General features: G+C 51.3%; 53 protein-coding genes (2 of these 53 only partly in view). 34 read left to right on the forward strand and 19 right to left on the reverse strand.

Annotated elements, in window-relative coordinates; genetic code table 11:
• Positions 1-786, forward strand: partial view of a carbohydrate ABC transporter permease gene (locus tag SPM24T3_RS07445; protein ID WP_009636113.1) — the 3' portion only. 57 nt of this gene lie to the left of the window's left edge; only the last 786 of its 843 coding nucleotides appear in the window; the start codon falls outside the window, past its left edge; the stop codon is at positions 784-786.
• A 13-nt stretch (positions 787-799) separates the two neighbouring features.
• Entirely contained in the window at positions 800-1,750 is a 951-nt protein-coding gene (locus SPM24T3_RS07450) for a metallophosphoesterase (protein WP_009636114.1), read from the forward strand.
• Here the strand turns inward: SPM24T3_RS07450 and SPM24T3_RS07455 are convergent.
• Positions 1,684-2,448, reverse strand: coding sequence for a 2-phosphosulfolactate phosphatase (locus SPM24T3_RS07455; protein ID WP_009636115.1), 765 nt, complete (start codon positions 2,446-2,448; stop codon positions 1,684-1,686). The two genes, SPM24T3_RS07450 and SPM24T3_RS07455, sit on opposite strands and share 67 nt — an antisense overlap.
• 401 nt (positions 2,449-2,849) lie before the next feature.
• Between SPM24T3_RS07455 and SPM24T3_RS07460 the strand changes: the two genes are divergently transcribed.
• From SPM24T3_RS07460 to SPM24T3_RS07470, 3 genes are all read left to right on the forward strand, one after another.
• Positions 2,850-3,134 carry a hypothetical protein gene (locus SPM24T3_RS07460; RefSeq protein ID WP_009636116.1) on the forward strand — a complete coding sequence of 95 codons (285 nt, stop codon included), beginning with the start codon at positions 2,850-2,852 and terminating at the stop codon, positions 3,132-3,134.
• A 272-nt stretch (positions 3,135-3,406) separates the two neighbouring features.
• Positions 3,407-4,144: a glycosyltransferase family 25 protein gene (locus tag SPM24T3_RS07465; protein WP_255346514.1), complete on the forward strand. Its 738-nt coding sequence runs from the start codon at positions 3,407-3,409 to the stop codon at positions 4,142-4,144.
• 115 nt (positions 4,145-4,259) lie between these two features.
• Positions 4,260-5,900 (forward strand): ABC transporter ATP-binding protein, encoded by a 1,641-nt coding sequence (locus SPM24T3_RS07470; protein WP_009636118.1) that lies wholly within the window; start codon positions 4,260-4,262, stop codon positions 5,898-5,900.
• Here the strand turns inward: SPM24T3_RS07470 and SPM24T3_RS07475 are convergent.
• The 7 genes from SPM24T3_RS07475 to SPM24T3_RS07505 are packed head-to-tail and all read right to left on the reverse strand — an operon-like array spanning position 5,897 to position 13,427.
• On the reverse strand, positions 5,897-6,718 hold the full coding sequence (locus SPM24T3_RS07475) for a sulfurtransferase (protein ID WP_009636119.1): 822 nt from the start codon (positions 6,716-6,718) through the stop codon (positions 5,897-5,899). The genes SPM24T3_RS07470 and SPM24T3_RS07475 overlap by 4 nt on opposite strands.
• A gap of 4 nt (positions 6,719-6,722) precedes the next feature.
• On the reverse strand, positions 6,723-7,727 hold the full coding sequence (locus SPM24T3_RS07480; protein WP_009636120.1) for an ornithine cyclodeaminase: 1,005 nt from the start codon (positions 7,725-7,727) through the stop codon (positions 6,723-6,725).
• The gene (locus tag SPM24T3_RS07485) at positions 7,728-8,726 is read right to left on the reverse strand and encodes a 1-aminocyclopropane-1-carboxylate deaminase/D-cysteine desulfhydrase (protein WP_009636121.1); all 999 of its coding nucleotides are present in this window, start codon (positions 8,724-8,726) and stop codon (positions 7,728-7,730) included.
• A 17-nt stretch (positions 8,727-8,743) separates the two neighbouring features.
• The gene (locus tag SPM24T3_RS07490; RefSeq protein ID WP_009636122.1) at positions 8,744-10,150 is read right to left on the reverse strand and encodes a M20/M25/M40 family metallo-hydrolase; all 1,407 of its coding nucleotides are present in this window, start codon (positions 10,148-10,150) and stop codon (positions 8,744-8,746) included.
• On the reverse strand, positions 10,147-11,061 hold the full coding sequence (locus SPM24T3_RS07495) for an ABC transporter permease (protein ID WP_009636123.1): 915 nt from the start codon (positions 11,059-11,061) through the stop codon (positions 10,147-10,149). Before SPM24T3_RS07495 ends, SPM24T3_RS07490 begins: the two co-directional genes overlap by 4 nt.
• A complete protein-coding gene (locus tag SPM24T3_RS07500; RefSeq protein ID WP_009636124.1) occupies positions 11,062-11,937 on the reverse strand; it encodes an ABC transporter permease in 876 nt (291 codons plus the stop codon). It lies immediately after the preceding gene.
• Entirely contained in the window at positions 11,934-13,427 is a 1,494-nt protein-coding gene (locus SPM24T3_RS07505) for an ABC transporter substrate-binding protein (protein WP_009636125.1), read from the reverse strand. The genes SPM24T3_RS07500 and SPM24T3_RS07505 overlap by 4 nt, the downstream gene beginning before the upstream one ends.
• Before the next feature lie 188 nt (positions 13,428-13,615).
• Here SPM24T3_RS07505 and SPM24T3_RS07510 point away from each other — a divergent pair, with 188 nt between their 5' ends.
• Complete coding sequence (locus tag SPM24T3_RS07510; RefSeq protein ID WP_009636126.1) at positions 13,616-14,272, forward strand: GntR family transcriptional regulator; 657 nt, start codon at positions 13,616-13,618, stop codon at positions 14,270-14,272.
• A gap of 127 nt (positions 14,273-14,399) precedes the next feature.
• Here the strand turns inward: SPM24T3_RS07510 and SPM24T3_RS07515 are convergent, their stop codons facing one another.
• The gene (locus SPM24T3_RS07515) at positions 14,400-15,761 is read right to left on the reverse strand and encodes an LLM class flavin-dependent oxidoreductase (protein WP_037377869.1); all 1,362 of its coding nucleotides are present in this window, start codon (positions 15,759-15,761) and stop codon (positions 14,400-14,402) included.
• A 56-nt stretch (positions 15,762-15,817) separates the two neighbouring features.
• Positions 15,818-16,816 (reverse strand): LLM class flavin-dependent oxidoreductase, encoded by a 999-nt coding sequence (locus SPM24T3_RS07520; RefSeq protein ID WP_009636129.1) that lies wholly within the window; start codon positions 16,814-16,816, stop codon positions 15,818-15,820.
• A 167-nt stretch (positions 16,817-16,983) separates the two neighbouring features.
• Between SPM24T3_RS07520 and SPM24T3_RS07525 the strand changes: the two genes are divergently transcribed.
• Positions 16,984-17,397 carry a hypothetical protein gene (locus SPM24T3_RS07525; protein ID WP_009636130.1) on the forward strand — a complete coding sequence of 138 codons (414 nt, stop codon included), beginning with the start codon at positions 16,984-16,986 and terminating at the stop codon, positions 17,395-17,397.
• A gap of 9 nt (positions 17,398-17,406) precedes the next feature.
• Here SPM24T3_RS07525 and SPM24T3_RS07530 read toward each other — a convergent pair whose 3' ends face one another.
• Positions 17,407-18,420: a LacI family DNA-binding transcriptional regulator gene (locus tag SPM24T3_RS07530; protein ID WP_009636131.1), complete on the reverse strand. Its 1,014-nt coding sequence runs from the start codon at positions 18,418-18,420 to the stop codon at positions 17,407-17,409.
• Between the two features lie 329 nt (positions 18,421-18,749).
• Here SPM24T3_RS07530 and SPM24T3_RS07535 point away from each other — a divergent pair, with 329 nt between their 5' ends.
• The 5 genes from SPM24T3_RS07535 to SPM24T3_RS07555 are packed head-to-tail and all read left to right on the forward strand — an operon-like array spanning position 18,750 to position 23,629.
• Positions 18,750-19,070, forward strand: a complete 321-nt coding sequence (locus tag SPM24T3_RS07535; protein ID WP_009636132.1) for a PTS sugar transporter subunit IIB — start codon at positions 18,750-18,752, stop codon at positions 19,068-19,070.
• Positions 19,070-20,374 (forward strand): PTS sugar transporter subunit IIC, encoded by a 1,305-nt coding sequence (locus SPM24T3_RS07540; RefSeq protein ID WP_009636133.1) that lies wholly within the window; start codon positions 19,070-19,072, stop codon positions 20,372-20,374. Before SPM24T3_RS07535 ends, SPM24T3_RS07540 begins: the two co-directional genes overlap by 1 nt.
• Before the next feature lie 2 nt (positions 20,375-20,376).
• Entirely contained in the window at positions 20,377-20,697 is a 321-nt protein-coding gene (locus SPM24T3_RS07545; RefSeq protein ID WP_037377911.1) for a PTS lactose/cellobiose transporter subunit IIA, read from the forward strand.
• Positions 20,698-20,711: 14 nt separating this feature from the next.
• Positions 20,712-22,151: a glycoside hydrolase family 1 protein gene (locus SPM24T3_RS07550; RefSeq protein WP_009636135.1), complete on the forward strand. Its 1,440-nt coding sequence runs from the start codon at positions 20,712-20,714 to the stop codon at positions 22,149-22,151.
• A gap of 41 nt (positions 22,152-22,192) precedes the next feature.
• Positions 22,193-23,629 (forward strand): 6-phospho-beta-glucosidase, encoded by a 1,437-nt coding sequence (locus SPM24T3_RS07555; protein ID WP_009636136.1) that lies wholly within the window; start codon positions 22,193-22,195, stop codon positions 23,627-23,629.
• 110 nt (positions 23,630-23,739) lie between these two features.
• Here SPM24T3_RS07555 and SPM24T3_RS25425 read toward each other — a convergent pair whose 3' ends face one another.
• On the reverse strand, positions 23,740-23,889 hold the full coding sequence (locus tag SPM24T3_RS25425) for a hypothetical protein (protein WP_157135267.1): 150 nt from the start codon (positions 23,887-23,889) through the stop codon (positions 23,740-23,742).
• Positions 23,890-24,094: 205 nt separating this feature from the next.
• Here SPM24T3_RS25425 and SPM24T3_RS07560 point away from each other — a divergent pair, with 205 nt between their 5' ends.
• The 5 genes from SPM24T3_RS07560 to SPM24T3_RS07580 all read left to right on the forward strand — a co-directional run bounded on the left by SPM24T3_RS07560 (position 24,095) and on the right by SPM24T3_RS07580 (position 30,767).
• Entirely contained in the window at positions 24,095-25,555 is a 1,461-nt protein-coding gene (locus SPM24T3_RS07560) for an AMP nucleosidase (RefSeq protein ID WP_009636137.1), read from the forward strand.
• Between the two features lie 274 nt (positions 25,556-25,829).
• The gene (locus SPM24T3_RS07565) at positions 25,830-26,726 is read left to right on the forward strand and encodes an ABC transporter substrate-binding protein (RefSeq protein ID WP_009636138.1); all 897 of its coding nucleotides are present in this window, start codon (positions 25,830-25,832) and stop codon (positions 26,724-26,726) included.
• Positions 26,726-27,652, forward strand: coding sequence for an amino acid ABC transporter permease (locus SPM24T3_RS07570; RefSeq protein WP_009636139.1), 927 nt, complete (start codon positions 26,726-26,728; stop codon positions 27,650-27,652). Before SPM24T3_RS07565 ends, SPM24T3_RS07570 begins: the two co-directional genes overlap by 1 nt.
• On the forward strand, positions 27,645-28,406 hold the full coding sequence (locus SPM24T3_RS07575; protein WP_009636140.1) for an amino acid ABC transporter ATP-binding protein: 762 nt from the start codon (positions 27,645-27,647) through the stop codon (positions 28,404-28,406). The genes SPM24T3_RS07570 and SPM24T3_RS07575 overlap by 8 nt, the downstream gene beginning before the upstream one ends.
• A gap of 63 nt (positions 28,407-28,469) precedes the next feature.
• Positions 28,470-30,767 (forward strand): molybdopterin-dependent oxidoreductase, encoded by a 2,298-nt coding sequence (locus SPM24T3_RS07580; protein ID WP_009636141.1) that lies wholly within the window; start codon positions 28,470-28,472, stop codon positions 30,765-30,767.
• A 12-nt stretch (positions 30,768-30,779) separates the two neighbouring features.
• Here SPM24T3_RS07580 and SPM24T3_RS07585 read toward each other — a convergent pair whose 3' ends face one another.
• From SPM24T3_RS07585 to SPM24T3_RS07595, 3 genes are read right to left on the reverse strand one after another with little or no spacing between them, the layout of a single operon-like run.
• Positions 30,780-32,105, reverse strand: a complete 1,326-nt coding sequence (locus tag SPM24T3_RS07585; protein ID WP_009636142.1) for an MmgE/PrpD family protein — start codon at positions 32,103-32,105, stop codon at positions 30,780-30,782.
• A complete protein-coding gene (locus SPM24T3_RS07590) occupies positions 32,102-33,253 on the reverse strand; it encodes an amidohydrolase (RefSeq protein WP_009636143.1) in 1,152 nt (383 codons plus the stop codon). The genes SPM24T3_RS07585 and SPM24T3_RS07590 overlap by 4 nt, the downstream gene beginning before the upstream one ends.
• 37 nt (positions 33,254-33,290) lie before the next feature.
• Positions 33,291-33,821 carry a GNAT family N-acetyltransferase gene (locus tag SPM24T3_RS07595; RefSeq protein ID WP_009636144.1) on the reverse strand — a complete coding sequence of 177 codons (531 nt, stop codon included), beginning with the start codon at positions 33,819-33,821 and terminating at the stop codon, positions 33,291-33,293.
• A gap of 221 nt (positions 33,822-34,042) precedes the next feature.
• Here SPM24T3_RS07595 and SPM24T3_RS07600 point away from each other — a divergent pair, with 221 nt between their 5' ends.
• The 11 genes from SPM24T3_RS07600 (at position 34,043) to msrA (ending at position 45,715) form a co-directional block, all read left to right on the forward strand.
• Positions 34,043-35,116 carry an iron-containing alcohol dehydrogenase family protein gene (locus tag SPM24T3_RS07600; protein WP_009636145.1) on the forward strand — a complete coding sequence of 358 codons (1,074 nt, stop codon included), beginning with the start codon at positions 34,043-34,045 and terminating at the stop codon, positions 35,114-35,116.
• Between the two features lie 94 nt (positions 35,117-35,210).
• Positions 35,211-36,515, forward strand: coding sequence for an LLM class flavin-dependent oxidoreductase (locus SPM24T3_RS07605; RefSeq protein WP_009636146.1), 1,305 nt, complete (start codon positions 35,211-35,213; stop codon positions 36,513-36,515).
• Between the two features lie 26 nt (positions 36,516-36,541).
• Complete coding sequence (locus SPM24T3_RS07610) at positions 36,542-37,759, forward strand: aminotransferase class I/II-fold pyridoxal phosphate-dependent enzyme (RefSeq protein WP_009636147.1); 1,218 nt, start codon at positions 36,542-36,544, stop codon at positions 37,757-37,759.
• 168 nt (positions 37,760-37,927) lie between these two features.
• Positions 37,928-38,449, forward strand: coding sequence for a sugar dehydrogenase complex small subunit (locus SPM24T3_RS07615; protein ID WP_009636148.1), 522 nt, complete (start codon positions 37,928-37,930; stop codon positions 38,447-38,449).
• Positions 38,450-38,477: 28 nt separating this feature from the next.
• Positions 38,478-40,067 carry a GMC family oxidoreductase gene (locus tag SPM24T3_RS07620; protein WP_009636149.1) on the forward strand — a complete coding sequence of 530 codons (1,590 nt, stop codon included), beginning with the start codon at positions 38,478-38,480 and terminating at the stop codon, positions 40,065-40,067.
• A gap of 13 nt (positions 40,068-40,080) precedes the next feature.
• Entirely contained in the window at positions 40,081-41,478 is a 1,398-nt protein-coding gene (locus tag SPM24T3_RS07625) for a cytochrome c (RefSeq protein WP_009636150.1), read from the forward strand.
• Between the two features lie 155 nt (positions 41,479-41,633).
• Positions 41,634-41,867, forward strand: coding sequence for a tautomerase PptA (pptA, locus tag SPM24T3_RS07630; protein WP_009636151.1), 234 nt, complete (start codon positions 41,634-41,636; stop codon positions 41,865-41,867).
• A gap of 189 nt (positions 41,868-42,056) precedes the next feature.
• The gene (locus tag SPM24T3_RS07635; protein WP_009636152.1) at positions 42,057-43,322 is read left to right on the forward strand and encodes a chloride channel protein; all 1,266 of its coding nucleotides are present in this window, start codon (positions 42,057-42,059) and stop codon (positions 43,320-43,322) included.
• Between the two features lie 24 nt (positions 43,323-43,346).
• Positions 43,347-43,934 carry a flavin reductase family protein gene (locus SPM24T3_RS07640; RefSeq protein WP_009636153.1) on the forward strand — a complete coding sequence of 196 codons (588 nt, stop codon included), beginning with the start codon at positions 43,347-43,349 and terminating at the stop codon, positions 43,932-43,934.
• 87 nt (positions 43,935-44,021) lie between these two features.
• Positions 44,022-44,678, forward strand: coding sequence for a hypothetical protein (locus SPM24T3_RS07645; RefSeq protein ID WP_009636154.1), 657 nt, complete (start codon positions 44,022-44,024; stop codon positions 44,676-44,678).
• A gap of 299 nt (positions 44,679-44,977) precedes the next feature.
• Positions 44,978-45,715 carry a peptide-methionine (S)-S-oxide reductase MsrA gene (gene msrA, locus SPM24T3_RS07650; RefSeq protein WP_009636155.1) on the forward strand — a complete coding sequence of 246 codons (738 nt, stop codon included), beginning with the start codon at positions 44,978-44,980 and terminating at the stop codon, positions 45,713-45,715.
• Between the two features lie 42 nt (positions 45,716-45,757).
• On the opposite strand, the gene bdcA is transcribed toward msrA, so the two are convergent.
• Together bdcA and SPM24T3_RS07660 are read right to left on the reverse strand one after the other, a co-directional pair.
• Positions 45,758-46,471, reverse strand: coding sequence for an SDR family oxidoreductase (gene bdcA / locus SPM24T3_RS07655; protein WP_009636156.1), 714 nt, complete (start codon positions 46,469-46,471; stop codon positions 45,758-45,760).
• A gap of 58 nt (positions 46,472-46,529) precedes the next feature.
• Positions 46,530-47,756, reverse strand: coding sequence for an MFS transporter (locus SPM24T3_RS07660; RefSeq protein WP_009636157.1), 1,227 nt, complete (start codon positions 47,754-47,756; stop codon positions 46,530-46,532).
• Between the two features lie 114 nt (positions 47,757-47,870).
• On the opposite strand from SPM24T3_RS07660, the gene SPM24T3_RS07665 reads away from it, so the two are divergent.
• The 3 genes from SPM24T3_RS07665 (at position 47,871) to SPM24T3_RS07675 (ending at position 50,767) form a co-directional block, all read left to right on the forward strand.
• Positions 47,871-48,479 carry a TetR/AcrR family transcriptional regulator gene (locus tag SPM24T3_RS07665; RefSeq protein WP_009636158.1) on the forward strand — a complete coding sequence of 203 codons (609 nt, stop codon included), beginning with the start codon at positions 47,871-47,873 and terminating at the stop codon, positions 48,477-48,479.
• A gap of 116 nt (positions 48,480-48,595) precedes the next feature.
• On the forward strand, positions 48,596-49,774 hold the full coding sequence (locus SPM24T3_RS07670; RefSeq protein WP_009636159.1) for a sugar efflux transporter: 1,179 nt from the start codon (positions 48,596-48,598) through the stop codon (positions 49,772-49,774).
• 93 nt (positions 49,775-49,867) lie between these two features.
• Positions 49,868-50,767, forward strand: a complete 900-nt coding sequence (locus SPM24T3_RS07675) for a LysR family transcriptional regulator (protein ID WP_009636160.1) — start codon at positions 49,868-49,870, stop codon at positions 50,765-50,767.
• A 144-nt stretch (positions 50,768-50,911) separates the two neighbouring features.
• Here the strand turns inward: SPM24T3_RS07675 and SPM24T3_RS07680 are convergent, their stop codons facing one another.
• Positions 50,912-51,691 carry an L-threonylcarbamoyladenylate synthase gene (locus SPM24T3_RS07680; protein WP_009636161.1) on the reverse strand — a complete coding sequence of 260 codons (780 nt, stop codon included), beginning with the start codon at positions 51,689-51,691 and terminating at the stop codon, positions 50,912-50,914.
• 218 nt (positions 51,692-51,909) lie between these two features.
• On the reverse strand, positions 51,910-53,154 hold the full coding sequence (gene fucP, locus SPM24T3_RS07685) for an L-fucose:H+ symporter permease (RefSeq protein WP_009636162.1): 1,245 nt from the start codon (positions 53,152-53,154) through the stop codon (positions 51,910-51,912).
• A gap of 490 nt (positions 53,155-53,644) precedes the next feature.
• Between fucP and SPM24T3_RS07690 the strand changes: the two genes are divergently transcribed.
• The 3 genes from SPM24T3_RS07690 to dld form a co-directional block, all read left to right on the forward strand.
• Positions 53,645-54,988: a hypothetical protein gene (locus SPM24T3_RS07690; protein WP_037377875.1), complete on the forward strand. Its 1,344-nt coding sequence runs from the start codon at positions 53,645-53,647 to the stop codon at positions 54,986-54,988.
• A 114-nt stretch (positions 54,989-55,102) separates the two neighbouring features.
• Complete coding sequence (locus SPM24T3_RS07695) at positions 55,103-55,912, forward strand: Cof-type HAD-IIB family hydrolase (protein ID WP_009636164.1); 810 nt, start codon at positions 55,103-55,105, stop codon at positions 55,910-55,912.
• Positions 55,913-56,042: 130 nt separating this feature from the next.
• Positions 56,043-56,850, forward strand: the 5' portion of a protein-coding gene (gene dld / locus SPM24T3_RS07700; protein ID WP_009636165.1) for a D-lactate dehydrogenase. It continues 887 nt past the right edge of the window; 808 of the gene's 1,695 nt are visible here — the first part of the coding sequence; its start codon is at positions 56,043-56,045; the stop codon falls past the right edge of the window.

Raw genomic sequence — 56,850 nt, forward strand, 5'->3', positions numbered from 1 at the left:
CTGAATTTGAGCATTTGGCTGGCCGCGCTGCTGTGGTTTTTGCCGATTTTGGTTTCACTGTGGGTCGCTATTCATCCCGCCTCGGAACAGGGCAGTTTTTCGCTGTTTGCGCCTGTAACTTTTGAAAATTTCATTCACGCCTGGCAGGCAGCACCTTTTGGTCGTTATTTTCTTAACACCACGCTACTGGTGCTAATGATTGTGGTCTGCCAACTGATTCTGGCTACGCTCGCGGCCTATGCCTTGGTGCGCTTCAAGCTTAAAGGTGCCGGAATCATTTTCTCGTTGATTCTGCTGCAACTGATGATTAGCCCGGATGTGTTAATCCTTAATAATTATCAAACTATTGGTGCGCTAGGGCTGCGCGACAGTTTATTGGGCATCGGATTGCCGTATTTTGCCTCAGCGTTTGCCATTTTCCTGTTACGTCAGACGTTTAAGAGTATCCCGCTGGTGTTGGAAGAAGCAGCAATTGTTGAAGGAGCCAGTCGATTTTATATCTTGAGACGGATTTATATCCCATTGGCGAAACCGATTTATGTCGCTTTTGCGCTGGTTTCAATCAGCTTTCACTGGAACGATTTTCTCTGGCCGCTGGTCATTACCGACTCGGTAAAGGTGAGACCTTTGACCGTTGGGCTACAGCTGTTTTCCGCACCGGAGCAGGGCGTGCAGTGGGCGCTAATCGGTGCCGCTACTATCATGACATCCTTGCCGCTGTTGGTACTTTTCCTGGTATTCCAACGTCAGTTCGTGCAGTCGTTTATGCGCGCCGGCATCCGTTAAGTAGGAGTAAAAAATGACTATTCACCTAACCGCTGAACAACTTCAGGCTCTGGGCAACGTCAGCGCCATCTACCAGATTCCCAAGCTCGCCGAAACGCCGCACTCCAGCACGACGCTGCGCTTTGGGCTGATTGCCGACCCGCAGTATGCCGACGCAGAACCCAGCGCAACGCATCCGCGGTTTTATCGCAACAGCCTGTGCAAGCTGTCCAAGGCGATTACTGAACTCAACGATCATCGGTTGGAATTTGTGGTGACGCTGGGGGATTTGGTCGATCGCGACTGGGCAAGTTTTGATGCCATATTGCCGGTGTACGACGCGCTGCGCCACCCGCACGCGGTGGTGATTGGCAATCATGATGCGCAGGTGCTGACTGAACATCTCTCTTTGCAAACGCCTGCTATCGGTTTGCCAAAAAGTTATTATCAGTTTGCCCAGCCGGGCTATCGTTTTATTGTGATTGATGGCAACGATCTTAGCCTGTACTGCAATTCAGGTAATGGTGTTGAGCATCAGCAGGCGCAGCAGACGCTGGCAAAGCTGATGGAGCAGCAACTGCCCAATGCGCAAAGCTGGAATGGGGCAGTCGGCAGCCAACAGCTGGTCTGGCTTGAGCAGGCGTTGCAACAGGCGCAGCAACAGCGCGAAACGGTTTTGGTTTTTGGCCATTATCCGCTGGCTCCCGAGAACAAACACAACCTGTGGAATTGCGAGCAGTTGGTTGAGCTGTTGTGCCGCTATCAGGTGCGTGCCTATTTTGCCGGTCATGACCATGAAGGCAACTATGCTCGCATCGAAAATACTGATTTTATTACGTTAAAAGGGATGGTAGACGGCGCGGATAGGCTGCCTTTTGCCATGGTCGAGCTGAAAAACGGTGAGCTGACGATTAACGGCTATGGTCCTGAAATTAGTCGCGTTTTGCCGCTGGAAATGCCGGTAAAAGCATCGTCAATAAGCTGACAGGCTAATGGGCTGACGTCGTTTTCAAGGCAGAGTTCGACGTCAGCGGCAAAACCGCGTTCAATTAATTCCTGAGCCGAGGCGCATTCGCGAAGCTGATTGGCCGGAGTACCGCGATAAACCGCGGCGGCGGCCTGAGCTTCTGGTGACAGCGCTTTTTCTGCTGATAATGCCTGCAACTGTGCAGCCAATCCCCCAGCCGCGTAAAGATCCTCAAGCGCAGGGCGCAAAGTACCGTCGGCCCATTTCTCACCACAGGGGACAATGAGAATGTTTGAAAACGCCTGACAGGCCTGCGCCGTTGCTTGCAAATTTCTCAACGAGGCGCAAAAAATCGAAGCATTGCCAGCTTTGGCTTTGAAGGTAATGGCCGAACCGTTGGGGGATGGCAGCACCAGCCGTTTACCTGCTTCAAGTTTTAATAAGCTATGAGGCGAAAGCGAGAAACCCTTGCCGGAGAAGCGGCGGTCAAAATTCGCGGCCTCAGCCTGCTTTTCCCGCGCATATTCAATCGCCGAACTGTCTTTCCAAGGGTAAGGGAACAGCAGCGCGCCGCGATCGGCGGCAATACTCACACAGCTTGAAAATGACATAACGTCGATAATCACCACGCACTCCACGTCTGCAGCAAGGTTTTCTACAGCCGCCAGCCCCCATTCAAGACGAATGTCGTAAGCAGTTTGTGAAAAATAACTCATTTTTATTTCTTGAATTTCTAATAGTCGGATGCTGAATTTTTGATCCGCAGCGGGGTTATTACAAGTGTAAATCGCCGAGATGGTCAGAAAAATCTGTTGATTATCAAGAGTAGGCAGAATCTCACGCCATTGAGTAAAAAATAAACGTTAAAATTGTTTAACAAAACTTGCGTATGTAGCAGTTCAGTAGTACAAAATTAATACGTGATTCCTGTCACGTTTGTAGTGGTTGACCTCTCAGCAACTGTGATCTGTCCTATACTTTTAAACAGGGCATAAATTGGCGCTGCTTTCTGATTGAGCGCTTCGTTGCCCTGGATTGTTTGTTCTAAAAGATTTTTGCATCAGGTGAAAAAGGGCCGTAACGACATTCAATCAATTGCTAGGAGGAGGGAGAAATAATGTCTGAATATCATTATTTACTTCTGGGCGGAAGCCGCCATGGACAAAAACATGTCGATGAAAATCACCAATTTTCCCTGTTCTTCCGCGGCGATAACTCGGGTGAGTTAGCACAGGCAAGAGCAGAATTGTATGGCGCTCAGAACGAGCGTTACAAAGTCTGCCCGGAAAAATGTGCTGATGGACATTGGTATCTGATTGGTTACTGTGGTGCATGCCCTGAGATACCGATCGATGAGAAGACGAATTTGCTAATTGATAAAAACATCAAACCCATGATGTAAAATCATAGAATTAAGTAAATTTTAAGAAGTAGTGCCAAACCTCGCAAATGCGGGGTTTGTTGTTTTATAGAAACGATTTTCTTTGATCTTTATTCTACTCTGGATAATTAAAATACTCTTTGTTATTTCGGTATATGCAATAATGCCGTATAGAATAACTCCCTGTTTAATTAAAATAAACGATAACACTATTTTGTATGGTGTTAATTCTCTGTTTTGATAGGGCGTAGATTATTTAAATTAAAATAGAGGTCGGTAAAATTAAAATATTTATAATAAGCCTGTTCAATCAAAGTCAAAGACGTAAAGAAATTCTTGCTCAGTGTTATGAGTTAAAACTTGACGTAGAAATTTATGACGCCGTCGAAGGTGTTAATTTAACTGATGATTTTCTTGAAAAAGAGGTGGCCGATTACCCAGCTTCCAAGATGACCCTGGGTGTCATCGGCTGTGCTCTTAGTCACCGACTGGTTTATGAGCGCCTCATAGAAGAGGGGCTTGCCTGTGCGTTAATTCTGGAAGACGATGCGCGTATTGATAGCGAGTTAATTAATTTATTAAAGCAAATTGAATTAAACGTTGATGCTAATAAAAATAACGTATACCTCTTAACAGCGCCCGAGTCTTATTATAAAGATAAAAAGATTGAATTAGGTTCAGGGGTAATATTCCATAAAATCAGTGATGCAAGTTCCACAATGGGCTACGTTGTGACGCAGCGCGCTGCCCGTTCATTAATCAATGCTAATACTCCTATCCGCTGGGAGGCTGATTTGTGGGTTTATTTCAATCGTCTTTACGGCATTAATACCTTCTGCCGAGTGCCACATATTGTGAAAGATGGCGACAGCGAAAACCTGACATCGACGTTGCAACAGGATCGAAGTATCAACTCCCTGCAAAGAGGCATCTATCGTCATCAGCTACAGAAAAAGGCCCGCGGCTATCAGTTCAAAAGATTGCGCAGGATCCTGTGCAACAAGTTTAGTCAAAAGGTTATCTACCAATAAGCCGATTGGCGCGTTAACTTAGATTAAATTCAGCTAGATAACGTCGAGATGTCGGTTGCGGCTATAAGATATACGATATATTCTTGGTGTCTGTTTATTGTTCAGGCACTCTATTATGGCTATCTCTTCGGCGCTGCTCGACGTTCAGAATCTTACGATTAAAACCGTCAGTGGATCACCGCTGGTCAACAACATTTCTTTTCAGGTGAATCGCCGTGAAATGGTTGCGCTGGTGGGGGAGTCTGGTTCCGGTAAAACGCTGAGTTCGCTGTCGCTGATAGGGCTTTTGCCTGCCGGGCTTGACATGGAAGCCGGCAGCATCAGCCTGAACGGTAAAATTATTGCCAGCTCTGGTCAGCCTTTTGCCGCCTCGGCACGTGGCAAACAGCTCGGAATGATTTTTCAGGAACCGATGACCAGCATGAATCCGGTGCTTAAAGTCGGGGAACAGATCGCCGAAGTATTGGTTCGTCACAGGAAAATTAGCTGGAGGCAGGCGTATCGCGAGGCGGTGGCTCTGCTTGACCGAGTCGGCATTCTCGAGCCGGAGCGTCGCGCAAAACAGTATATTCATCAGCTTTCGGGCGGCATGCGTCAGCGAGTGATGATCGCCAGCGCCATAAGCTGCAAGCCGTTGTTGCTGATTGCCGATGAGCCAACCACCGCGCTTGATGTCACCATACAGGCGCAAATTCTGTCGTTATTACAGGATTTGCAAAACGAGATGGACATGGGCGTGCTGCTGATTACTCACGACCTCAGCCTGGTGGCTCGTTATGCCGATCGCGCCTGCGTGATGCATCAGGGCAATATTGTCGAACAGGGCAATGTGCAGCAGTTGCTTACTCAACCGCAGCAGCCTTACACCCAAAAGCTGATTGCCGCCTCACAGCCCGCTCCGCGCAATAAGGCGGTCTTTAATGCCGGTGAAACGGGTCGTGCTACGCCTTTGATACGGCTGTTTGCGCTGACTAAAAGTTATCCTCAGGCTCAGCGATTGCCTTTTATCGCGGCAAAACGGCAAACCGTGCTTTTTCCCACCACGCTGGATATTCATCGTGGTGAAATTCTGGGATTGATCGGCGAATCCGGTTCAGGCAAGACTACGCTGGGTCGTGCAATTATTGGGCTGATTGAGGCTGACAGCGGTAAAATAGAATTTGATGGTATTTTGCTGAACGGCGCAAATACAGCGACGCGTCATAAAATGCGCAGAAGGGCGCAGATTATCTTTCAGGACCCTTACGCCAGCCTGAATCCCAAAATTACAGTGGGTGAGCAGATAGCCGAACCGCTGCGAGTCTATAAACTATGCGAACCGGCAAAAATTACTGCTCGCGTCGAGGAACTGTTGAGGTTGGTGGGGCTGGAAGCACATCATGCGAGCCGTTTGCCCAGTGCCTTTTCCGGCGGTCAACGCCAGCGCATCGCTATTGCCCGGGCATTGGCGCTGGAGCCAGAATTGCTGGTGGCCGATGAAGCCGTTTCTGCACTCGACCTCTCGGTGCGCGGGCAGGTTTTAGCGCTGCTTGATAGCCTGCGTCACCGACTTGGCCTGACAGTGCTGTTTATCAGTCATGATCTGGCGGCGGTTAAGCAGGTTTGCGACCGCGTGGTGGTGCTGTATCACGGAAAAATAGTTGAAACAGGCGAAACCGATCAGGTACTTATCGCCCCTCGGCATGCCTATACCCAGCAACTGATTGCCGCCGCGCCCGACATTACTCAGGCTCTGCTGCTTCGCAAAGCCAGCTAAATATCGCTGAGCATTGGCAGCTCGCGGTGCTCGGCCCATTCGTGCCAGGAACCGACGTAGATGGCCAAATTTTTAAAACCGGCAAGGCTCAGGGCGGCATAAATCGTTGCTGCACGCGCGCCTCGATGGCAATAGATTACCGTTCTTTGATTGGCTGATAATCCTGTCTTCTCTGCCAGACAGCGTAAAGCGGCGGGATCAAGAAACTTGCCATCCTGCACCACATCCTCCCAAAACAACAGCACGGCACCGGGTATTCTGCCCGCTCTGTGGCAGCAGTCATGAGCAAATTTGCCGTGGAACTCGCTGGGGCGGCGTGCGTCAACCAAAATGCTGCCATTTTGGTGTATAGACAAAACCTCTTCACGCGTTGCTACCAGCTGATGCCGCGCCTTGGGTACTGTAGAACTATCAAAATACTCCGGGCTGACTGTCGCGCTGTAGCCATTGCCGGGTAACCCCTCGCCTCCTGCGGCAATCCAGCTATCAAGGCCGCCGTCGAGAATCAATGCCTGTTCCATCCCGGAAAATAGCGCAAACCAGGCACCTCGGGGTGAACGCATGCCCACCTGTTGCTCGAAAAAAACAGGAGTGACGTTGTCACCCAGGAGTAACTGCTGCCAGGCATGATGGAACGCATTGGCCATTTGTTGAACGCCATACTCCGTGCTGTCCGGAATAAAATATTCATAGACATTGAGATGATAAGCACCCGGCAACGTTTGCCGCTGCCAGTCGGCTTTTTCCCTGACGTCAATCAGAACAAATTGCTCGCCGGTTTTCATTCGTTGCAGCAGATCGATTGCGTTAATTAGCATGGGTTCAACTTTCCAGAGAAAAAGGCGCTTCGGGAAAAAGCGGCAGTAAAGTGCCGAGTTTCAGGTCTGAGGCGCACGCCAGCACTCGGGAAGCCAAAGCGATATCAAACACGTTCAAACCAAAAGAGGAAAAATACACACAGTCGTCAGCAGCAGGATGCCAACCGTCTATCAGCAAATTGCTTAAATCGGCGTCTACCTGTCCTGCATTAAACTCACCGGCGCGATACATTTGAAACAGGCTTTTGGCGCTGGTTGCACAAAAATCGCCCCACAGATCGACCACTACTCGGTCAGCTTGTTTAATCGCGGCAAAGTTGACTTCGTGATAGCCGACCTGAACGACCAGCCTGCCCGGTTTGATGACTGCACTATCGACGATCGGTTGAGCTGCGCTGGTACACGTTATTACTGCATCAAATTCTTGTGCGAGCAGCGGGGAAAGCTCGGCATGTTGCACCAGTGGCCAAGTGGCAGACCAATCCGCCAGCACTATTTTTTGTGGATTTCGATGCCACCAGTCAACGCGCTGGAGGTCGGGGAAAAGCTGACTCAGCATGTGCAAATGTGCCCGTGCCTGAACGCCCGCGCCAAGTAACAGCACGCGTTTAAGTTTGCGCGGGGCGGCATGACGCAAGGCGACGGCAGTCACTGCGGCTGTGCGCGCTGCGGTCAGTGACCCGCTTTCTACCAGTCCCAAAGGTAAGCCATTATCGGCACGATTAATCAGCGTCAGCGCCATGGCCTGTGGCAGCCCATCGTCTGCATCGGGTCGATGAGCCGTCCATTTGACGCCTGCGGCGTTGAAGCGACCGCCGACACGAGCCGGTAAGGCGTAGGCTTTGCCGCGATCGCCTGCAAGCCGGACATGAGTTTCAGCGGGCATTTCTGCCTGTCCCTGTCGCATTAAGGTGACAACGTCACAGACATCTTGCCAAGCCTGATGTGCATCATTGCCGCCTGCGGCATCGACATCTTGCTGACTTAAATAGCGAAACCCGGCGCTCACTTAGTGGTCCAGCAAAGTTTTAGCGAAAGGATAAAGTGCCGGAGAACCGCCGCAGTGGACAAAAATCACACTTGATCCAGCCTGAATTTTTCCTTGCTCAACCAGACTGATTAATCCGTGCATCGCCTTGCCGGTATAAACCGGGTCCAGCAACACGCCTTCAGCTTGTGCAACGCGGTAAATCGCCTCAATACCGCCGTCGGAAGGCACGCCATAGGCCGTTCCGACAAAGCCGTCTTCTATCCAGATATCCTCTGGAGACCAGCTTTGTGGCCACTCGAGCAGGTTGGCGCAGTCCTGTGCCATGGCAGATATTTTGTCCTGAAACCATGGCGCTTTGGCGCTAACGCTGATACCGACGATTTTAGTCTCTGGCCAGAACTGGCGTGTCCCGACGTAAAGACCCGCCAGCGTACCGCCCGAGCCGGTGGGCGCAACGATCACCTGCGGAGGTTGCTGATTTCGCTGTTTAAGTTGCGCATCCATTTCTTCAATGGCTTTTACATAGCCTAAAGCGCCCAATGGCGTGGCCCCGCCGAGGGGAATGATCAGCGCTTTTTCACCGCGCGCGTTCGCAGCAGCTGCATGGGCGTTCATTGCCCCTTCAATTTGCGTGAAATATTCGTCTGGGTCGAGAAACTCCAGCTCAGCGCCAAAAAGCTTATCCAGCAGTAGATTACCCTGATAGACCTCAGGTTGATTGCCGCGCAATACCAGCACCGGCTTCATCCCGAACTTACGCGCCGCCGCGGCAACCATCCGCGCATGGTTGGACTGATGCCCGCCAGTGGTAATCACGACATTGACTCCCTGTCGACAGGCCTCAGCCATCAGGTACTCCAACTTGCGGACCTTGTTGCCACCACCGCCAAACCCGGTGTAGTCGTCACGTTTGATATCAAGCTTGATTCCCAGCGAGTTACCCAGCGTGTCGAGACGTTCCAGCGGTGTAGGAAAAAAACCTAGCGAAACTCGTTCAAAATCGTTGGCGTGTTTCATTGTTAAAACTCCAAGGCTTATTTTTGATTAAGAGTACTGCTTCCCGGTATTGGTGCTGAAATTGCAGATGATTGGCAAAAATTGATAATCCAGTCGGCGATCGACTGCTGAAAACGAGCCAGCCCGCGCAGAGTCACAAATTCGTTAACGCCGTGAGCATTTCCGCCATGGCCAAGTCCACCGATCAAAAACGCGGGGGCAATATGCGCAAAGGTATAGGCTGGGGCGCACCCTGGAGCCCACGGCCAAACCTGAGGATTTGCTCCCTGTAACTGATAACTGTTCAGTAGTTCGGCGACCCCCGGCGAGTCATAGGCAAAGCGATGGCCGGGATAGCTGTCGTTTAGTCGTAGCTCAACGCCTTGCAAATCCGGCCGGGACAGTGTTTCGCGAATGTTTTGCAGGATTTTCTCACCGTTGATGCCCGGAGCAACGCGCAATGCAAGCTGGGCACTGGCGCTGTGCGGGATAACGCCGCGTGCGTCCAGCGGGTCACTGCGAATTTCGGCCAACGTCAGCACTGCGCCGTTGATTAACTGTTGCAGGCAGCTCAAAGTGTCACCCCTGACGAACAGCTGCTGGCTGCGGCGAAAGCGCAACTCATCCTCAATGCTAAAGGTTGCGGCCAGCACGGTGAGCAGTTTTTGAGCCTCGGGGTCAATAGGTAAACGTTCAATTACGCCGTTTGCCTCTGACGGAGCAAGAGCATTGAGCGCCTGCACCAATTTCCACACCGGGTTGGCTATCCAGCTGGCATTGCTGGCATGAATCGCCGCCTCAGGGCCGCCCCAGGCACCGCCTTTGACGCGCAGTTCGCCCGCCGTCAGCCCGCTGAAACCTAAATAGACCCGGGGTTCCCCGCCGCCGTATTCACATAGCGAAGGGAAAAACACCGCTTCTGCCGGGGAGATCGGGCAAGGCGTTTGTGCCAGATAGCGGCGCAGATAGCCGCTGCCTGTTTCTTCCTGCCCTTCGATAATCAGTTCAATATTAACGGTTAAATTGCCATTATCGCAGAGGGCCTTCAGCGCCATCAGCATGCCTGCCAATGGACCTTTATTGTTTTCGGCACCGCGAGCGATAAACACGTCGCCCAGTAAGGGATCGGTTTGCAGGCCGCCGCGAAACGGTGGAAAGGTCCAGTCCTGGTCATCTGCAGGCATCACGTCGTACATGTTGTACAGCACTAGCGTTTTGCTGGCCTGATTGTTGATGCGAACATGCACCAGCGGCGGAACGTCGAGCAAAAGCTGCTGGCTGACCGGTAGCACAGCAACGGCCCCAAGATGGTCAACCATCCAGTGTTCCAGCCACTGGGCCAGGGCCTGTTGCTGATTTAGCTCTCCGGCTACGCTCACAAAAGGAGTGATTGCGCTGAGTAAATCCAGCGTCGGCCGTAGCGACTCGGGGATGATAACGCTCATAGGCGGATCCTCGGATTCAGCACCACGTAAAGCAGGTCAATAATCAGATTCACCCCGACAAAGACCAGCGCCGCAAGCAGTACGATAGCCTGTACCAGCGGGAAATCGCGGTTTTGAATCGCCTGTACCGCCAGTCGGCCAATGCCCGGCCAGGCAAAGATAATCTCCGTCACCAGTGCGCCACCCAGCAGAGAAGCGAAGTACATGCCTTGCACGGTGATCACTGGAATAAGGGCGTTGCGCAAGCCATGACGCACCACAATACGCCATTGACTCAAACCCTTGGCGCGCGCGGTGCGAATATAGTCTTGTTGCAAAACGTCAATCAGGCTGGCGCGGATTAAGCGCGCGATAGCACTCATATAATAAGCGCCGAGGCTAATGGCGGGCATCACCAGTTGACTGGCAGAACCATAGCCACTGGAGGGAAGCCAGCGTAGGTTAAGGCTGAACAAAATAATCAGCAGCAGCCCCAGCCAGAATACCGGCACTGCCTGTCCGCTAAAGGCCAGCAGGCGGGAGATTAAATCCCACACGCTGTTTTGATAAAGCGCGCTGACGATGCCAAGCACTAAACCCGCCAGCGTGCTCCAGGCCAGCGCGGTTATCGCCAGCAGCAGCGTCGCAGGAACGCGTTGTGCAATAAGCTCGGTCACCGGCTGACTGTAGCGCAGCGAATCGCCAAGATTGCCGTGCAGTACACTGGTCAGATAGTGCCAATATTGCCAGCTTAGCGATCGGTCAAAGCCCATGCTGTGACGGAAATTGTCTATCTCTTGCTGAGTCGAACCGGGCGGCATCATAACCGCCGCCGGGTCACCGGTCAGATGCAGGCTATAGAAAATCAGCAGCGAGACGCCCAGCATCACCAGCACTGACTGCCCGAGACGTTGCAGAATATAGCGCAGCATTTAATCAAGCCTCGTATGCGTTTTACGCAGCAGGCTGTCACCCAGCAGGTTACAGCCGATTACCAGCGCAGCAATCACTAAACCGGGATACAGCACCAACCACTGCGCCAGCAGCATGTAAGAGCGACCTTCGCCGATAAGATTCCCCAACGTTGCCGTCGGGGGCTGAATACCCATACCGAGGAAGCCAATCGAAGCTTCCAGCACGATCAGACGGGGAATATCCAGCGTCAGCAGCACTATCAGCGGCGTCATCAGGTTAGGCAGCACGTGGCGCAACAGGATCCGCGGCGTCGAAAAACCCATTGCTCTGACGGACTCGATATACTCCAGCTCGCGAATTTCCAGCGTTTTGGCCCGTGCGACGCGAGCATAAATCGCCCAACTGGTGACGCCCATTATCACAATGATGTTGGTGAGCGTTGCGCCGAACAGCGCCATAACCAGCAAAATCAACAGGATAAACGGCACTGCCAGCTGGATATCCATCAGCCGCATGATCACTGCATCCAGCCAGCCGCCGACATAACCGGCAATCATGCCTAATGCCGAGCCAATCACCGCCGCAATCAGCGCGGCCAGTAACACCACCATCAGCGAGAGTCGGGTTCCTGCAAGAATTCGCGACAACAAATCGCGGCCTAACTGATCGGTGCCGAGCCAGTGAATGCCGCTGGCGGTATGCGTTCCAGGGGGAGAAAAGGCCGCCGCCAGACTGTTGGTCAGTGGGTTGGCCAGCGGCAACCAAGGGGCAAGCAGCGCAGGAACAATCACCACCAGCAGCAGCAGGGCGCCCAGCACGCCGTCACCATAAAAACGGCGACGGGCGCGTTTAGGAGCAAGCACCTTTTGCACAGCGGAACGCAGCAGGATCATTTCAGCCTCAGGTCAAACAGCGGAATACGCGAGTCGGCGCGGCCGGTAAAGGTCAGGGCATCAGAACTGGCGTAAAGCGCATCTTCCTTGTAAAGCGGGATTAACGGCTGTTGCTGCGCCACCACCTGCTGGACCTGCTGTAGAATCTTCTCGCGCCTGGCCGGGTCTACCGTCAGGCGGCTGCTGTCGAGCAGCTTATCAAGCTCCGGGGAATTGACCGTGGAGTAAGGTTCGCCAGAGTGCAGGATCGGATACAGAGCGGCGTCGGCGTCGAGAGTTTGCGTCGAGCCCCAGGCCAGCATATAAATCGGAGCCTGTTTCTGTGCGGCAACCTGTTGGGTATAGACAGACCATTCCGGCACGTCGAGCTGGGCCTTCACGCCAATAGCCGCCAGATCCTGCACAATGGCCTGCGCCACGTCGGCACTGGCAATATAGCGGCGGGGCGCCTGAAACTTGATGCTAAAACCGTTCGGATAACCGGCTGCGGCCAGCAGCGCTTTCGCTTTGGCGACATCCTGCGCCGCAGCGGGGATCGCCAAATAGCCAAAATCTTTTGGCCCGGCCATGGTGCCAGTTGGCGTCCCAAAGCCGTGCAGCAGGTCGCGGGTGTAGGCCTCGCGATTTAATGCCAGTGATAAAGCCTGACGCACGCGCACATCGTTAAGCGGTTTCTGATCATTCTTCAGGCCAAGATAAATCGTCAGACCGCCATTTTTAACCTGCTCAAGATGAATGCCGGATTTATTTTTCAACGCAGGAACCAGATCGGCCGGTACGCCATCGACCAGTTGAACTTCACCCGTCAGCAGGGCAGTAACGCGCGCCGTCGCCTCCGGGATTGGCCGCCAAGTCACGGTATCTATTGAAGGTTTACCGCGCCAGTAATCAGGATTTGCCTGCATGACTACTTTTTCATCGGGAATAAATGCACTCAGGGTATAAGCTCCTGAGCCAACAGGCTTGCGGGCAAACTCCGCCGCGCCGACTTTTGTCACATAGGCCGGTGGCACGATATAGGTTGGATAACGGCTCATCCGGGTTGGCAGCAGCGGATCGGGGCCATTGGTGTGAATTTTCACCTGATATTCACCGCTGACTTCCACGGATTTGATGGTACGAATGTACGAAATGGTTGGCGCGTGGTTGGCTGGGTCAAGGATACGGTCGATGGAGAATTTTACCGCCTGCGCGTTAACCGGTTCGCCGTCGGTGAACTTCACGCCCTGACGAAGGGTAAACTCCCAGGTATTGTCGTCCAGCGCTTTCCAATCCGTCGCCAGCCCCGGTATCAATTTCATATTGGCATCGCGTAATACCAAGGTGTCGAACAGGTTATCAACTAACGTAGCCGGTTCTTTTAGAAAGCCGGGATCCATCGCCGTCGCGGAAGTTGTTTGCGCGATGACCAACTCGGAAGCCACGGCTGCTGGGGCCATCAGGCTTACCAACACCGCCAGCGTTGCCAATTTGAATGCAGGATATTTCATTTACGGTCATTCCCAAGGTGACGCCGTCAAAGAAGTCGACGGAAATTAAAGTTAATTGGCTGGATCACAAAAACGTTCACACAATGTTCAATTCCCTAATACATGATATATCCTATATAATGTATTTTTGGCAAGCTACGGATTAAACCGCAAAAGAAAAGCCCAATTTTTGCTAAAGGAAATGTCACATGTTCGAGATGGAAAAAGCGCAGCGTGTCAGCCTCACCATGCAGGTGGAAGCCAGGCTGAAAGGGGCATTGATTGTCGGCGTGCTCAAGCCCGGCGCGCGTTTGGTGACTAAAGAAATTGCTGAACAGTTGGGCACCAGCGTGACTCCGGTGCGCGAAGCTTTGCTGCGTTTAGTGTCTGCCGGTGCTCTGGATGCTACGCCGGCGCAGGCTTTTTTAGTGCCAAAAATACCGCTGGCGCGCTATCAGGAAATCACCCTGATCCGCAAAAATCTTGAGGGATTGGCGGTGGCGCAGGCCTGTGGACAAATCACGCTCCAGGATATCGAGCAGCTAAAAGCGTTAAACGCGCAATTTATGGCGGCTAAAATCGAGCATAACGTCGAACAGGCGTTGCAGGCCAACCGCGAGTTTCGTTTCGCGCTGTATGATTTGGCAAAGATGCCAACTTTAACCGCGCTGATAGAACAGCTTTGGGTGCAGATTGGCCCGTGTTTTAACTATCTTTATCCGCAATCTTCCCAGATGGCGCAGGGGCAGCATAATTACGATCAGCTATTGGTGGCTTTGGCGGCGGGCGACAGCAAGCGCTGCATCAAGCTTATCCATAAGTCGATAGACGACGGTGCCGCGATTTTGGAGAAACATTACTTTTGAGTTCAGGCTTTATAAAACAGCGGCTTAAATTAATGACTGACGCGATAAAAAATTCATAAAGAAAACCACTGAAGAGGTGTTCAGTGGTTGATGTTTTAGAACGGGGGGTCAGTAAAGAGATCGCCTTTTATGCACTAACTTTCACGGTTTTAATCGCAGTTTTGGCAGTGAACTGATTTTCAGGCTCTCTCAATCCAAGGTTTTCACGCAGCGTATTGCCTTCATATTCAGTGCGATACAGGCCACGTTTTTGCAGGATTGGGATCACTTGATCAATGAAATCGTCGAACGCAGTCGGTGTGCCGCCGCGAACAATAAAACCGTCGGTAGCACCAAAAGTAAACCAGTGCTCGAAACCGTCAGCGATGTTTTCGGCAGTGCCGATAAACGAGGGCCGAGGTGTAGCAGCTTCCAGTGCTGCCTGACGCAGAGTTAATCCACGTTTTTTGGCATCCTGTTTAATCGTCTCGGTGGTGCTGCGGAAGCTATTTTCTCCCAGTTCGCCAATTTCCGGGAACGGCGCATCCAGCTCGTACTGGCTAAAATCATGGTGTTCAAAGTAGCGGCCGAGATATTCCAGCGCCTTATCGATAGTCACCAACTGTGCGGTTTGCTGATATTTCTGCTCGGCGTCTTCGAGATTTTCACCCACTATCACGCTTGTGCCCTGAAAAATAACAATACTTTCAGCATCATAACCCTTTGCCACCCGCTGTCGTTTTACGTCCTTATAGAACTCACGCGCCAGCTCCGGCGTTTCCTGACGGGTGTAAATAGCATCAGCGGCCTCGGCGGCAAAGGCTTTCCCTTGCTCCGATGCACCGGCCTGAAAAACAATCGGGCGACCCTGCGGTGAGCGGCCAACGTTTAACGGGCCTTGTACAGAATAATATTTGCCGTGGTGGTTAAGCGTGTGCAGTTTATTGCTGTCGAAGAACTGCCCGCTGTCTTTATTGCGCACAAACGCCTCTTTTTCCCACGAATCCCACAGCCCTTTTGTCACCTGCAAATATTCGCTGGCAATACGGTAACGCTCATCGTGTTCCGGATGCTTGTCGCGTGAGAAGTTTTTGGCCGAGCCTTCCAACGGTGAAGTCACTACGTTCCAGCCTGCGCGCCCACCGCTGAGGTGATCGAGACTGGCAAATTGGCGAGCCACGTTAAAAGGCTCACTGTAGGAGGTTGAAAGGGTAGCGACCAGTCCGATTTTTTTAGTCACCAGCGACAGTGCAGAGAGCAGTGTGACGGGCTCGAAGCGGTTAAGGAAATGAGGAATCGACTGGGCGGTGATATACAGCCCGTCGGCGACAAACAGGAAATCAAATTTCGCCTGCTCGGCACGTTGCGCTAATTGTTGAACAAACTCGACGTTGATACTGGCATCGGCGACCGCGTCGGGATGACGCCACGCAGACATATTGCCTGATGCCCCTTGAATAATCGCGCCCAGGCGTAACTTTTTTTCCCGCTCATGATGGTTCCTCGTCAGAATACTGGCCGCAGCTCAAGGCGCTGCGCGTGGCACATTGCGTGATAGGTGAATCGTCAAGCCAGAGCTACGCTGGCGCTGGCCAACAGTTCCAGCGAACGCAGTCGGGCCCTGGCTTCGACTATCGGTGAATCAATCACAAACTCTTCAACGCCGAATTTTGCCTGCAAAGCTTCCAGCTGCTGATGAACTTCTTCACCAGTGCCGGCCAGCACCGCAGACTTGCGCTCTTCGATTTTGTGAGACTCCGCTTTGGACTGGCGGATGTAGGCTTCGGCCTGTTCCAGGCTGCCGACATTAACGCGCTGACCATCGCTGCCAATTACGCGGTAAAGCTGACCTTCTTCTACCCGTTTTTTGGCCTGTTCGCTGCTATCGGCAACAACCACCGGCACCGCCAACAGGGCTCGGCGTCCGTTGCTGTCGTGGGTATAGGCACTCAGCGCGCGGGAAATATCGCGCTCGTCGGCATTCAGATGTGCGGCAAACACGAAATTCCAGCCGAGCCTGGCCGCGAGGCGGGCGCTTTCTTCACTGGCTCCGAGCAGGAAACGGGCGGCGGTTTGTGGCGGCTGCGGCGTCACGGAAAGGGTATCGCCGTTCTGTTCTCTGACCGGTACAGACAGCCAGTCATCCAGCAGTTGCAGCTGATCGGCAAACTCGCCTTTAAGTTTATGATCAACCGCGTATTGCAATGCATGAGTCGACAGAGGTAATCCGCCCGGGGCCTTGCCGATACCGATATCCACACGGCCAGGAGCCAGCGACGCCAATTGATTAAAGTTTTCGGCAACCTTGAACGGGCTATAATGCTGTAGCATCACGCCACCAGAGCCGACGCGCAGCTTGCGGGTATGTGCCAATATCCAGGCAATAACAATTTCCGGTGAGGAAATTGCCAGCTTGTCCGTATTGTGATGCTCGGCCAGCCAAAAACGGTGGTAGCCCCATTGTTCGGCCTTTTGTGCCAGTTCCAGCGTGCGTTTCAGTGCCCCGGCGGCGTCTTCGTGTTCGTCAAGCGGGCTTTTATCCAATAAACTTAAACGGTATCCCATCCTTTTTCCTTATCTGTGCTCGGGGAGTATTATTTGCGATTATTGAATTGCGAAACAGATGAAGTAAAACAACAATAGTTGCTATCAAGTTGCGTTAAATGACATAGCGAGTAAGCGAAGGCGTTGGCGAGTGAAATCAATCAGCAAAGGGCAGCAGGTCTCAGGCAATGAATAATGAAACGATCGATGTTTTTCGTCAGCAGCTGTTCACGCTGGCACGAACATTAAAAATTGATCCACTGGTGCCGGAAAATCAGGTCAGCGATCGCGTGGCGCTGAGCTTTCGCAAGTTGCTTAACTTCCTGGCTCAGCACGGTGAGATAAGTCTTGCGGGATTGTTAGCCTATCCGGCAGCGGCAGAGGCGCAAGCCACGTTGGCGGAAATCATGCAGGAGAATCTGGCCGACGCACAGCAGGGAGGCGTATTCCGTCAGGATATTCCTGTCATTTTATTAGGAAAGTTTTTCACGGGTATGCTGCTTCAGCTGGCGCAGACTCCCGCTGAACCGGCCTTGCGCCACCAGCAGAGTCTGGCCGCGACGCGTTTATTTTGCGAGGGTGCCGGGCTGCAGCCAGATTAAAAGACATTATCAAGCGTAAGGGCCGGGGCCGAGCGAATCGCGGATAATCAGCTCGCCGGGGAACGGCTGCAAGGCGTCAATGGGTTTACCGTCCATCATATCCACCAACTGTTTCAGCGTGGTCTCGATCATCTCCGCCACCGGCACGCGCACGGTACTCAGCGACGGAATAAAATACGAGGCCATTGAAATATCATCGAAACCGATCAATGACACATCCTGAGGGATGCGTTTGCCCATTGCGTGTAAATGGTTGGCAGCGCCGAGAGCCATATCATCGTTGCTGGCAACCAAGGCCGAGAAAGTTATGCCACGATCCAGCAGAGTTTTTGCTGCGTCTATGCCACTGCGCGGAGTCCAACCGCCTTCTGCGATATATTGCTCGCGATAATCAATGCCGTATTTTTCCAGCGCGATTTTGTAGCCGCGAAAACGACTGTCGGCAGATGGGGAACCAGCCAGCCCGCGAATAAAAGCAATATCACGATGACCGCTATTAATCAGATGACTGACGGCGTTGAAACTATATTGCTGATGGTCGGCATAAACACAGTGCTGTGGGCTATTTTCCAGCTGGCGATTGACCGCAATAATAGGTTTGGGTGAGCTTTCAATAATGGCCGTTAATTCATCTGCATTCAAAAAGCGCGGATAAACGATAATACCGTCGCAGCGTAGGTCGAGCAAAAACTCAATGGCCTGACGCTCTTCTTCCGCACTGTGTTTGCCGTCAACCAGCACCAGCTGGCGACCGTAACTTTCCGTCAACGTCGCTGTCTGAAACAGGAGTTCAGTGAAGTAAGGGCCGTTGTACAGAGTATTACTGACCATCAGGCCAATACTTTGCGATTTGCTGGTGGCCAGATTCCTTGCCAACAGGTTAGGGCGATAGCCCGTTTCTTCTATGGCTTTAAATACGCGGTCGCGAGTCGTCTTGCTGACATAACTATTTCCGGCCAAAACGCGAGAGACTGTCGCTTTGGAAACTCCCGCCTTGTTGGCAACATCAAGCATGGTAATCATCATTTTTTCCCAGAACCGCCATTTGCATCTGGCTATGGTACATTTTATTTGTTTAGGTGACACGTTATTCAGTTTTATTGCTGTTAATATTAATGCGTTTATTTTCTCTGTGAATAATAACCTACTGTAATTCACTGTCATTTATAACTTCTTCTGAATATTAATAATATTCTCAATCGCTAGGATCTCCTCTATTTCTTTACGGAAATTTAACGTTATGCGGGGCTTTGCGATCAGTGTCACAATTTAAGTTAACTAATCTGAAACCGGTTGCAGAAATGGCGATGACTTGTATATTTTAATTTAAACACTGTGATGAGGGATTAATGATGAATAAGATCTTACTGTGCTGTGCCGCCGGAATGTCCACCAGTATGCTTGTCCAGCGCATGGAAAAATACGCCGCGCAAAATAATATCGAAGTCGAGATCAACGCCATCGCTTTCGATGAGTTTAGTGATGAAATTCAAAACTATGACTGTTGCCTGCTGGGGCCGCAAATTAAGTACAAGCTGGCAGAGTTCAAGGCCATCGCCGAGGAGTACAACAAGCCGGTGGAGGTGATCGACACCATGGATTACGGCATGATGAATGGCGAGAAAATTCTTCATAAAGCACTGAGTATGATTACGTCTGACGAGGAAAAATAATGAGCACAATCAGTGAGTCATTATTTGGCGTGATTGAAAACCGCATCAGCCCGATTGCGGCAAGGCTCTCGGGTCAACGCCACGTCGTCGCCATCAAAGACGGGTTTATCTCTTCAATGCCGTTCTTGATAGTCGGCTCTTTTATGCTGTTATTTGCCCATCCACCGTTCAGCGCCAATAGCCAATGGGCGTTTGCGCAATGGTGGCTTGGCATTGTTGCTCGCCACAGCGACCAAATAATGATGCCCTATAATATGACCATGGGCATTATGGCGGTCTATATTGCTGCTGCCATCGCGTATAATCTGGCGCAGAGTTATAAGATGAATGGTTTTATGGCCGCGATGTTATCACTGATGGCATTTTTAGTGGTCGCGTCGCCACAAAGCAATAGCGCGTTACCGGTCGGCTCATTGGGCGGGGAGGGAATATTTACTGCTATTTTAGTCAGTCTATATTCCACAGAATTAATGCATTTCCTGCAAAAACATAATATCGGTTTTAAATTACCCGAGCAGGTACCGCCAAAAATTCGTCAGTCTTTCGATCTATTAATTCCTATTCTGGCTATTTTTATAACGCTATTTCCATTAAGCCTGTTTATTCAGCATCAATTCGGCATGCTGTTACCACAGGCAATTATGTCTGTTTTCGCGCCGATTATTTCAGCCTCAGACTCGCTACCGGCCATTTTAATCGCTGTGCTGCTCTGTCACTTGCTGTGGTTTGCCGGTATTCACGGTGCGGTTATTGTGGGCGGTATTTTGCAGGCTTTCTGGTTAACCAATCTCGGCATTAATCAGCAAGAACTCAACGCTGGTCAGCCGATCACACAGATTTTTATCGAGCCATTCTGGCAGTTCTTTATTGTGGTGGGCGGTTCAGGCTCAACCATGGGGCTGGTATTCCTCTATTTGCGCAGTAAATCTGCCCACCTGCGCTCGATTGGCAAGCTGGGACTGGTGCCGAGCATGTTCAACATCAACGAGCCGGTTATTTTTGGCTCGCCGGTAGTGATGAATCCGCTGCTGTTTATCCCTTTCATTACTGCTCCTTTAGTTAACGCAGTAATTGCCTATACCGCAACGCGCACCAATCTGGTCAATCACGTAGTGTCACTGGCTCCGTGGACCACGCCTGGCCCGATCGGTGCCGCCTGGTCAACCGGCTGGGATTTCCGCGCCATTATTCTGGTCGGCGTGCTGCTGTGTATTTCGACACTGATTTATTACCCGTTCTTCAAAATGTATGAAAAACAGCTCATCGAACAGGAAGAACCTCATCTGCAACCGGTGGAGAACTGATGATGGAACTCGAAAATGTGGTCATGGAACTGATTATTCAGGCCGGCGAGGCGCGATCCTGCTCGATGGAAGCACTGCGAGCCGCGCGGGAAAATGACTGGGCGCTGGCGGACCAGCACCTTACCGCAGCCAAAGTTGCTGCCCGTGCAGCCCATAAAATCCAGACCCAGCTGATTGGGGCAGATGAGGGTGCCGGAAAAATCCCCGTCACGCTGATTCTGGTGCACGCACAGGATCACCTGATGAACGCCATGCTCTGCCGTGAACTGGTAGAAGAAATAATCCATTTACATCGCGAAATTTTTGCATTGAAAAACCGTTAATCAAGGAGCGAATCATGAAACATCAGCAGCTCAAACCCTTTCCAAAAAACTTCCTTTGGGGAGCTTCGACTTCGGCCTATCAGGTAGAAGGGGCGTGGAATGAGGACGGCAAAGGACCGTCGGTGATCGACAAGGCAGTATTCGACGCCGAGCTCAGCGATTTCAAAGTCACCAGCGATCATTATCATCATCTTGAGCAGGACGTGGCGCTTTTCGCCGAGCTGGGCTTGAAAACCTATCGATTCTCGATTTCATGGGCGCGCCTGTTCCCGCAGGGCGTGGGTGAAATCAATCTACTCGGCGCGGCATTTTATAATCGCCTGATCGACCTGCTGCGTAAGCATAATATTGAGCCGCTGGTCACGCTGTATCATTTTGACCTGCCATGGGCCTTGCAGGAAAAGGGCGGATGGTCGTTGCCGGAAACCATTGATGCATTTGAACATTATTCACGCACTGCCTTTGAGCTGTATGGTGACCGTGTCACTTATTGGCTGACCATCAATGAGCAAAACATGATGATTCTCAAGGGCGAGGTTATTGGCACCTTGCCGCCGGGCACGCCAGATCCGCAGAAGGTGTTGTACCAACAGAACCATCACATGATGCTGGCTCAGGCCAAAGCGATGATTGCCTGCCATGAGTTGCTGCCGCACGCCAAAATTGGACCCGCGCCAAATATTTCCTGTGTCTATCCTTCCAGCGCACGCCCCGAAGATGTGCTGGCGGCCAACAATTTCTCCGCCATTCGCAACTGGCTGTATCTCGATTTGGCCTGCTACGGCAAATACAATGCAGTGGCGTGGAGTTTTATGGAGGAAAAAGGCTACTTGCCGCAGATAAACGATCAGGAGATGGCGATTTTGCGTCAGGGAAAACCCGATTTTATTGCCTTTAACTATTACGCTTCGGCCACGGTTGGAGCCGATGATTCTGCCACTTGGCGTGAGCAGGGCGAACCCTCGAAAGCGGTGGATCAACAGTTGGCAGGAATTGATACTAGCGTTTACGCAGGAATGAATAACCCGTATCTGAAGAAGAATCAGTTTAACTGGTACATCGACCCGATTGGTTTTCGCATTACGGCCCGCGAAATTTATGAACGTTATCGTCTGCCGCTGATTGTTACCGAAAATGGCCTTGGCGCGTTTGATAAGCTGGAAGCGGGCAACAAGATTTATGACGACTATCGCATTGAATATTTGCGTCAGCATCTTGAGCAGCTGCAACTTGCCATTACCGATGGCGTCGAGATGTTTGGTTATTGCCCGTGGTCGGCGATTGATTTAGTCAGCACGCATCAGGGCATCGGCAAGCGCTATGGCTTTATTTATGTCAATCGCGATGAAAAAGACCTAAAAGATCTGGCGCGCTTTAAAAAGAAAAGTTTCGTTTGGTATCAGCGCGTCATTGAGTCCAACGGGCAAAATTTGGATTCACAGGTCGAATATTAATTTCGACTCAGCCACTTTTATTCATTTTAAAAGGAATCGTTATGTCTAGCAGGCAATTACCGGAAGGTTTTCTTTGGGGCGGTGCAGTGGCGGCGCATCAAGTCGAAGGAGGTTGGGATAAGGGCGGCAAGGGGCCGAGCATTGTCGATGTTTTGACTGCCGGAGCTCACGGCGTGGCGCGCGAAATAACCGACGGCGTTCAGCAAGGGCAGCGTTATCCCAATCACGAAGCTGTAGATTTTTATTCTCACTATAAACAAGATATCGCACTGTTTGCTGAAATGGGCTTTAAGTGTTTTCGTACCTCTATTGCCTGGTCGCGGATTTTCCCTCATGGCGACGAGCAGCAACCTAATGAAGCCGGATTACAGTTTTACGATGACCTGTTTGATGAGCTGCTTAAGTATAATATTCAGCCAGTGATTACCTTGTCGCATTTCGAGATGCCTCATCACTTGGTCAAAGAATACGGTGGCTGGCTGAATCGTAAAGTGGTCGATTTTTTTGTGCATTTCAGCCAAGTGGTAATGGAACGTTATAAGTCAAAAGTGAAATACTGGATGACCTTTAACGAGATTAATAATCAGCGTAACTGGAAAATACCGCTTTACGGTTATTCCTGCTCTGGCGTGCTTTTTCTCGAACAGCCGAATCCTGAACAGGCAATGTATCAGGTGCTGCATCATCAATTCGTGGCCAGTGCCAAAGTGGTAAAACTTGGACACGCTATTAACCCGCAGTTCCAGATTGGCTGTATGCTGGCGATGGTGCCTATTTATCCCTGGTCATGCGACCCCGACGATGTAATGTTTGCCCAGCAACAAATGCGCCAACGCTATTTGTTTGGTGACGTGCAGATGCGCGGCTATTATCCGTCTTATATTCTCCGAGAATGGGAAAATAAGGGTTATAAAATCGAGATGCACCCGGAGGATGCAGCAACCTTGCGTGAAGGCTGTACTGATTATCTCGGTTTTAGCTATTACATGAGCACCGCAGTGCAGTTGGCCGAAAAAGATGCGCAGGGCGGTCTGGTGTCAGTTGAAGGCAGCAAGCGCAATCCGCACGTCGCGGCTTCGGACTGGGGCTGGCAAATCGACCCAGTGGGTCTGCGCTACACCTTAAATGCTTTGTACGAACGCTATCAAAAACCGCTATTTATTGTTGAAAACGGCTTTGGCGCGGTAGATATCGTCGAGGTCGATGGCAGTATAAATGATGATTATCGCATCGATTATTTACGCGCTCATATCGAGCAGATGAAAATTGCGGTAATTGATGACGGTGTTGATCTGATGGGTTATACCCCGTGGGGCTGTATCGACTGCGTGTCTTATACCACCGGGCAATACAGTAAACGCTACGGCTTTATTTATGTCGACAAACACGACGATAATTCCGGCACGCAAAAACGTTCGAAGAAAAAAAGTTTTGACTGGTATAAGCAGGTCATTGCCAGTAATGGAGGAGATCTCTAACTCAATCAAGGCCTGTTTTCCATGCAGGCCATTACTAATTCTCCGTAGGTTCAAACAATATTTTTCACAGGGTTAAATTTTATTTTTCGTAAAGACTGACACTGTTATTTTTAAAACGTTGGTGGCGGAAATATTTCTACCAGATTAATATTTTCCGGTTTAACCTGATTCCAGGAAATATGCGTTTCATGGAATGTTTCTGCGCCTTCAGCAATAGTATCGACACCCGGCTTGAAGGGGCTATCAAACACTGTACTCATCCTCACAATCCTTTTATTGGCAAATCACTCCGGTTTACCGGATCAGGGCCAGGAAATGAAGTCAGTAAAGATCATAAAATTCAGCACAAGACTATTTTTCCTTAACAAAGAGTATCTAAGCTCATAGAGCGCATGATTGAACGATAGGCTATGATTGCGGTTAAGTGATGTTAAAACAATAACGATATTGCGCTAAGGAGTTGTTATGGATAGTCAAGGAACACCCGTACATTTGAACGCGACGCAGGCGATTGATCGTCTTGAGGAGCTCTATGAGGCGTCGCTCTCGACCCTGCGCGAGGCGATTAGCCAATATATCGACAACGGCACGGTGCCGGACCTCAAGGCGCGGGCCGACGGACTGTTTGCCTATCCACAACTGGAAGTTAGCTGGGACGGCAGCGCGCAGACGCCTTACCGCACGCGCGCCTATGGCCGCTTCGCCCATCCGGGGAAATATGTCACCACGTTGACCCGTCCCCAGTTATTCAGAAAATATCTCTACAGCCAGCTGTCGATTCTGGAAAAAGATTACGGTGCTTCCTTTATTGTCAGCGCGTCGCAGCAGGAGATGCCTTACCCGTTTGTGATTGACGGCTCTGATTTGGTGCTTGACCGCTCAATGACCGCCGGTCTGGCGCTGAACTTCCCGACCACCGATCTGGCAAAAATCGTTGATGACGTGACCGACGGGGTTTCTACCGCGACCGACACTTTCCCGCTTTCGCATTTTGACGCGCTGCGCACTGACTTCTCGCTGGCGCGCCTGAAACACTATACCGGCACGCCGCCGGAGCATTTCCAGCCTTATGTGCTGTTTACCAACTACACCCGCTACGTTGACGAATTTGTTAGCTGGTCGTGTGCGCAAATTCTCGACCCGAATTCGCCGTATATCGCACTGTCCTGCGCCGGGGGTAATTATATTACCGAGGAAGACAGCGATCCTTCGCGTACCGCGTCGGACCTGGCCTGGAAGAAACACCAAATGCCTGCTTATCACCTGATTGCCGAAAACGGGCAGGGGATCACGCTGGTTAATATCGGCGTCGGGCCGTCCAATGCCAAGACTATTTGCGACCACCTTGCGGTGCTGCGCCCACACGCCTGGCTGATGATTGGTCACTGTGGCGGCCTGCGTGAAAGCCAGACTATCGGTGATTACGTGCTGGCACATGCTTATCTGCGTGATGACCACGTGCTGGATGCCGTGCTTCCGCCAGACATTCCTATCCCAAGCATCGCCGAAGTGCAGCGCGCTCTTTATGATGCGACCAAACTGGTGAGCAACATGCCGGGGGAAGAGGTGAAACAGCGCCTGCGCACGGGCACGGTGGTCACCACCGACGACAGAAACTGGGAGCTGCGTTTCTCGGCTTCGGCGCGTCGTTTTAGTCTCAGTCGTGCCGTGGCGGTTGATATGGAAAGCGCGACCATTGCCGCGCAGGGATATCGTTTCCGCGTGCCTTATGGAACCTTGCTTTGTGTTTCTGATAAACCGCTGCACGGTGAGATAAAACTGCCCGGTCAGGCCAATCATTTTTATGAAGGTGCCATTTCAGAACACTTGCAGATAGGTATTCGCGCAATAGATTTGCTGCGCGCCGAGGGCGACAAGCTGCATTCGCGTAAACTGCGCACCTTTGACGAGCCGCCGTTCCGTTAATTGTCTTATAGATTAATTGTCTTATAGATGAAAAAAGCATTGTCTGGATAAATTAGATCTATCAGGGGTCGTCAAGCCGAGTCGGCCCCTGCATTTCATCCCCGCTAGCTCCCTGACGCGCCTCGTTTTTCTCCCGCTATTATCCTGCAAAGCATTTCTTTAGCACAAAATTAGCTTAGCTTATCTAATTTAAGCAGTTGTAAGGTCTAAGCCGTACATTGAAAATGTTAAAACTTGCATTTTTTTGTATTTTCATCGGGAAAAAGGTTTAGAAATGAAGTTATTAAAAAAGTTGCTGCTTCCTCTCGTGATTGCCGGAAGTGTACACAGCGTTTGGGCAGCCGATCAGAATGTGCCATTTTCAAGTTCGTTTCATGTTTCTGCGGATAATTCATTAAAAAGCAAACTGCCAGCAGATATTTTAAAACGTGGCTATATCATCGCAGGCACCAACCCGAATACGCCGCCGACCACTTTCTACATGGCCGATAACAAAACGCTGGCCGGACGTGAAATCGATGTCATGACAGCGGTCGCCGAAAGACTGGGCGTTGCTGTGCAGTGGCGTGACACTGGCGGTTTCGACAACATTATTCCCGGCCTGAAATCGGGTCGCTATGACGTGGCGCTGTCTAATATCAATGCCACCAAGGCGCGCCTGAGTCAGGTTGATTTCATTGGCTATTTCGATGCTTCACGTCTGGGGATCATCTCACGTAAAGATGCCAACGTTGCGCCATTCACTTCGTTGCAAGAAACCTGCGGCAAGCAGATTGGCGCAGGGGCGGGCACCACACAGCTGCTGCGTCTTGAAGACGCCAGCAAGAAATGTGTTGCCGATGGCAAGTCAGCCATTACTATCGCCACCTTCCCGGATCGCCCCGCGGGCGTGCAGGCGGTAGTCAGCGGTCGCGTAGCAATGTTCTTTGGTCCATACGAAGGCTTGACTTATCAGGTCAGCAAAGTGCCAGCCTTGGCAATGAGTGGCCAGATAACGGTTAACGATGCGCCCGTTTCGATTGCATTCCCTAAAGGTTCAGCGCTGGAAGATGCCGTTCAGGCCGCGCTGAACTCGCTTATCAAGGATGGTAGCTACAAGAAGATCCTGGATAAGTGGAACATCGGCTACGGCGCGATGAAAGAAGCAAAACGTAACGAAGAGATTTTTTAATGCAAAAGGCAACACCAGAATCGCAGGGCGAACTGCGCATTATCGGTAAAAAATACTACGGCCGCTGGTTCAGTGCCTTTGTGGTATTGCTCATTTTACTGGCCGTAGCCAACTCGGTTATCAACAATCCGCGCTTTGAGTGGAAAGTGATTGCCGAGAACTTCACGGAAGCCTCTATTCTTCAGGGCGTCTTAATGACGCTGCAACTCACGGCCATCTCCGTAATTCTCGGCTTTGCCGGCGGTACGGTGCTGGCTTTGATGCGCCTGTCGTCCAACCCGGTGCTGTCGGCGGTGAGCTGGGCCTACACCTGGTTTTTCCGTGGCGTGCCGATGCTGGTGCAGCTGTTTCTCTGGTACAACGTTGCCGCGCTGTACCCAAAAATTGCCCTTTCACTGCCGTTTGTCGGCGAACTGTGGACTGTTAACGCCAACTCGCTGATCAGCCCGTTCAGCGCGGCGGTCATTGCACTGGTCATGCACCAGTCTGCCTATGCGGCAGAAATTGTGCGCGCCGGAATTCAGAGCGTTAATCAGGGGCAGTTAGAAGCCGCCAAAGCGCTGGGCTACCGTCCGGCGCAGATTTTCCGTCACACAGTATTGCCACAGGCGATGCGTGCCATTCTGCCTCCGGCGGGCAATGAAGTGATCGGTCAGCTGAAAACCACGGCAGTCGTTTCAGTGATAGCGCTGCAGGACGTGCTGTACTCGGCGCAGATTATTTATCAGCGGACTTATGAAGTTATCCCGCTATTGCTGGTAGCTACGCTGTGGTATTTGCTGATGACCTCCGTGCTGTCGGTGGGTCAGTATTACGTTGAACGCTATTTTGGTCGCGGCACCGTTCGCAACGAAAAACGTTCATGGATCAAACGCAAGGCGCCCGCTCTGGCGGTGAGTAAAGAGAGGGTTGGCAGCAATGGCTGAAGCTATCGAGTTACGTAATATTACTAAACGCTTTTCCGGCAATACCATTCTGGACAACATTGACCTAGATATTGCCGCCGGTTCTGTCACGGTGATCCTCGGTCCTTCCGGCTCGGGAAAATCAACACTTCTGCGCTGCATCAACCATTTGGAAAAGCTTGATGGCGGAACCATTCGCATTGGCGGCCATTTGGTGGGTTATCACCAGAAGGGCCACGCGCTGTATGAGCTAAACAGCAAACAGGTTGCAGCCCAGCGCGCGCAGATTGGCATGGTGTTCCAGCAGTTCAATCTATTTCCGCACCGCACCGTGCTGCAGAATATTATCGATGCGCCGCTGCGCGTAAAAAAACAAAATCGCCAGCAGGCAACGCTGAAAGCGCGCTCGCTGTTGCAGCAGGTCGGCCTGGGGTCGCGTGAAAACGACTGGCCGTCTCAGCTTTCCGGCGGACAGCAACAGCGCGTGGCAATCGCCCGTGCATTGGCGATGGATCCAGAAGTTATGCTGTTTGACGAACCGACTTCGGCACTTGATCCTGAGTTGGTCGGCGAAGTGTTGCAGGTAATCAAAAAACTGGCACACTCGGGGATTACCATGGTTATCGTCACCCACGAGGTGGGCTTTGCCCGTGAGGTGGCGGATAACATCGTCTTTATGGAAGAGGGCAAAATCGTGGCAGCCGGGCCGACTGAAGCCGTGCTCGACAGTCAGGAAAACATCCGCGTACGCAATTTCTTGTCAACGGTGCTGTAGAGGCTCATTGCCGTCTATCCGTGTCCGTTGTTGGCCTTTATTTGCCAGGACAACCCGTCAACCATGACCGTAAAACCTACCACTCATAGCTCCCACTGGGGAGCTTTTACCGCCGTTTTGGACAATGACCAACTGGTAGTAACCCCTTTTTCCGGCGATCCCGACCCAAGTCCACTGCTGAAAAACTTTGAAAATGCGCTCAACCACAAAGTGCGCATTGCTACGCCGATGGTCCGCCGTGGCTGGCTGGAAAATGGCCCCGGTCCTGATGACCGCCGCGGTGCCGATGAATATATCGCCGTTACCTGGGAGGAAGCCTACGCGCTGGCATCGGGTGAGCTGGCGCGTATTGCCGAAGCCTATGGGCCGGAGTCGGTATTTGGCGGCTCCTACGGCTGGTCGAGCGCGGGGCGTTTTCACCATGCGCAAAGCCAGGTTCACCGCTTTTTAAACACCACTATCGGCGGCTATGTTCGCTCGGTAAACAGCTACAGTTCCGGCGCGGCGTCGGTAATTCTGCCGCACATCGTCGGCGATATGAACGAAATTGCCCGTCGCGGCGTGAGTTGGGAGGAGATCTCCGAACATACCGACCTGATGCTGTCCTTTGGCGGTCTGGCGCTGAAAAACTCACAGGTCGCCAGCGGTGGGCTCAGTGAGCACACCGAGCGCGGGTTTATCGATACAGCGGCCAAACGCGGCACAAAATTTATCTCGGTCAGCCCGCTGCAAAGCGATATGCCGGACGAAGCCCAGGGCGAGTGGCTGGCTATCCGTCCTGGCACCGACGCCGCGCTGATTCTTGCTTTGTTGCATGTATTGAAAAGTAACGGTTGGACCGACGAAGATTATCTTGCTCGCTACTGCGTCGGCTGGGACAAAATGGTCGCCTATGTCGTTGGCGAGGAAGACGGTCAGGTGCGTGACGCGGTCTGGGCGGCAGAGATTTGCGGCATCAGCGCAGCGCGTATCGAAAAACTCGCCGAGGAGCTGCACGGCAAGCGGGTGATGATCTCCGTGGCGCACGCCCTGCAACGGGCCGAACACGGCGAACAGCCGGTTTGGCTCGGGCTGGTGCTGTCAGCGGCGCTGGGCCAACCGGGACTGCCGGGCGGCGGCTATGGTTATGCGCTGGGGGCTTTGGGCCATTACGGCAAGCATCATAATCAGGTGTCTTATCCCGCACTGCCGCAGGGCAAAAACGGCGTGAAGGATTTTATCCCGGTGGCGCGTATCTCTGACATGCTGCTTAATCCGGGGCAAGAATTCCGCTACAACGGCGAGACGCGCCGTTATCCGCGCATTAAGCTGGCGTGGTGGGCAGGCGGCAATCCGTTCCATCATCATCAGGATTTGGCTCGTTTGCGTAAAGCTTTCAATCAGTTGGATACGCTGATTGTCCACGAAGTTGCCTGGACTGCCACCGCGCGCCACGCCGATATCGTTTTGCCCGCCACCATGACTCTGGAGCGTGAGGACGTGGGCGGAGCGCCAACCGATCGCCATCTGTTTGCCATGCAGCCGGTAGCTAAACCCTTTGGTGAAGCCAAAGACGATTACACGATTTTTGCCGAGCTGGCCAAGAGACTGGGCCGTGAAGAGGCGTTTACCGAAGGGCGCAGCGCGCGCCAATGGCTGGAGCATCTTTACGGGCAGATGCAGGAAAAGTGCCAGCAGCAGGGGATCGACGTGCCGAATTTCAGCACCTTCTGGGACATCGGCCAACTGCAGTTGCCACAGTTAAAGGACGGCGGCAGGCTGTTGCGAAATTTGCGTAACGATCCTGAGCAGCATCCTTTGCCCACGCCAAGCGGCAAAATCGAAATATTCTCGCAAACCATCGCCGATTTTAACGATGCCGACTGCCCCGGGCATCCGGTATGGCTGGAGCCAACGCAAAAACCTGATGCCGGGAATCCGCTGTATCTGATTGCCAACCAACCGGCGACCAAGCTGCACAGCCAGCTGGATTACGGCAAACACAGTGTCAGCCAGAAGCTCGACGGACGCGAGATCTGCCGTTTGCATCCGCAAGACGCGGCCAGTCGCGGGATCAAAATCGGCGATACGGTGAAAATCAGCAACTCGCGCGGCACGGTGCTGGCAAGTGTCGATATAAGCGAGAGGATTATGCCCGGCGTGGTTCAGTTACCCACCGGAGCCTGGTATGACCCGCAGGATCCGCAGGCCGAGAAGCCGCTGTGTCGCCACGGTAATCCCAACGTTTTAACCTTGGACGTCGGCACTTCTTCGCTGGCACAGGGATGTTGCGGGCAGATAACCATTGTCGAGGTTGCCCGCTTTGAGGGAACGGCTCCGGCGGTGCAGGCTTTCGAACCGCCGGTAGTGCTTTACCGTTAAGGTTTAAAGGGATCAGAACGACGTCAGCCGCTTTGCCAGTTCAGTCAGGGCGGCTGGCGAAGTTAACTGACTCAAGGTTTCAATTTCACTCCACTCTTGCTGCGAGGCCTGTGATAAACAGCCTTGTAGCTTGAGTTTCTGATCTACCCCTTTAGCCACGCTTTGCTTGCGGGTTATCCGACAGACCAGCACTTCGCCATTTTTTCGTGACAACGTCACCTGATGAAAACGCTGAGTCGGGTCGATTTCATCCGGCGGTGCTGTGGCGTCTGGGGATCGTTGCACTTTTTTAGCCAAAGCAAAAATTTCTGCATCCAGCGGGCCTTCGCCGAAATCTGCCAGACTCAATCGATTACGCAGCAACACAGCGGCAATCACGTATTCCAGACTAAAACGGGCTTCGATACCGTTGTGCGGGCAGCGGACCGAGGCAGCAATATCGCCCCCCGGCGGGAAAGACACATCAATACTGTCAAGGTCGTCAGCCAATTCGGCCAGAGGCTTGCCGCTGGTTTGCAGCCATTCTTCGCGCAGCACAAAGGCGGCATCGGCGGCACTGTGGGTTCCGGCGCAGGTCGGATAAGGCTTGAATTCCAGTCCCGGAGACACGATGCGCCACGGTTCGGCCCAGTGGGCAACCAGTTTTTCCGGCTGCTGCTGTCCACCCCCGCTGCTTATCAGGAAAGCCTCCAACACTGCCGCCGGTTGACCTTCCACTCCGGCCAGTGCCAGTTTGGTGGCGATAACCGCTGATTCTGCTGCAAATCCGGCATGCAGTGGTTTAATTGCCGAGCCAAACTGCGCCCGCAAACCGCTGGCACGCGTCGCCGCGATGCCGAGAATATTGGCAGTTTGGTCCACGCTGGCATTGACCAGCCGTGCAGCGGCGGCGGCGGCGGCAATAGTCCCCAGTGTTACCGTGCTGTGATAACCGGCTTTATAATGGTACGAACCGGCGGCAAGACCGAGTCGGCCTGCGGTTTCAACGCCGATAATGTAGGCGTCGAGAAATGCTTCTCCGCCGAGTTGTGGGTTATCACGCGCCAGGGCAAACAGTGCAGGAAGAATCACCGTGGTCGGATGGCCGCGGAAATCGGGATGAAAATCATCGAAGTCCAGCGCGTGTCCAGCATAGCCGAGTAGCAAAGCCAAGGTTTGCGAGTCACGGGCAGTGTAAACTTTACGCAGGCCGCTCAGCGGCGTATCGACAATTTGACCTTGCACGATTGGCAGTGCGACCGAGACAAAATCCAGCACCCCGGCACGGGCTTTTTCACGCGCCAGAGCAGAAGGCTGCGAACCGGTAATCAGCTCGGCCAGTTGCAGTGTCAGGTTCATTGCAATTTTTCCAGCGCTTTCACCGCCAGACGATGCAGATAATCGGCGGTCGGGAACAGCGCGCGGTCATCAACGCGGAAAGCCGGATGATGCAGGGCGTAAGGGCCGCCGGAGCCAATCATCACGAAGACACCGGGGATTTTCTGCTGATAGAAAGCAAAGTCTTCGCCAATCGGGCTGGCTTCGACGCGCAGCGCTTCAAATCCTGCGGCGGGTGCCTGTTCCAGAGCAAAGTCAGCCCATTGTGCATCGTTAAATACCGACGGCGGACCAGCCTGCCAGTTAAGTTCGATTTTGGCCTCAAACGCGGTGGCGATGCCTTGTAACAGCTGGCGCAGGCGGCGTTCGATCAGCTCGCGAGTGTCCTGATTAAAGGTGCGCACCGTGCCTTCCAGCATCGCGCTGTCTGGAATGACGTTCCAGGTCGAGCCGCTGTGAACTTGGGTAATTGAGACCACGGCGTTGTGATCGGACGGCACGTTGCGGCTCATTAGCGTTTGCACTGCGCCAATCACCTGGCCGAGAATGATAATCGGATCGTTGCCGTCGTGCGGGCGGGCGGCGTGGCTGCCTGTGCCCGTGATTTTGATATCAAAACGGTCCACACTGGCGGTCAGCGCGCCCGCTTTACTGCCCAGCACGCCGACCGGCAGAGTCGGGTCATTGTGTATACCAAAAATCACTGCGGCGTCGTCGAGCGCGCCGGTTGCCAGCAATGCAGGCGCGCCCTGAAAGATTTCTTCTGCGGCCTGGAACAGAATGCGCACGCGTCCCGGTAACTTATGTTCAATTTTCTTGAGCAGAATGGCCGCACCCAGCGCCGCGGAGGCGTGGAAATCGTGGCCACAGGCGTGCATTACGCCGGGATTTTGCGAGACATAATCGACGCCGGACTGCTCGTCAATTGGTAGGGCATCAATGTCGGAACGCAGAACCACCAGATGGGGCGAACTGGCATCGCCAACTTCGGCCACCAGCCCGGTAGCCAACGGCAGGTCAAGAATGCGAATTTGGTGTTCGTTCAACACTGCCTTAATTCTGGCGGTGGTTTCAAATTCTTGATTAGAAAGCTCAGGGAAACGGTGTAACTCTAAACGAAACGCCTGAATAAGCTGTGCAAGATCCTGATGCTCAGGAATGATTTTCATATTCGATTTCCTTTATAAAGACGTATGCCGATGGCGATTAGCTGAGGTTTTGTTTAGCCAGCCATTTTTCATGTGCCACAGGGTCGAGGATTTTTTTCATAAATAAGGTGATGTGACCTTTGCCGAGATCTTTTTCCATCATTGGCTGGAATCCGCGTTTCACGTACATATCTTTCAACCACGGATGGCTGGTGGCGGTGCCCAGCGAAACAGCAGGGGATTTCAGCTGTTTGACCAGGATCTCCTGCTCGACCCAGTCCTGGATTTTCTTGCCATAGCCGTGACCGTGGTAATCGGGATGGGCACCAAACCAGCCAATGTGCGGCAGGCCGAACGGACCAGGCAGCGGACCCCACGGATAGCGCAGGGTCACCGATGACACCATCTTGCCATCGACCAGCAGCGCGTAAACATTGTGTTCAGCCAAATGATGGGTCACGCGGGCAAGATCGGCGGTCGCGGCGTCAAAATGAATACCGAGAGCTTTAATGGGCGCGTAGGCGGCCAGCATTAATTCGAGATAAGCGTGATTATCGTCGGGGGTTAATTGCCTGAAAACCTGATTCATCAATATTCTCGTCTTTTCCGTGGTGAAATAAAAAATGTCATTATGTTTTATTGTTTCATTATCTTTTCTTTACTCCGGCATGCATAGCAAGCTTTGCTATTTGCTTATCTAAAAAATGCATAAGTAATTGCGAATTATGGAAAAGCGATCCGGCAGTAAGTTATTGCTTATTTCTTTATTTCTCGTAGCATTTCTTTAATTATTCCGAACAGGTTATTGACGTGCTAGCTATTAAATCCCCACAGACCTATTACCATAAATCTGGAATTCGCGCGCTGGCAGGGGAATATATTGCCCCACTGTCTAAACACATCGCGATTATCACCACTACTCGCGCCTGGGAAGCGGTAAATCCTGAGCTGGAATCTAGCTTACGGGCGCACGGCATTCAGTATGCGGTGGAGTTCCTGACCGGCGAATGTTCCGAGCAGGCTCTGGTCGAGCACACCGACAAGGTAAAAGAGCAGGGCGCCACGCTGGTACTGGGCATCGGCGGTGGTCGTGTGCTGGACACCGCCAAGGGTGTGGGGAATCGTCTGGACGGCGTTTCTATCGTGACCTTCCCGACCGTGGCCGCCACCTGTGCTGCCTGGTCTCCGATCACTATTATCTATAACGAAGCAGGCGGCCATGAGCGCAGCCAGCCGTTGACCAAGATGCCTGTGCTGGTGTTGGTTGACAGTGAAGTCATTGCCCGCAGTGATGTGCGTTTCTTGAAAGCCGGGATCGTCGACGCGCTGGCAAAATGGTACGAATTCCGCCCTTATCAGCAGAAAAACGCCGACAGTCTGGCGCTGAATCTTAAAGTTATGGCCGCACGGCTGGCGGTAGACACTTTTATTGCGTTCGGCCAGCAGGCGGTCGCCGACAACCAGCAGCAGCGGGTAACGCCTGCGCTTATCAAAGTCATCGACGCCAATATCGCCATGGCCGGTATGGCTAACAGCATGCGCGATGATTTTCCTGCTCCCGGCGTGGCACACGCGCTGCACAACCGGATGACGCATCAGCCTGAGCTTCACCACTGGCTGCACGGTGAGAAAGTCGGTTTCGGCCTGTTGTTACAGTCAATTTTGGAAAATCACGGCGGAGAACCGGACGCTGTTCTGTTGACGCTGTTGAAACAGTTTGATGCGCCGCTGCGGTTGCCAACTCTGGACGGCAATCGTGAAGAGGCGTTGCAGAAGATGGCGCAGGAAGTGAAGTTTTCGGCGCAAAACGCTGCGCGACTGCCGTTTACGCTGTCAGCAACGACTATCCTGCAGGCTTTAAAAGCCAGTGAACGCGCTTATTAAGAGCTGACCGACGCAGTAGAGCGGTGAGTACGACTGTCGACATCACCGCCACTATTTTTGTTATTTCGCGATTTGAATCACATTAAGGAACACCATGACCAGGTCCTCAAATTCTCCACGTAAAATGCGTCTCGGACTGTTTGTTCAGCCACTGGGCCATCACGTTAGCGGCTGGCGTCTTACCCAGCGACTGGGTTCCCCGACCGATATCGACTGGCTGATCAGCATTGCCAAAAAGGCCGAAGAAGGCACCTTTGATATGTTCTTCATCGGCGATGCGCTGGCAACCAACGTGCACCGTTTGCCTTCAACCATGGCGCGTCTTGAGCCACTGACTCTGTTGTCTGCCGTGGCGGTTAACACGCATCACATTGGTCTGGCCGCGACGGCATCCACGACTTTCAGCGACCCGTTTACTCTGGCGCGCAGTTTCTCGTCACTGGACCACATTAGCCGCGGTCGTGCAGCCTGGAACGTGGTGACCTCGTATTCCAACGACGTGGCGCGCAACTTCTCGAAAGAAGATATGCCGGGCCACGCTGACCGCTACGCCAAAGCAACCGAGTTCTTGCAGGTCACCAATAAACTGTGGGAAGGCTGGCAGGAGGGGGCAGTTATCGCCAATAAAGAAACCGGCCAGTATTTCGTTGACGACAAAATCAACGCGATTGACCACCGCGGTGAACATTATCAGGTGCAGGGCCCGTTAAACATCACCCGTTCGCCGCAGGGCAAACCGGTTATTATTGAAGCCGGTTCGTCTGCCGACGGTCAAAAACTGGCGGCGCACACCGCCGAGGTAGTCTTCACCGCTTCTGCCAGTCTGGAAGAAGGTCAGGCGTTTTACCGTTCGCAAAAGCAGCAGGTGGTTGAGGCGGGCCGCAACCCGGATCACCTGTTGATCCTGCCGGGGGTGATGCCAATCGTCGGCCGTACTCTGGCAGAAGCAAAAGAAACCTGGCGTCAGCTGAATCTGCTGGTGGACATCGACAATGGTATCAAGCAGCTTTCTGCGCGCTTTGGCCTGGATATGAGTCAATATCCGCTGGACGGTCCGGTGCCGGAAATCCCTGCGGTTGAAGGTAATCAGAGCCGCGTCAAGCTGCTGACTGACCTTGCCGAGCGGGAAAATCTGACCCTGCGCGAGCTGGCCGCGATTGCTGCCGGTTCCCGTGGTCACCGGGTGATTGTCGGGACTGCAGAAGATATCGCCGACGACTTGCAGCTGTGGCTGGAGCAGGAAGGTGCGGACGGCTTTAATATCATGCCAGCGATTATCCCCGAGCAGCTCGACCTGTTTGTTGAACTGGTTATTCCCGTACTGCGCGCCCGTGGCCTGTTCCGTGAAAGCTACGAGTTCTCCACGCTGCGTGAAAACCTCGGTTTGCCGGTGGTCTGAGCTTCCTTGTCAGGAGAGGGTTTACCATGAGCCATGTTTTATCCACATTAGTGTTATCTGACCGCGTGCAGCGGGTATCGATGTCACCGAACGCGGCAGCCAAACAGCTGACTAACAGCCTGAAAGAAGCCGGTGTAGATATTGCCGACTTAACGACCGGCGAGCCAGATTTTGACACTCCGGAACACATTAAACAGGCAGCTTACGCAGCCATTGAACGCGGTGAAACCAAGTACACGCCTACGCCGGGCATCAAACCACTGCGCCAGGCCGTACAGCGTAAACTGGCGCGTGAAAACAAGCTTGCATTTGACGCCGGGCAAATCGTCATCGCCAACGGCGCCAAACAGATTATTTTCAATGCCTTTGCCGCAACCCTCAATGACGGCGACGAAGTGCTGGTGCCGGTGCCATTCTGGCCGACTTTTCCGGACAGCGTGCGTTTTAACGGGGGTACGCCGGTATTCCTCGATTGCCCCATCGAGCAGGAATATAAGCTTACTCCCGCACAGCTTGAGCAAGCGATAACTCAGCGCACTCGTTGGCTAATCCTTAATAATCCGGGTAACCCGAGTGGTGCAGTTTACGATGCCAACGAGCTGGCAGCACTGGCTGAAGTGTTGCGTCGTCATCCGCAGGTGTGGATTTTGCTCGACGAACTTTACGAGCACGTGTTGTTTGATGGCCGTCAGCATGTCAGCCTGCTTAACATTGCCGATGATTTACGTGAGCGCACCTTGCTGGTTGGCGGAGTATCAAAAACGTATGCCATGACCGGCTGGCGAATTGGTTACGGCGTGGGTCCAAAGGCGTTGACCAACGCGATGGCGGTGGTGCAGTCGCAAAACAGTTCTGGTGCCAGCTCGGTGAGTCAGGCCGCGGCAGTAGCCGCTTTCGATGGCGGTCTGGCGTTTATTCAGCCTCAGGTGGCGGCTTATCAGGCGCGTCGCGACGTGCTGGTGGAGACGCTTTCTCAGGTCGAGGGGCTGCGTTTATTGCGTCCAGAGGGCGCATTCTTTGTGTTCGTCAACTGTGAAGGTTTGTTGGGTCGTCAGCGTAGCGACGGCAAGCTCATCGAATCGGAAAGCGACGTGATGAACTTCCTGCTCGAAAGCGGCGTTTCTGGTGTTTCGGGAAGTGCTTTCGGCCTGTCACCGTATTTCCGTCTTTCAATTGCAACAGATTTCGCCACTGTAGCAGAAGCTGGCAAGCGCATTGCCAGAGCCTGTGCCGAGCTGAAATAGCTTTTTATCTCATCAGGGCATGATGAATTTCAGGGCATGATGAATTTCTTGCCCTGATGTTTTATTGCTCAATTTGAAACAAATAAATAACATTATCCCGCTAATTGTTTACAAATGCTGATAATTAACATCAAATACATAACACCTATAAATACTAAGGGTTATTCGATGTTAAGCAGAAGACAACTCCTGAAGTCAGGAGCCTATTTAACGGGCTTCGCCGCGCTCAATCCTGTCCTTTCCTGGGCGGTTTCACCGTCTCAATCCAGCGATACCTCAGCGTTTTATCAACTTTCCTTAATGCTTACCGGCAGAAAACAGCTTAGCCAAGTGATCACCCAGCGCGCTTTGCATTGCCTGAGTGAAGAAGATTCGCAGTTTCCGACCCAAATGCAGCAGTTGTCGCGGGCAATCACCGCCGCAGGCATTACGCAAACCGATGAGCTTAACGGCCATCAGATTATGCTCGATGCCGCGACCGGTGCAACGGCCAGGAAGATTGTCTCGGCCTGGTATCTTGGTTTTACCGGAACACCCGTCTCGCTGCGTGCGGTAGATAATACCCGTTTCGTCACTTATACCGACGCCATGATGTATACCCCGACATTAGATGCCACGGTGATCCCGACCTATTCCCGCGGCCATACCAATTACTGGACTCAGCCTCCAGCAACAATAAAAAACGATTAATTAATTTTTCTAATTATGTGAGCCAGTAATGACTAAACAATATGACGCCGATGTCATCGTGATCGGTTCGGGCGCGCTTGGCAGCAACGCCGCGCATACCCTGGCCCTGAAAGGGCGATCGGTGATTATCCTTGAAGCCGGTGAACGAATTCCGCGCTGGAAAATCGTTGAAAACTTCCGTAATTCGTCGAAAAAAGCCAACTATAACTCGCCTTATCCCAATCAGCCCTGGGCGCACCACTCTTACGACGAACAATATATCGAGAACACCGGTTCGTTTGATTTCCGTCCCGGAATGCTAAAACTGGTTGGCGGCACGACCTGGCACTGGGCAGCGGCCTGCTGGCGCTATTTGCCCAATGACATGAAGCTGAAAACTCTTTACGGCGTAGGTCGCGACTGGCCGATGGAGTACAGCGAACTGGAGCCGTTTTATCAACGAGCCGAAGAGGCGCTGGGCGTTTGCGGCAGTGATACCGATGATCAAAGCGGGCAGGCCGGACAGCCTTTCCCCCCGCGATCCAAACCTTATCCGATGGAGCCAGAGGGTGAGACTTATCTGTTCCAGCGAGTGAAAAGCCGGATTAGTCCTGCGGGATATCATTTCATTCACGAGCCAAACGGACGTGCGACACGCCCTTACGATGGCCGCCCGGCCTGTAGCGGCAACAATAACTGTATGCCGGTATGCCCGATTGGCTCGATGTACAGCGGTGATAAGCACGCCCAACATGCCGAAGACGCCGGAGCCAAACTGCTCACCGATTCCACTGCCTGGAAACTGGAGAAAGGGCCTGACGGTAAAATTGTGGCCGTTCACGTGCGAAGCTCCACCGGTGAGGACACCCGCCTGACGGCAAAATACTTTATCGTTGCCGCTCACGGTCTGGAAACCGCCAAGCTGCTGCTGATTTCGGACGTCGCCAACAGCTCGGATCAGGTTGGACGAAACCTGATGGACCACACCGGCATGGGGCTGCAATTTCTTGCCGATGAGCCAGTCTGGCCGGGACGCGGCGCGGTGCAGCAGGGCGGTATTTTTAACTATCGCGACGGTGATTTTCGCAAAAAACATTCTGCCATCAAGCACGCAATGTCCAATAACGTACCCAATATGACCGTGGCCCAACGGCTGATTGCCAAAGGGGTGATGGGTAGTGAACTCGACAAACAGATCCGCCATCAGGCCGCGCGCTGGGTGGATATCTCCACCGTGTTCGAAATTTTGCCCCATGCCACCAACACGGTTCGCCCAAGTACGACGCGCAAAGATGCGCTGGGCATTCCAATGCTCACCGTGCATTACGAGGTCGATGATTACGTCAAAGCCGCTAAAGGCGTGGTCGATGCGGACTATAAAAAATTCGTCAGCCTGATGGGGGGCACGGTGATTGAAGATAATACCGGCTGGCAAAACCGCGACCACCTGATGGGCACGGTCATCATGGGTGATAACCAAAAGGACTCAGTGGTCAATCACGAATGCCGAACCTGGGATCACAGCAACCTGTTCCTCGCAACGACCGGCGTTATTCCTGCGTCGGGGGTGATAAACCCCACGTTAACAGGCGTCGCGCTGAGTATTCGCGCGGCTGAAATCATCGATAAAGAGATTTGAGCAGGGGAAAATGATGAAAATTTCTTTGAGGGTGTTAACTGTCGCAGCGTTAATGGCAGGGTTTTTTAACAGCATTTCAGCTCAGGCAGCCGATGCAGCAACCGATCAGCTGATTAAACGCGGGGAGTATCTGGCGGTCGCGGCCGACTGTGGCGCCTGCCATCGCGCGGTCAGGCAAGGCGGCGCGCCTTATTCCGGCGGTTTTGCCATTGATTCGCCGATGGGGCGGATTATCTCCAGTAACATCACGCCATCAAAACAGTTTGGCATGGGTAATTACAGCGAGCGGCAATTCTCCGATGCAGTGCGCAAAGGTGTCGCCGCCGACGGAAAAAATCTCTATCCAGCAATGCCTTATACCGCCTATCACGGTTTGACTGATGACGATGTTCACGCGCTGTATACTTATTTTATGCAGGGTGTAAAACCCTACGACGCCGCGCCGGCAGAGCAAACGCAGCTCAGCTTCCCATTTAATATTCGCCAGATTATGTGGGGCTGGAATTTGCTTTATCGAGACGACAAACCGTTCGCCAGGCAGGACGGCGCGTCAGAGCAGCTTAATCGAGGTAAATATCTGGTCGATGTGTTGGGGCACTGCAGCACGTGCCATACGCCGCGCAATATGATGATGGCAGAAGAGAGCAGTCAGAATCTCGCCGGGGGACCGCTAGGCGGCTGGTATGCGCCGAATATTACCCCGGATAAAAGTGGCATCGGCGACTGGAGCCAGGCAGACATTGTCACCTATCTCAAGACCGGTCATCTTGCCGATAAAGCACAGGCAGCGGGTCCGATGGGCGAAGCGGTCGAGCACAGTTTCCGTTATCTGAACGACGGCGACCTTAATGCTATTGCCCTGTGGATCAAGCAGGTTCCGGCGATGGCGACGCCGGTTGCTGCCAGAGCGGCGACTCCCGCCGTGGCCACTGATATTAATCAAATTATCGTGGGTCAGGGCAGTCAATCCTCGCTTGCCGCGAGTAAAACCACTGACGGTGCCGAGCTGTATAACGGCGCCTGTGCCAGTTGCCACGGTATTGAGGGGCATGGCACGAAAGATAATTTTTATCCTTCGCTGACCAGCAATACCGCCGTTTCAGGGCCGAATGCGCAAAATTTGGTGATGACTATTGCCAACGGCATTGAGCGCAAAGGCAACGATATTGACGTAGCGATGCCAGCGTTTGCCAACCAGATGAACGATGCTCAAATTGCCGCAGTCAGCAGCTATGTGCGCAATCAGTTTGCTAATATCAATCAGCCGGTGACCGGTGAACAGGTTAAAACCTGGCGTCAAGGCGGGGAAGCGCCGTTTGTTGTCCGCTATGTGAGCTACCTGATGGCCGCTGGCGTCGTCGTCGTGCTACTTATTATTTTTGGCCTGCTGCGTTTACGCAAGAAGTCTTAATTTAAAAATCAGCACGACGTGGCGAGTGGAGCAAATAATCAGCAGTTAAATCAGTAGTATTGACTGCTGGCACACAGTGCTTACTTTTTAGGGGGCTATCGCTGTAGGATGCTAAAGTATCTCAACTCGATAGCCCTTTTTTAACGGAGAAGCGTATGCCACACGTAGATTTGAAATTCATTACTCGCAACCTGACAGAAGCTCAACAAAATGCTATTTCCGACGACCTCACTGAGGTGCTGAAAAAGCATTTCGGCAGTTCTGACGAAGCAGTTTCCATTCGCCTGAATGAAATTGCCAAAGATGACTGGAAGAGCGAAGTTTATGAGCCAATCATCAAGGCGCATCTGGATGAGTTGGTCAAAAAACCTGGCTACACCATGGACTGATTGCCATTCTTTTACAGCAGCGGCGCAGCTGTTCGGCGTTGGCTGCTGTAATCTCGCTTATGTTAACAATATGTTTAAGTTGGCGTGGCCGTTCACCTTCTCATTTAAATACCATTAAACCTTAAACTTTATAATTTCCTTAATTTAGAATCAAAGCCTTACGCAGGCGTAAAACACAGGAAATAAAGGATGAGTGAACAGCACGTCGAGCCTCGCAGTGGAATAGTTCGTCTGGTATTTGCAACACTATTAACCGGTATCGCAGCGGGAATAGGCGGCATGTTGCTGGCCCTGTTGCTGCACGCTATCCAACATTTTGCTTTCGGCTACAGTCCCGACGCCATTATCAGTAAAGAGAGTTTCCTTGAAGGCGTCAGCGCCGCCAATGCCTCACGACGACTTTACGTGTTGGTCGTCTGTGGCCTGATAGCCGGGATCGGCTGGTATCTGCTTTATCGCTTCGGCAAACCGTTAGTCAGCATTGCCAACGCGGTCAAAAATCCGCATAAGCCAATGCCTTTTTTCTCTACGCTTGTCCACGCTTTGCTGCAAATTATTACCGTGGCTCTAGGTTCACCGTTGGGTCGCGAGGTTGCGCCACGTGAAGTCGGCGCGATTGGCGCAGGTTGGCTGGCGCAGCGTTTTCATTTGACGGTGCCAGAAACGCGCATTCTGGTGGCCTGTGGCGCAGGTGCCGGGCTGGCGGCGGTGTATAACGTGCCTCTCGGCGGGGCGGTGTTTACCTTGGAAGTGCTGCTGGGCGCCTTTAGCCTCGAGCTGCTAATTCCTGCTATCTGCACCTCGTCTATTGCCGCGCTGGTGGCCTGGACAGGTTTGGGTAACGAATCTCAGTATCACCTGCCGCAGTTGGATATTACTTCAGGGCTGGTGATTTGGTCGGTGATTTGCGGGCCATTGTTTGGTATCGCCGCCAATCTGTTTACCCGCGTGATGACCAACGCGCGTAAAAATGCCAAACGTAACTGGCAGATGCCGGTATTTTGTTTGCTGAACTTTGCCATTCTCGGGCTGCTTGCGGCGTGGTTCCCGCAATTGCTGGGCAACGGTAAAGGGCCGGCGCAAATCACTTTCGATAGTGAAATCACGCTGTATCTGGTGGCGGGATTACTGGTGTTAAAATTACTGGTGATCTGGGGCAGTCTGCGCTCTGGGGCTGAAGGGGGGTTGCTGACGCCAGGATTATCCAACGGCGCATTGCTGGCATGCATTTTGGGTATTATCTGGGACCATTTCTGGCCAGGCACTGCAATTGGCGCTTTTGCTATTGTCGGCGCAGCGGCGTTTCTAGCATCCTCAATGAAAATGCCGATTACCGCCGTGGTATTAATTCTGGAGTTCACCCGTGTTAATCACGATTTTTTAATTCCGATTTTATTTGCAGTCACCGGTTCAATTGCCACCAGCACGCTAATCAATAAAAAATTTAGTCGTTAATTTATCGTTATGTAAGGGAAGATCATGAATGAATTCATCAAGGCAGTGCCTTTAGATAAATCCTGGCGGCTCATCAATCATGGCCCAACGATTTTAGTCTCTGCCCGCCATGACGGCGTTGATAACGTGATGGCTGCCGCATGGGCCTGCGGGCTGGATTTTTCACCGCCCAAGCTTACTGTCGTGATCGATAAAATAGCTAAAACTCGTGAGCTGCTGGAACAAAGCGGAATGTTTGTGATTCAGGTTCCGACGGCGAAACAGGCGGCGATGACTTTGCAGCTTGGAACAGAAACGCTGGCGACGCAGCCAGACAAGCTGGTGCGGGCAGGGGTCGAACTGTTCAACTTCGACGGTTTTGACCTGCCGTTTGTCGAGGGTTGTTCCGCGTGGCTTGCGTGCAAATTGATCCCGGAGCCGCACAATCAGCAGTCCTACGATTTGTATATCGGCGAAATCGTCGGTGCCTGGGCCGACAAACGGGTGTTTGAAAACGGCCATTGGCTTTTTGAGCAAGCGCCTGCTGAATTACGCAGTCTTCACTATGTTGCAGGCGGACATTTTTACGCCATCGGCGAGGAGATTATCGTCGGCGAAAGCGAGAAAAAGTAACAGCAGGAGGAAGGCTACGCTGTAGTTAAGTACTGAGATTGCTGGTTATGTTGGAAGTCTTCATAACTGGCAACTTTCAGGTAAATCATGTACCACCATCCAATCAATGCCCCTTCGATAGTTCCCGCACCAGCCCCAGCCGCTGCGATTCAGGCTGATGTAGGGCAGCAAACGGCCTCAGCATCCAGTTTCAACGATGTGCTGGAAAAAAAGCATGGCAAATCGCCGCAAAATGGCGTTGCAACGGCGCTCAATTCAAAAGGTTTAATCGAACAACGGTTTCTAAAACCTCTTTATCGCGCTGACCGTCGTTCTCTTGCAGAAATAAAAACAGCGCTTTCAAATCATGATTGGTATTCAGATAATTTTGGTGGGATTGATCAAATGACTGAAGAGGGTGAATCTACTTTAATCGTGGCCGAAACTGTGGAAGGGGTTAGAAATTATCGTGAGACGGAACCTGAAGGCTCTTTTTACCTATATAAAATCCATCCATCAATACCTGAAGTGGTTGGTGTTTCCTTAAATCATAACAGGGACGAAAACCTTAGGAAATTGATTACTCATCTGGGTCATAAAGGGGAGGGCGTTCCTGAAATGGACAAAGACGAAATACAAAATTATCTTAGAAATAACACTGAATATGCGACAGATTTCGACGAAGTTCATATTTACAGTAGAACGATAAAACCTGAACAGGTCGAAATTATTGCGGATCGGTTAAAAGATCTAAAAGCACGATAATTTTCTGGTTATTAATGAGTCGTTAATTTTCAATCCCTTAGCCCTCCGTAGCATCTCCAACCAACAGTAGAAAGATCATCAGATGTTGCCATGTTGAATAGCTACGCCGAATACTGCTCTCAGCGTGTACTGGCAAATCAGGGGCCATAGAATTCAAATGAAAGCCATTATGACAATTTTGTCATCCTGAGGTCATCGCATTAACCCGGTTTAGCTGCCATCTTTAATGTACCAGGCTGAATAAAAATCAAGCTGCTTTCGCGGCTTGCCCGTTCGCCGACACTCCCGTGAGGTACATTATGAAAACAGCGCAAAAAAGATTCTCCTCTTTACGCCGCTCAGGTCCGTGGGGCGCGTTTATTGCCATCACCGCGCTGCTGTGGTGCAGTATTGCCTGGTCATTTGGCGGGGCAGAGCCAGCAGTTTCCATTCCAGCACCTATAAAGGATGAGGCGCCAGCCAGTTCGCATTCCGAAACTGCGCTGTTTGCCGGCGGTTGTTTTTGGGGCGTTGCGGGCGTGTTTCAGCACGTAAAAGGGGTGACCAAAGTGGTCGCGGGTTACACCGGCGGTTCGGCAGATACTGCCAATTATGAAACTGTCAGCAGTGGCGATACTGGTCATGCTGAATCCGTCCAAGTCACCTTTGACCCCTCGCAGGTCACTTACGGGGCACTGTTGCAGGTGTTTTTCTCAGTGGCGCACAACCCTACCGAGTTAGACAGGCAAGGCCCGGACAGCGGCACACAGTATCGTTCGGCACTTTTCCCGCTGAGTGATTCCCAGAAAAGCGTGGCTCAGGCTTACATTGCTCAGCTAGATGCCAGCAAAGCGTTTGGCAAGCCATTGGTCACCACCGTTGAAAGCCATAATCATTTCTATCCGGCAGAGAGCTATCACCAGAATTATTTGGTGGAAAATCCTGATGCGCCTTATATCGCAATCAACGACATGCCGAAAATTGGCCAGTTGAAACAGCTGTTTGCTGCACGTTACCGCACCGATCCGGTGCTGACGCCGGTATCTACAGGTTCGTAAATAGCCAGCCTGCGGGCTGGCTGGTAAGTATCAACACTCATTTCAGGCACCAAAACCGCCGTCAATGGTCAGCGCTGAACCGGTGACCATTGCGGCCTCGGCACTGGCTACCCAACTTACCATTGCCGCGACTTCATCGCCGTGAGCGTGGCGTTTGATAGCCATAAAACTGTGCATGAGTTCGTTTAACGGGCCATCGGCAGGGTTCATATCAGTATCCGTGGGACCGGGCTGTACCACGTTTACCGTGATGCCGCGTGGGCCAAAATCGCGCGCCAGTCCTTTTACCATTCCCTGTAAGGCAGACTTGCTGGTGGCATAGGCGCTGAGCCCCTGCATTGGCATTCTGTCTGCGTTAGTTGAGCCGATAAACACGATTCGGCCATCTTTGGACATCTGCCTTGCGGCTTCAACTGCGGCAAAGTAGGGGGCATGAATATTAATCTGGAACAGTTTTTCTATCTCATCGGCGTTGAGAGTCAGCGGATCTCCGGAACTCAGCACGCCAGCATTGACAATCAGCACATCCAGCTTGCCCAGTTTACTGATTTGACTGGCAATCGCGTTGCGATCGGCGCTGTCGAGCTGTAGCGCGGTAGAGCCTGTTTGTTGAGCCAAAGTTTCAGCGGCCGAGTGTGAGTTTACGTAGCTGAAAACAACCTCATCACCCTGTTCGGCAAATTTTTTAACGATTGCAGCACCGACTCCACGGCTGCCGCCCATGATAAAGACCTTTCTTTTATTCTGGGTATTCATGATTTTTTCCTGATTTTGTTGTGATTGACGAGTGATTTAGTCGATTTTTTGCCACAAATCATTCCGATGCCGGGTCGAGATGCTGACGCTGTCCCGGTGGAAATCCGTATTTGTTCGCCCGCGAGGCAATAGCCAAGCCCAACAAGGTCAAAGCAATGATTGTCCAGGAGAAATATTTAACCCCGGATTGTTCAAGTAAAACGCCGCCGACTATGCCGCCGAGCGCGATAGCTAAATTCCAGACCACCACGTTCATCGACAAAGCAATATCAGCGCCTTCTCCTGCCGCATCGGCCAGCGCGGTTTGCAGCAGTGTTGCGGCACCGCCAAAAGTCAGACCCCATATCGCCACGCCGCAATAGACTATGGTCGGTGATGACCCCTTTAATGCAAACGCCAGCATTGTTAGCGCAAAAATCCCAAGGCTTAAAAGCACGGCGCGGCGTAAAAATCGTTCAACTATTTTGCCGGTTAAAATAATTCCTGCCAGAGCAGCGATGCCGAAAGTAAGCAGCACCAGACTCACATTTTTCTCAAGCCCGGCCTGCGCAATAAATGGGCTGATAAAGGTGTAAAGAATATTGTGAGCGAGGATCCAGGCCATAACGACCGACAATACAGGCCTGACGCCCGGGGTCATCAGCACCTGACGCAACGCTAGGGCAGACTTGCCAGACTGTCCGGGGAAATTGGGCAATGAAATCAAGATCCAGACAATCAGCAGTACCGACAAGCCTGATATCACGCCAAAAGTCAGCCTCCAGCCTAATAGATCCCCCATCCAGGTTCCCAGCGGTACCCCTAAAGAGAGCGCAATCGGCGTTCCCACCATGGCAATAGCCATGGCTTTTCCCTGTTGTGACGGTGTAACCATTCGGCGCGCGTACCCTGCCAGCAGGCTCCAGGCCAAACCGGCAGCGGCACCTGCCATAAAGCGGGTAAAAAGTGTCAATACATAGTTTTCAGAAATAGCAGTCAGTGAGTTAAAGAGCAAAAATCCCAACACCGTGAGCAAGATAACGTGGCGACGAGGCCAGCTGCGCGTCATCAAAGTCAAAGGAATAGCGGCGATTAGCGAACCTGCCGCATAGGCGGAAATCAGTTGACCGGCATAAGACACAGAAACATGCAGACCTTGAGCAATCTGCGGTAAAAGTCCGGCAGGAACGGTTTCAGTCATGATGCAGATAAAACCGGTCATCGCCAGGGCCAGCAGGGCCATCACCGGCAAGCGTTGAACCTCGGGTGGTGAACTGACTTGGTCTGAATTGCCCCGATAATGCATAATTTTCCCACTTATATATCGATTAGTACATAAGTGTTGTCATGGCGGCGGCAGCTTGTCAATGATTTATGTATCGACTAGTATATAAATATTGTCATTGCTATGGAGATTTTCATGAGAACCGGGCGTCCAAGACAGTTTGACCGTGATACTGCGGTGCAGCAGGCGATGCATCTTTTTTGGCAGAACGGATATGAATCTACTTCACTGGCGCAGCTAAAAGCCGCGATGGGTCAGGGTATTACAGCGCCCAGTTTCTACGCAGCTTTTGGTTCCAAGGAAGCATTGTTCCGCGAGGCCGTGTCGCGCTATCTGGCTTCTCACGGGCAGGTAATGGAACCGCTATGGGACAATTCCCTGTCTCCTGTCGCGGCCATCGAATTCGCACTTAGACAGTCAGCCCGCATGCAGTGTGAGGAAAATCATCCACAGGGTTGCATGGTAGCACTTGGGGTAATGTCGGCATGTTCCCCTGAAAATCAGCAGGTTATGCAGCCACTGAAAGATTCTCGCCTGCGAACTCGGCAGGGTATTAAATCTTGCCTGCAACGTGCGATAGAATGCGGTGAACTAAAGGCAACAACTGATGTGGCCGGATTAGCGGCATTAATTGACAGCTTTTTACTCGGTATATCTACGCTTTCACGTGACGGTGTCACGCTAGCCGTTATTGAAGGTGGCATTTCTCAGGCAATGAACATACTCGAGCAAAATCGCGCTTGACCTGTTGCAGGCGAATCCTTGAATACAAAACATTAATAATAGTGATGTTTTATTGCCGTTCGAATATTAACTATGCTATCAATACCTGATAAAACTTTGTCTTTCAGGGAGTTGGCATGGAGTTGGAACAGCAGGCCGAGGGCAGCAATCAGCTGGTCAGCGCGGCCTTTATGGCAACAGTGTTACTTTTAGGGATCTCCGGCGCGTTTCAATGGCCAGTACTCAGCCTGTTTCTTACCCGCAATACTGGCGCAACGCCGATGATGGTTGGCGCTTTTTATACTGTCAATGCCATTGCGGGTATCGGGATGAGCCAGCTTATTGCTCGACGTTCTGATGCCACTGGCAACCGCCGCAACCTGATTATTGCCTGTTGTTCTATTGCTGTGGTGAATGCGCTACTTTTTGCCTATAACCGCCACTATTGGGTGCTGATTTCACTGGGTGTGCTGATGTCAGCGGTTTCCATCGCGGCAATGCCGCAAGTATTTGCACTTGCTCGCCAATATGCTGATCAAACAGGCGGCGAAGTGGTGAAGTTTACCACTCGCATGCGGGCGCAGATTTCGCTTTCGTGGATCGTTGCTCCTCCGTTGGCCTTTTTTACCCTCGCGCATTTTGGTTTCACTGTCCTTTATTTAATTGTCGCCTCTCTGTTTGCGCTGGCATTATTGCTGGTGGTTGCTTTACTGCCTTCGTTGCCAGCATTGCCTGTCCAGGCTATTGAAACCGGGCCAAACGTTTCTAAAACCAAGGACAGGGATGTTTGGTGGCTGTTTGCCGCCTTTGCATTGCTGTGGGCCGGAGATGCGATGTATCTTATTGATATGCCATTATATATTTCAAGCCTGAGCCATGTCGCAGCCGGTTTCGCCGGTTGGTTGTTGGGCGTGGGTGCAGGATTCGAAGTGTTAATTGTGTTGTTCTCGGTGACATTGATTCATCGTTTCGGCAAACGCCCGCTGCTGCTGGTGGGGGTGCTGAGTGCCGTAGTTTTTTATGCCGGTATGGCCTTGGTTGTTTCACCGCAAGCTTTGATGGCAATACAGATTTTTAACGCATTGTTTATTGGTATCGTTGGCGGAATGGGCATGCTTTATATGCAAGATTTATTGCCCGCAGCCCCTGGTTCTGCCAGCACGCTCTACAGCAACAGCGTTTCCACCGGCGCCATTATTGCCGGACTGCTTCAGGGGCTGGTGAGTGAGAATCTCGGACATCAGCCCGTATATTGGGTTGCAATGGTGATTTCACTGTTGGCGCTGGGTATGGCGTTGCGGGTTAAAAAGGCATAACGACCGTTATAGGGTCTGAAAAATAGAGAGGCTGTCTGGACCTGCGCTAAATATGTTATTTTATTGAATGCCTTTAAATCATCAGACAGACCCATGGACAATATAGAAAATCTCACCGCAATGGTGGTCTTTGCCCGCGTGGTTGAAACGCTAAGCTTTACCGAAGCCGCTAAATCCCTGCGGCTGTCGAAGTCTTCCGTAAGCCGTGAAATTGCCAGCCTCGAAGTTCGCCTTGGCGCGCAGCTACTTAATCGCACCACGCGTAAAATTGCCGTGACTGAAGTCGGGCTGAGCTATTACCAGTATTGCCATCGCATACTCAATGAAATCAAAGGGGCGGAGCACTTCATCCGCCATTTTCATGAGGAGCCGATGGGCAATCTGCGACTGATTGCGCCAGTAACCTTTGGCTGTCAGTGCATCGTGCCAGTACTGAATACTTTTATTAACAACAATATACACGTCAATGTGGATCTCGACTTGACCGATCGCCCGGTTAATATGGCCGACGATCTGTATGATATTGCGATTGTCATCACTCGCGACAAACCGGACAGCGCGCAGCTCAAGCCTTTGATCCCTATTACCTGGGGGCTTTACGCCGCGCCGAATTACGTGGCCAGACTGGCAAAAATCAATAAACCGGGAGACTTGCCACGCTACGACTACATACTGTTTCGCGGTCCGGCGCATACCATTTCGCTGCCGTTCTACAAGGACAAGCAAAAGCTGGATATCGAAGTGCACAGCCGTTTTCGCATGAACAACAGCGTGGCTTTGATGAGTTCGGCGATTTCTGGCGGTGGCATTGCTTACTTGCCTGATTACATTGCTCAGGAGTCAGTAAAAGAAGGAAAACTGGTTCGCCTGTTACCCGACTGGCAGATGGATACTTATCATTCGTGGGTAATGTTTAAATCCGAGAATCGTTTGTCGGCGCGAGTGCGGTTGTTTGTCGATGATTTAGAAAAAAACTGCGTAAGAATTATATGAGTTGAAAACCTAAGTCAGCCCTAATTTTAAGCCTGACTAAGACGAAATCAGATAAATATCAGGTGCATTAACATAAAAAACGGGTGCCACTTAGGCACCCGTTTTGCTGTCTGGTAAAGCATTGCGGCTTGGCAATGACAGGACTTAGTAGTAATTACCTTGACGGTAATCCCAGGTCAGGAAAATATCAGACATGATTGACATGATTTTATCAACGTCCAGACCTTTACGGATCAGGATAGGGCATGGAGTCACGCTGCGTTGACCCTTCTGCTCAGGTACCAGAGTACCGTTTTCGTCGACCATGGAAACCATCACACCTTGCTCGTAACGAGTTTTTTCGCTTTCGTTTGGCTGAATTGAAGTCACGTATTCGTTAGCTTCAATGATCAGGTCAGCGTGAGATTCGATACGCTCGCCGATACCTTCAACTTTGCCGCGGTTGCCTTTACCAGATGGATTGGCAGAGCTGGCGAAAGAGAATTTACCGTGGTTTTCCCACAGTTCTTTAGCCAAAATTTCACCCGGCTTACCAAACTTGATAACGAAGCAGCTGGTGTCACGCTTGTCCATCATCATGGTTTTAGAACCATCATCAGGAATACGTGCCTTGGCTTCTTCTTTCCACGGCAGGATACAGCCCAGCAAAATATCTTTGTCCCAGTGCTGCTGGTACATCGCTTCGATTTCTGGATTCAGCTGAGCCAGTGATTTCAGCTGCTCCAAAGAGCCACACAGCACAACGCCCGGCTTGTTGCGGTTACGTTCTTTGGCTTCGAATTTACGGTCAAGACCTTTTGCATCGGAAGTCATGATGATATAGCCAACTTTAGTCGGGCAGACGATCATACCGCCGTCTTTAGACAGGATCTCTACCGCTTCAGGCTGTAAGGCACCATTCCATTGAATTGTTTTGTTAGACATATCTCATACCTTTCGATTGCATTGATTAAGGATATTCGGTGTTCCGAATCAGTGAATTCATCCTACCGTATTTTTTCAAAACCGCGAGCATACAAAGCGAAAATAAGTGATTGTTCCAATGCTGCAACAAAAGGCGCAACAGGAAAGGTAATCTAAATATTGATTGAGAGGGTAAAGTGGAGAGAGCCAGCCCTCTGACTGAGGGCTGGACAGGTATCTTAAACGGTTGGCCGGTAACCTTTGCAGCCGTACCAGGCAATATAGATGTAGCACACCAGTGGAACCACAAACGACACCAGCAGCGAAGCGTGATCGGCAACGGTCGCTTGAATGATTGGCATGATGGCACCACCAACGATACCCATGCACAGCACGCCAGAAGCACGCCCGGTCAAACCACCCAGCCTGTTCAGCGCCAGCGAGAAGATTGTCGGGAACATTATCGAGTTGAACAGGCCTACCGACAAAATCGCCCACATGCTGAACGTGCCCTTGGTGATGATTGCCGCAGCCAGTAACAACACCACAATAGTGGCGTTAAATGCCAGCAGGCGGTTGGCCTTGATACGGGTCATCAACATGCTGCCGAGGAAGCGACCTACCATCGCGCCACCCCAGTAAAGAGAGAGTTTCTGACTGGCGTCAACCGCCGACAGTGCAGCGACTTCCGGGCGTTCAAGCAGGCTAATCAGGTAGCTGCCAATGGAAACTTCAGCACCGACGTAGGCAAAAATGCCGATAACGCCCAGCACCAAGTGTTTTCTCTTCCACAGGCTGTGCTCTTTACCATCGTCTTGTTCGATTTCATTTGTTAACACCGGCAGCTTGCTGAACTTGATGACCAAGGAGATAAGCACCAGTAACGCAGTCAGCACCAGGTAAGGAGTTTGCACAGAGGCAGACTCGCTGGCCAGATAATGTTGAACTTCACCGGCAGGCAGTTGGCTTATTTGGTCGGCACTAAGTACCGCCGTCGATAGGATAAACATCCCGCCGAGGATAGGGCCTAAAGTTGTTCCCAGCGAGTTAAATGCCTGAGTCAGGTTCAAACGGCTGGCCGCAGTCTCCGGAGTTCCCAGCGAATTGACATAAGGGTTTGCGGCAACCTGCAATAAGGTCAGGCCGGAAGCCAGAATAAACAGAGAGAGTAAAAACAGCGGGTATGAACGCAGAGAAGCTGATGGGTAAAACAGCACGCAGCCAATGGCGGCTACTAATAATCCGATGATAATACCTGACTTATAGCCAAATTTGCTGACCACTTTACCGGCCGGATAAGACATCACAAAGTAGGCGAAGAAAAAGCAGAATTGGACTAATGAGGCCTGAACATAGCTCAATTCAAACAGAGATTTTAAATGCGGGACCAAAATGTCATTAAGAGAAGTAATTAATCCCCACATAAAGAAGAGTGCGGTTAATAGAGCCAAAGGCCCTTTGTAACTTGTGGTTTTGTTGTTCATGAAAATTCCTGAAACCTATGGCTGCCAGATTATTCGCCTTTAGAGGCGCCTCTGGCTTAACGATAAAATGCCGATGCCTGGCTGAGCATCGTTATCCGACCCTGATGACATCTATGTTGTGCCGATCAAAAAAGTGACCTGACGCACATTTTTAGCGTGCGAAAGATTACATAAACTTGAAACGAAGACAAGGGTCTGCAACCCCGGTTAACACTTTTAGACGTGGTGGCCTTTTGACGATAAATCTTTTAAAAAGATAGGTTTACTACGTGGCTGGTGATAATTGAGCGACTGAGCCACAGAGATTAGTACAATATTTGTGATCTAGATCTCACAAAGCCCTCATTTCAGAATAATTAACGACATAATAATTATTTAGGCGTATTGTTTGAAAACTGACTTATGTCAAATATTCCTCATTGTTGAAGCCACTGCCAACTTCACTTTTTTGCCAGATTGCCTCTCTCGATAACCTGTCCTTAAGGACGTGATGCAGAATCGCCAAGTTAGCCGAGTTTTTATATTAATCCTGTGGGTTACAATTATTTGTTTGTCGGGATCAACCTTTGCCTTAAATAACGAAGACTATACCCGAACAACGAATACTTTTATGGCACAAATTCCTTTTATGAACCCGTATATGCCGCTTGCATGGCAAATGAAAGTGCATTTTCAGCCGATATGGCAGCTGAACGAGTTCAGCGTTTACAGCATCATGCTCTATCTCTATGCCAGTATTATTTCATTATTAACCTCATGGTTTGACCTGATGTTAATGGCCTCAATGCTAAAGTTCATCTATCTGCTTGAGCTGTTTGCACTGAGTAAAATATTTTTTGATTATACTCGCAAGCCACATTATTTTATTTTTACATTATTCATCATTCAATTATTTTCTTCATCAATCCTCAGTTTTATAGCTTCCTTCTATCAGGACTCAATCGTTGTCTTCACTTTGCCAATACTGTGTTATGTCCTCTGCAAACCAGTAAAATATCAATCTTGTATGCTGTTTTTACTTGCCAGTGCGATAGCTTGCACAAAAACGCAATACTTTTATCTGCCACTGCTTATTTTGGTCGGCTTGTGGCTTTTTAATGAAAAAGTAGACAAGAAAAAATATATTGCGTTGTTTTTGTCATTTGTAATGGCATTGATCGTTGTCTCTCATTCCAATAAAACCTTGCCTTTAAATAAATACAATTCGAACTATTTTGGGGCTTATTTATATCAGACGCTGAATCACATTGAATTAGATAGCAGTGTTGAAGCTGAATGTGTTGGCATAGATCCGTGGAATCAAAAATACGATTTCAATTTGGGTAGTGTGGTAAATCCGAAACCCAAAATAGGCTGCTATGCACGCCATCACTCAGATGCAAGTTTTAGTAAAAGTTTTGCTGTCTTCTTTAAAAGACCTGCAAATTTATTAACTCTGCCATTCGATCCCTCTATACAACGACAAATGAAAGAAGAATACTTCAACTTAGCTTATGCCAATAAATATTTTTCAAGCCATGATCAGTTTGTTTCAATGGTAACGGAGTTGAAAGATGACATCTATGGCCCGTGGCGATATTTAATCGCGGTACTCATTGTCTTATTGTCATTTTTCTTGAAAAGTAATCCTCAAGCAAAGCTTATGTTTATTCTTGGCGTCTTCTGTAGTTCTCAACTCTATATTGCTTTCTTTGGTGAAGGCTATCGCGATATGTCGAGACACCTTTTTGCCATGAACTTCTCTTTCGACCTACTCATCTTCATCTGCATGATGATGCTAGCCCAAGCCTTGTTTAAAAGGTGGCAAAACAGGGCGGTTGTATCAATCAAATAGGAATTGGGTAAAGTTTAGGTTAGAGCTTGCGTCGGGTCTTTGATAAGATTTTGCCCTACGGTTGCAACAGATAACCGACGCCGATAAACCCTTTACCCTGATAATGGAATAAATATGTCAATAAAACTGATTGCGGTGGATATGGACGGGACTTTTCTCAACGATGAAAAGAGTTACGACAAATCCCGTTTTCTGGAACAGTACACCAGACTCAAACAGCGCGGCATCCATTTCGTGGTGGCGAGCGGCAATCAGTATTACCAGCTGGTGCATTATTTTCCTGAAATTCATAAGGAAATAGGTTTTGTAGCGGAAAATGGCGCTTACGTGGTCGATGCTGGAGAAGAGATCCACTGTGGTCAATTTTCCAAGGCAGAGATCGCAAGAATTCTGGCGGTGCTTGCGGATGTTCCTGATATCCAGCTGGTTGTCTGTGGAAAAAACAGTGCCTACGCGCATGACTCGATGCCGCACGCGGTAGTCGAGAAAATGTCCAACCATTATCGCCGCCTCAAAAAAGTCGCCGATTTTACCGACGTTGAAGACATTATTTTTAAATTCTCACTGGGTGTGAAAAATGAAGCTATTCCTGCGCTGTTGCAGAAGCTGTCTATTGAGGTCGGTGACATCTCTCAGCCCGTTGGCAGCGGTTTTGGATTTATCGACCTGATCATTCCAGGCCTGCATAAAGCCAACGGCATCAGCCTGTTACAGGCCCGGTGGGGCGTAAAAGATAGTGAAGTGGTGGCTATCGGCGATAGCGACAACGATATCGAAATGCTGCGCCATGCCGGATTCGGCTTTGCGATGGCCAATGCCAGCCCAACGGTGAAGGAAGTTGCCGGTTACTTTACCGAAAGCAACAACTGTCAGGGTGCGTTGAACGTGATATCTCGCGTTCTGGAACAACAAACGCCGTTTTAGTCCAGAGAAAAGTTTTCGATACTAATATTCTGAATTGGTTATATAACAATACTAATTCAAAATAATTATTTTTTCACAATATCGAATTACCCGCCGCGATGAATCATTGCGGCCTTTGGAGAAAGGTCAGATGGAGAAGGGCACAAAAATCATTCCTCAGTTACAACAAATCCTGGCTTCGGATCAGTTGTTAATCAGTGAAAATGACAAAGCGTATTACACTAAAGGATTTCGCGTCGGCCAGGGGCAGGCGCTGGCAGTTGCCATTCCCGATTCTCTGCTCCAACTCTGGGAAGTACTAAAAGTCTGCGTAGCCTGTGACAAGATTATTTTGATGCAGGCTGCAAATACTGGGGTAACAGGCGGCTCTACGCCAGACGGTAATAATTATGACCGCGATGTCATCATTATTAGTACACGCCGTCTTAAAGGTGTGCAGGTTATTGACAATGCTCAGCAGGTAATCGCCTTCCCCGGCAGCACGCTCACCGAGCTGGAAAAAGCGCTATATCCCCATCATAAAGAACCTCATTCGGTTATTGGATCCTCATGTATTGGTGCATCTGTAGTCGGCGGTGTATGCAATAACTCTGGCGGGTCTTTAATTCGACGCGGTCCGGCATTTACCGAGAAATCTCTGTTTGCCCAGATAAACGATGACGGCACACTTTCGCTGATCAATCATTTGGGTATTTTCCTTGGTAATACGCCCGAAGAAATGATCGCTCGCCTTGAGAGCCAGAATTATACTACCGGCAGCGAGCCAGACTGGGAGGGGAGGATCTGGGCTGACGATTATGCACAAGTGATTCGGGATGTTGACGCCGACAGCCCGACCCGTTTCAACGGCAATGTGCAATATCTGCACGACAGCTCAGGCAGCGCAGGCAAAGTTGCGGTATTTGCGGTACGTCTCTCAACCTTTGATCGTGGTGATA

It is taken from the genome of Serratia sp. M24T3, assembly GCF_000257645.1.
Classification (GTDB): Bacteria; Pseudomonadota; Gammaproteobacteria; order Enterobacterales; family Enterobacteriaceae; genus Rouxiella.

What these genes read in the sequence shown, in the direction of transcription:
- SPM24T3_RS07450 (WP_009636114.1), top strand. Translation starts at nt 800, where the DNA reads ATGACTATTCACCTAACCGCTGAACAACTTCAGGCTCTGGGCAACGTC.
- SPM24T3_RS07455 (WP_009636115.1), bottom strand. Translation starts at nt 2,448, where the DNA reads ATGAGTTATTTTTCACAAACTGCTTACGACATTCGTCTTGAATGGGGG.
- SPM24T3_RS07460 (WP_009636116.1), top strand. Translation starts at nt 2,850, where the DNA reads ATGTCTGAATATCATTATTTACTTCTGGGCGGAAGCCGCCATGGACAA.
- SPM24T3_RS07470 (WP_009636118.1), top strand. Translation starts at nt 4,260, where the DNA reads ATGGCTATCTCTTCGGCGCTGCTCGACGTTCAGAATCTTACGATTAAA.
- SPM24T3_RS07475 (WP_009636119.1), bottom strand. Translation starts at nt 6,718, where the DNA reads ATGCTAATTAACGCAATCGATCTGCTGCAACGAATGAAAACCGGCGAG.
- SPM24T3_RS07485 (WP_009636121.1), bottom strand. Translation starts at nt 8,726, where the DNA reads ATGAAACACGCCAACGATTTTGAACGAGTTTCGCTAGGTTTTTTTCCT.
- SPM24T3_RS07490 (WP_009636122.1), bottom strand. Translation starts at nt 10,150, where the DNA reads ATGAGCGTTATCATCCCCGAGTCGCTACGGCCGACGCTGGATTTACTC.
- SPM24T3_RS07495 (WP_009636123.1), bottom strand. Translation starts at nt 11,061, where the DNA reads ATGCTGCGCTATATTCTGCAACGTCTCGGGCAGTCAGTGCTGGTGATG.
- SPM24T3_RS07500 (WP_009636124.1), bottom strand. Translation starts at nt 11,937, where the DNA reads ATGATCCTGCTGCGTTCCGCTGTGCAAAAGGTGCTTGCTCCTAAACGC.
- SPM24T3_RS07505 (WP_009636125.1), bottom strand. Translation starts at nt 13,427, where the DNA reads ATGAAATATCCTGCATTCAAATTGGCAACGCTGGCGGTGTTGGTAAGC.
- SPM24T3_RS07510 (WP_009636126.1), top strand. Translation starts at nt 13,616, where the DNA reads ATGTTCGAGATGGAAAAAGCGCAGCGTGTCAGCCTCACCATGCAGGTG.
- SPM24T3_RS07520 (WP_009636129.1), bottom strand. Translation starts at nt 16,816, where the DNA reads ATGGGATACCGTTTAAGTTTATTGGATAAAAGCCCGCTTGACGAACAC.
- SPM24T3_RS07525 (WP_009636130.1), top strand. Translation starts at nt 16,984, where the DNA reads ATGAATAATGAAACGATCGATGTTTTTCGTCAGCAGCTGTTCACGCTG.
- SPM24T3_RS07530 (WP_009636131.1), bottom strand. Translation starts at nt 18,420, where the DNA reads ATGATTACCATGCTTGATGTTGCCAACAAGGCGGGAGTTTCCAAAGCG.
- SPM24T3_RS07535 (WP_009636132.1), top strand. Translation starts at nt 18,750, where the DNA reads ATGAATAAGATCTTACTGTGCTGTGCCGCCGGAATGTCCACCAGTATG.
- SPM24T3_RS07540 (WP_009636133.1), top strand. Translation starts at nt 19,070, where the DNA reads ATGAGCACAATCAGTGAGTCATTATTTGGCGTGATTGAAAACCGCATC.
- SPM24T3_RS07545 (WP_037377911.1), top strand. Translation starts at nt 20,377, where the DNA reads ATGGAACTCGAAAATGTGGTCATGGAACTGATTATTCAGGCCGGCGAG.
- SPM24T3_RS07550 (WP_009636135.1), top strand. Translation starts at nt 20,712, where the DNA reads ATGAAACATCAGCAGCTCAAACCCTTTCCAAAAAACTTCCTTTGGGGA.
- SPM24T3_RS07555 (WP_009636136.1), top strand. Translation starts at nt 22,193, where the DNA reads ATGTCTAGCAGGCAATTACCGGAAGGTTTTCTTTGGGGCGGTGCAGTG.
- SPM24T3_RS25425 (WP_157135267.1), bottom strand. Translation starts at nt 23,889, where the DNA reads ATGAGTACAGTGTTTGATAGCCCCTTCAAGCCGGGTGTCGATACTATT.
- SPM24T3_RS07560 (WP_009636137.1), top strand. Translation starts at nt 24,095, where the DNA reads ATGGATAGTCAAGGAACACCCGTACATTTGAACGCGACGCAGGCGATT.
- SPM24T3_RS07565 (WP_009636138.1), top strand. Translation starts at nt 25,830, where the DNA reads ATGAAGTTATTAAAAAAGTTGCTGCTTCCTCTCGTGATTGCCGGAAGT.
- SPM24T3_RS07570 (WP_009636139.1), top strand. Translation starts at nt 26,726, where the DNA reads ATGCAAAAGGCAACACCAGAATCGCAGGGCGAACTGCGCATTATCGGT.
- SPM24T3_RS07575 (WP_009636140.1), top strand. Translation starts at nt 27,645, where the DNA reads ATGGCTGAAGCTATCGAGTTACGTAATATTACTAAACGCTTTTCCGGC.
- SPM24T3_RS07580 (WP_009636141.1), top strand. Translation starts at nt 28,470, where the DNA reads ATGACCGTAAAACCTACCACTCATAGCTCCCACTGGGGAGCTTTTACC.
- SPM24T3_RS07585 (WP_009636142.1), bottom strand. Translation starts at nt 32,105, where the DNA reads ATGAACCTGACACTGCAACTGGCCGAGCTGATTACCGGTTCGCAGCCT.
- SPM24T3_RS07590 (WP_009636143.1), bottom strand. Translation starts at nt 33,253, where the DNA reads ATGAAAATCATTCCTGAGCATCAGGATCTTGCACAGCTTATTCAGGCG.
- SPM24T3_RS07595 (WP_009636144.1), bottom strand. Translation starts at nt 33,821, where the DNA reads ATGAATCAGGTTTTCAGGCAATTAACCCCCGACGATAATCACGCTTAT.
- SPM24T3_RS07605 (WP_009636146.1), top strand. Translation starts at nt 35,211, where the DNA reads ATGACCAGGTCCTCAAATTCTCCACGTAAAATGCGTCTCGGACTGTTT.
- SPM24T3_RS07610 (WP_009636147.1), top strand. Translation starts at nt 36,542, where the DNA reads ATGAGCCATGTTTTATCCACATTAGTGTTATCTGACCGCGTGCAGCGG.
- SPM24T3_RS07615 (WP_009636148.1), top strand. Translation starts at nt 37,928, where the DNA reads ATGTTAAGCAGAAGACAACTCCTGAAGTCAGGAGCCTATTTAACGGGC.
- SPM24T3_RS07620 (WP_009636149.1), top strand. Translation starts at nt 38,478, where the DNA reads ATGACTAAACAATATGACGCCGATGTCATCGTGATCGGTTCGGGCGCG.
- SPM24T3_RS07625 (WP_009636150.1), top strand. Translation starts at nt 40,081, where the DNA reads ATGAAAATTTCTTTGAGGGTGTTAACTGTCGCAGCGTTAATGGCAGGG.
- pptA (WP_009636151.1), top strand. Translation starts at nt 41,634, where the DNA reads ATGCCACACGTAGATTTGAAATTCATTACTCGCAACCTGACAGAAGCT.
- SPM24T3_RS07635 (WP_009636152.1), top strand. Translation starts at nt 42,057, where the DNA reads ATGAGTGAACAGCACGTCGAGCCTCGCAGTGGAATAGTTCGTCTGGTA.
- SPM24T3_RS07640 (WP_009636153.1), top strand. Translation starts at nt 43,347, where the DNA reads ATGAATGAATTCATCAAGGCAGTGCCTTTAGATAAATCCTGGCGGCTC.
- SPM24T3_RS07645 (WP_009636154.1), top strand. Translation starts at nt 44,022, where the DNA reads ATGTACCACCATCCAATCAATGCCCCTTCGATAGTTCCCGCACCAGCC.
- msrA (WP_009636155.1), top strand. Translation starts at nt 44,978, where the DNA reads ATGAAAACAGCGCAAAAAAGATTCTCCTCTTTACGCCGCTCAGGTCCG.
- bdcA (WP_009636156.1), bottom strand. Translation starts at nt 46,471, where the DNA reads ATGAATACCCAGAATAAAAGAAAGGTCTTTATCATGGGCGGCAGCCGT.
- SPM24T3_RS07660 (WP_009636157.1), bottom strand. Translation starts at nt 47,756, where the DNA reads ATGCATTATCGGGGCAATTCAGACCAAGTCAGTTCACCACCCGAGGTT.
- SPM24T3_RS07665 (WP_009636158.1), top strand. Translation starts at nt 47,871, where the DNA reads ATGAGAACCGGGCGTCCAAGACAGTTTGACCGTGATACTGCGGTGCAG.
- SPM24T3_RS07670 (WP_009636159.1), top strand. Translation starts at nt 48,596, where the DNA reads ATGGAGTTGGAACAGCAGGCCGAGGGCAGCAATCAGCTGGTCAGCGCG.
- SPM24T3_RS07675 (WP_009636160.1), top strand. Translation starts at nt 49,868, where the DNA reads ATGGACAATATAGAAAATCTCACCGCAATGGTGGTCTTTGCCCGCGTG.
- SPM24T3_RS07680 (WP_009636161.1), bottom strand. Translation starts at nt 51,691, where the DNA reads ATGTCTAACAAAACAATTCAATGGAATGGTGCCTTACAGCCTGAAGCG.
- fucP (WP_009636162.1), bottom strand. Translation starts at nt 53,154, where the DNA reads ATGAACAACAAAACCACAAGTTACAAAGGGCCTTTGGCTCTATTAACC.
- SPM24T3_RS07690 (WP_037377875.1), top strand. Translation starts at nt 53,645, where the DNA reads ATGCAGAATCGCCAAGTTAGCCGAGTTTTTATATTAATCCTGTGGGTT.
- SPM24T3_RS07695 (WP_009636164.1), top strand. Translation starts at nt 55,103, where the DNA reads ATGTCAATAAAACTGATTGCGGTGGATATGGACGGGACTTTTCTCAAC.